Source organism: Bradyrhizobium sp. F1.4.3, from assembly GCF_040548375.1.
In the GTDB taxonomy this organism is placed as follows: domain Bacteria; phylum Pseudomonadota; class Alphaproteobacteria; order Rhizobiales; family Xanthobacteraceae; genus Bradyrhizobium.
This window is the reverse complement of sequence record NZ_JBEPRN010000004.1, coordinates 56121-113791: the sequence shown is the minus strand read 5'-3', so window position 1 is coordinate 113791 and position 57671 is coordinate 56121. Positions and strand designations below refer to the sequence as shown.

The following is a 57671-nucleotide window of genomic DNA, read 5'->3' as shown; positions in this document are numbered from 1 at the left end:
CGGCGCGCGCGTCGACCGCATCGCGGCGAAAGCCGGCGCCAACAAGCGCATGCTCTATTATCACGTCGGCAACAAGGACGAGCTCTATCTCGCGGTGCTCGAGGGCGCCTATGACAAGATCCGCAGCGAAGAGCGCGGGCTCGATCTCGAACATCTCGATCCGCCCGAGGCGATCAGGCGCTTGATCGAGTTCACCTGGACCTATTTCCTGCGCAATCCGGAATTCCTGTCGCTGCTCCAGACCGAGAACCTGGCGCGCGCAAAGCACCTGAAGCGCTCGGCCAAGGTCAAGTCGATGCATTCGCCCTTCGTCGAGATGATCCGCACCGTGGTGCGGCGCGGCGTCGAGAGCGGCGACTTCCAGGTCGCCGTCGATCCGGTGCAGCTCTACATCTCGATCGCGGCGCTCAGCTTCTTCTATCTCTCGAACTCGGCGACGCTCAGCGTGATCTTCGGCCGGGATTTGCTCGCCAAGGACGCCAAGGACGAGCGGCTGGCGCACATGGCGGGCCTCGTGCTGGCGGCGCTGACGGGGCAGTCGGTTGCGCTATTCGATATCGCCAAGCCGCCGAAAAAGCGCGCCACGGTGGCGCAGACAGTTTAACTTTCCACTTATGCCGCAATCGTCATGGCCGGGCTTGTCCCGGCCATCCACGCGTATCCGCGCGTGAGGCAAACACGTGGATGCCCGGGACAAGCCCAGGCATGACGAGAGTGGAACAGGCCCAAAACGTCACAGGGAAAACCACTAGACAGTATTTATCCAACGGGTTAATTTCTCCCCGAAGAACAAGACGACCGGGAGTGAGACGTGGCTGAGTTGAAGCCGCAAAATGCGGTGTCCAAGATGCTGAATGCGGCCTGGATCCGGCCGTTTTTGTTCCTGGTCTTCATCGTCGTGGCCTGGGATCTTGCGATCCGGCTGTTCAGGATCCCCGCCTATCAGATCCCGTCGCCGGCCGACGTCGTCGCGGTCCTGTGGACCGACTGGCCGGAATTGCTGCGCCAGTCCTGGCCGACGACCTACGCGACCGTCTGCGGCTTTATGCTCTCCGCGCTGTTCGGCATTCCCGTGGCGATGCTGATCGCGGGCTCGAAGACGGTGGAGAGCTACGTCTATCCGCTGCTGGTGTTTTCCCAATCCGTGCCGAAGATCGCGATTGCGCCGCTGTTCGTGGTCTGGTTCGGCTTCGGCATCATTCCAAAAGTGATCTCGGCGTTCCTGCTCGGCTTCTTCCCGGTGGTGGTCTCGGCCGTGCAGGGCTTCAAGTCGGTCGATCCCGATATGGTCGATCTCGCCCGCGCCATGCAGGGCAGCCGCTTCCAGGTGTTTTGTGCCGTGAACCTGCCGCATGCGCTGCCCGCGATTTTCTCCGGCCTCAAAGTCTCGGTGACGCTTGCCGTGGTCGGTGCCGTCGTCGGCGAGTTCGTCGGCTCCAATTCCGGCATCGGCTATGTGATGCAGCGCTCGATCGGCACCTTCGACCTGCCGACGATGTTCGCAGCCCTCGTGATCCTGGCGCTGCTCGGCGTCGTGCTGTTCTGGATCGTCGACCGGATCGAGAAGCTGGTCATTCCCTGGCATGTCAGCCAGCGCGAGGACGTGATTTTCGCTTCTTAACTTAAGCAACGAACGGCCACCCAACGGCCGGCCAATAACGACAAGGGAGAGTGATGATGAAGCGGTGGATAGGAGCTGTCTCAGCGGCGCTGATGGTGTTCGTGGCCATGCCGGCGCAGGCAGCCGACAAGGTCGTGCTGATGCTGAACTGGTACGTCTATGGCGAGCACGCGCCGTTCTATTACGGCAAGGCCAAGGGCATCTATGCGGCCGAGGGCATCGATCTCGAGATCCAGGAAGGCCGCGGCTCGGCGGCGACCACGCAGGCCGTTGCCGCCAAGACCGCCGATTTCGGCTATGTCGACGTTCCCACCATGATGCGCGCCGCGATCAAGGGCGCGCCCGTGATCGCGACCGGCGTGCTGCTCCAGACCAGCCCGATGTCCGCCATGGGTTTTGCCGACAAGAACATCAGGAAGCCCGAAGACATCAAGGGCAAGACGGTGGCGATCACGCCGGCCGATTCCATGACCCAGATCTGGCCGCTGTTCCTGAAGAAGACCGGCCTGAAGGAGAGCGACTTCACGACCGTCGCCGGCGACGGCCAGACCAAGCTCAACGCCGTCATCAACGGCCAGGCCGATCTTCTGCTCGGCTACGTCATGGACCAGTCGATGAAGATCAAGGACGCCACCGGCAAGGACGTGTTCCCGATCAAGTTCGCCGACTACGGCATCAACATGGTCTCCTCCGGCATCATCGCCAACTCGGACTATGTAAAGGCCAATGCCGATCTCGTCCGCCGCTTCATGTCGGCGACGACGAAGGCGGTCGAAGCCGCCGAGAAGGAGCCGAAGGCGGCGGCGCAGTCGATCCTGGATGCCAATCCGAAGGGCGGCAAGATCGATACGCTGACGCAGGGCTTTGAGCTCACCATTCCGCTCTACCGGACGCCGGAAACCAAGAGCAAGCGGCCGTTCCAGGTCACCGACCAGAACATGACGGACTCGGTGAACCTGATGGTCGAATATGGCGGGCTCGACGCCAAGGCCAAGGAGAACCCGAAGGCGTTCTATACCAACGATTATCTGCCGAAGAGCGGCTCGTGAAACCAGCGACAATATCAAGCGACACCGTGCAGCCGGCTGCGCATCTGAGACTGGTGAGCGACCGGGCTGCTGGCGACGCGTCGGGCATCAAGCTGTCCGGCGTGTCGAAGACTTACCGGACGCGCGACGGCGACGTGCCGTCGCTGCGGCCGCTCGATTTCCACATCAACGAGGGCGAATTCTTCGTCGTGGTCGGACCAAGCGGCTGCGGCAAGTCGACGCTGCTCAAGCTGATCTCGGGATTGCTGCCGCCGACGGCGGGCGAGATCCTGGTCGAAGGGGAGAAGGTGACAAAGCCGCACGGCAATGTCGGCATCGTCTTCCAGAACGCGCTGCTGCTGCCGTGGCGCAACATCCTGTCCAACGTGATGCTGCCGATCGACATGAAGCGGTTGCCGCGGCAAAAATATCTCGACCGCGCCAAGGCGCTGTTGAAGCTGACCGGGCTCGAAGGCTTCGAGAAGAAGCTGCCTTGGCAGCTTTCCGGCGGCATGCAGCAGCGCGCCTCGATCTGCCGCGCGCTGGTGCATGATCCCAAGATCATGCTGATGGACGAGCCGTTCGGCGCGCTGGACGCGCTGACGCGCGAGCGCATGAATGTCGAGCTGATGCGGATCCAGCGCGAAACCAGGAAGACCGTGCTGCTGATCACGCATTCGATTCCAGAGGCCGTGTTCCTCGCCGACCGCGTGCTGGTTATGACCGAGCGGCCCGGCGCGGTCGCCGCGATCTACGACGTGCCGTTGCCGCGCCCGCGCTCGCTCGACGTGATGGCCGATCCTGTCTTCACCGAGCTCGTGCAGCGCATTCGCAAGCATTTCTTCTCACAGGGATCGCTGGACTAACGCCATGGCGCCGCGCCTGAAGCTGCGAGATATCGCGTTCTTCGAACGACCCGTGCAGTTCGCGCGGCCGTTCCGCTTTGGCGCGATCACGATCAACGCGACACCGCAGTTGTTCGTGCGGGTCGAGATCGAAGTCGAGGGCAAAAGCAAAGTCGAGGGAACTGCGGTCGGCGCCAGCGCCGAGCTGCTGGTGCCAAAATGGTTCGACAAGCGGCCGGAGCTGTCTCCGGCGCAGACGGTCGACGAGTTGCGCCGTGCGCTGGAGATCGCGCGCGGGCTTTATCTGGCGCGGACCGGGTTCCTGACGGCGTTCGATCTGCATGCGTCGTGCATCGGTGCCCAGGTCGCGACCTGTGCGAAAAAGAACATTCCGGCGCTGGCTGCGGCTTATGGCCCGGCGGAGATCGACAAGGCGGTCCTCGATGCTCTGCTGCGTGCCGCGGAGACCAATTTCTTCGATGGGATGGCCGGGAATATCGCCGGCATCGATGCGCGGCTATCGCCCGACCTGAAGGAGACGGACATCGCGCAATTTCTCGCAGGCCGAGAGCCGCTGGCGCGCGTTGCTATCAGGCATACCATCGGACTCGACGATACCGTTGAAGGCGAGGGCGGCGTTGCCGACGCGCTCGAGAATGCCGGCGCGCGTTATTTCAAGCTGAAGCTCTCGGGCGATCCCGCGGCGGACGCGGCGCGGCTGGAGCGCATCGGCAGGGAGCTCGACACGCTCGGGCACGAGTACAAGGTGACTCTCGACGCGAACGAGCAATATGCCGATCTCGCCGCGTTGCAAGCACTGATCGACCGGCTTGATCGCGATCCCGCATTGCGGCCGATTTCGTCGCGCCTGCTCTATGTCGAGCAACCCATGCCGCGCGACATCACCCGGCAGTCGCCGCTCGGTTCGCTCGCAGCCCGCGGCTTCATCATCGACGAGGCCGATGATTCCTACGATGCATTCCCGGCGGCGCGGGCGCTTGGGTATCGCGGTATCTCCTCGAAATCGTGTAAGGGACTCTACAAGTCCATCGTCAACGCGACGCGCTCAGCAAAATGGAGCGTAGGCGGAGAGAAGTTCTTTGTGACCGGCGAGGACCTGACTTGCCAGGCTGGCCTCGCTGTGCAGCAGGACGTCGCGCTGGGTGCGCTCATCGGCATCACCCATGCGGAGCGCAACGGCCATCATTACGTCGATGGCTTCGGCGAGACGCCCGCCGCTGAAGCCCAGGCCTTCGCCCATGCGCATCCCGATCTCTACGCCGACGCCGGGCAGGGCATCCGGCTCAAAATCCACAGCGGCGATCTCGTGACGGGATCGCTGAACGCAACGGGCTTTGCGACGTCGGTCCATCCGGACTGGTCGGCGCTGGCCCCGCTCGAACAGCCAAAATCACTCTGGGAGAAATCGGCATGACCACGCAACGCCTCGGCCTCATCATGAACGGCGTCACCGGCCGCATGGGGCTCAACCAGCATCTGATTCGCTCGATCGTCGCGATCCGCGACCAGGGCGGCGTCAGGCTGAAGAACGGCGATCGCGTGATGCCGGATCCGATCCTGGTCGGCCGCAGCGCGGAAAAAGTCGAGGGCCTTGCCAAGCGCTTCAACATCACGCGCTGGACCACCGACCTCGACGCAGCGCTCGCCGACAAGAACGACGCCATGTTCTTCGACGCCGCGACGACGCAGGCGCGGCCGGGCTTGCTGACCCAGGCCATCAATGCCGGCAAGCACGTTTATTGCGAGAAGCCGATCGCGACGAATTTTGAGGAGGCGCTCGAAGTCGTCAAGCTCGCCAACGCCAAGGGCGTCAAGCATGGCACCGTGCAGGACAAGCTGTTCCTGCCGGGCCTGAAGAAGATCGCCTTCCTGCGCGACTCCGGCTTCTTTGGTCGCATCCTCTCGGTGCGCGGCGAGTTCGGCTATTGGGTGTTCGAAGGTGGCTGGCAGGAGGCGCAGCGGCCGTCCTGGAACTACCGCGACGAGGACGGCGGCGGCATCATCCTCGATATGGTCTGCCACTGGCGCTACGTGCTCGACAGCCTCTTCGGCAATGTCCAGAGCGTGGTTTGCATCGGCAACACCGACATCCCCGAGCGCTATGACGAGCAGGGCCAGAAGTACAAGGCGACCGCGGACGATTCCGCCTACGCGACCTTCCAGCTCGAGGGCGGCGTCATCGCCCATATCAACATGTCCTGGGTGACGCGCGTCTATCGCGACGACCTCGTCACCTTCCAGGTCGACGGCACCCACGGTTCGGCGGTCGCAGGGCTCACCGACTGCATGATCCAGGCGCGGCAGGCGACGCCCCGGCCGGTGTGGAATCCCGACGAGAGGCGGCAGCACGATTTCTATGGCGACTGGCAGAAGCTGCCGGACAACGTCACCTACGACAACGGCTTCAAGGAACAGTGGGAGATGTTCATCCGCCACGTCTACGACGATGCGCCCTACAAGTTCACGCTGCTCGAGGGCGTCAAGGGCGTGCAACTCGCCGAATGCGCGCTGAAGAGCTGGAAGGAGCGGCGCTGGATCGACGTCGCCCCGATCAAGGTCTGAGGAGGGATGACATGAACAAGCCCGTCCTGCCCAAGCCCGTTCCTTCAATGTCGTCGTTGTCATTGAAGCTGCCGAAGGCCGATCGGTCGATCGAGACCTACCGGCTCGCGGCGTCGCGAACGTTTCCGGCAAGGCTAGAAGGCACGCTGAACCGCATCGCGTTCTCGGCCGTGCACACGGTTGTCGATCCCTTCGCCGACAACGATCCCTGGCTCTCGGCTGCCGTCGACTGGGACAAGACCATCGCCTTCCGCGAGCACGTCTGGGACCTCGGCCTTGGCGTTGCGGAAGCCATGGACACCGCCCAGCGCGGCATGGGGCTGGACTGGCCGACGTCTCTCGAGTTGATCACCCGTTCGGTCGGAGCCGCCAAACGGCGCAACGCGCTGGTGTTCTCCGGCGCCGGCACCGACCATCTCGCCGTGGAGGACGCAAAGAGCCTCGACGACGTCATCCGCGCCTATGAGGAGCAGATCTCGGCCGTCGAGAAGGTCGGCGGCCGCATCATCCTGATGGCGTCGCGGGCGCTGGCGAAACTCGGCCGCAACGCCGACGACTACGCCAAGGTCTACGACCGCGTGCTGTCGGGGGTCGCGCAGCCCGTGATCATCCATTGGCTCGGCGACATGTTCGATCCGGCCTTGACGGGATATTGGGGCACGAAAGATCTCGACAAGGCGATGGACATTGCGGTGGCCATCATCAACGGCAACGCCGCCAAGGTCGACGGCGTCAAGGTGTCGCTGCTCGACAAGCAGCGCGAGATCGACATGCGCCGGCGTCTGGACAAGCGCATCAAGATGTACACCGGCGACGATTTTAATTATGCGGAGCTGATCGCCGGCGACGAGCAGGGCTTTTCGCATGCGCTGCTCGGCATCTTTGATGCGATCGCGCCGGCGGCGTCCTACGCGCTGTCGCGGTTAGCTGCCGGCGACGACGCCGGCTTCCATGACGTGCTCGGTCCGACTGTCCCGCTGTCGCGCCACATCTTCAAGGCGCCGACGCGGTTCTACAAGACAGGCGTGGTGTTCATGGCTTACCTCAACGGCCACCAGGATCATTTCACCATGGTCGGCGGCCAGGAGAGCGCACGCTCGATGCTGCATCTGGCCGAGCTGTTCCGGCTCGCCGATCAGGCCGGCCTGCTCGCCAATCCGGAGCTGGCGACGCGGCGGATGAAGACCGTGCTGGCCTCGCACGGGATCGACTCCTGATGCGTGATTTCTCGTCCGATCATCGCTGGCTGTCGCTGAACACAGCGACGGTCCGCAAGCAGGGTGACCTCGTAGAGATCATCGATGCCTGCGCAAAGCACGGCATCCGCGCCATCGATCCCTGGCGCGACCAGGTCGCGGCGGTCGGGCTCGACCGCGCCGTGCGCGCGGTGCATGATGCCGGGCTCGATCTCTCGGGCTATTGCCGCGGCGGCATGTTCACCTCCGACGCTTCGCGTAGAGGCGAAGTGCGCGACGACAACCGACGCTGCGTGGACGAAGCCAAGGCGCTGGGCGCGCCCTGCATCGTGCTCGTCGTCGGTGGCCTGCCGCAATATTCACGGCCGGGCAGCGAGGTATCAAAGGACATCGCCGGCGCGCGGACACAGGTCGAGGAGGCTCTCGCCGACATGCTCGACTACGCCAAACAGGCAAAGCTGCCGCTGGCGATCGAGCCCCTGCATCCGGCCTATGCCGCCGACAGGGCGTGCGTGAACACGACGAAACAGGCGCTCGACATCTGCGACCGGCTCGACCCCGGCCGCAGCGGCATGCTCGGCGTCGCGCTCGACGTCTATCACATCTGGTGGGACCCGGAGCTGATGGGCCAGATCGCGCGCGCCGGCAAGGACCGCTTGCTCGCCTTCCATGTCTGCGACTGGCTGGTGCCGACCAGGGACATCCTCAACGACCGCGGCATGATGGGCGACGGCGTCATCGACATCAAACGGTCGCGCGCCGCAGTCGAGGCGCAGGGTTTTGGCGGCTACTCCGAGATCGAGATCTTCTCCAACGACTGGTGGGGCAAGCCGATGGACGAAGTGCTGCGCACCTGCATTGAGCGGCACCGGACGGTGGTGTAGGTCCCGCGAGCGCCGCTCTCACGGGCTTGCGACCTGTTGCAGCGTGTTGAAGCGCGCCTCCTGCTTGCTGCTCAGCGTGGCATAGAACTCGTCCAGGGCGGGTTCGACCAGCCTGGCGGCCGTCTGCATGGCCCCTCTGAATTGACTTCCGCTTTCGACGGCAGAACGGACTTTGGTCGGACTTTGCTGCTGGCTCGACCCGGTCGCGAATGTGACCCATGCCGGACATTCTCTTGTGTCTTGCTCCTGTCACCCACCTGACCGAAATTGCAATAGCGCGAGCTCTGCGGCTCCGCTACAATTACTGATTGATGCTGCCAGCAAGTTTCTAGAGGACAATCTGTTTTCGTAGATCAATTCCCACGTTGCGGAGTGCTCGCCATGAAATGTCGCGATGCGTTGAAGTTCGGAGCAGCCACTTTGCTCGTTGTGTCAGCGGTTTTACCTGCCAGCGCGCAAGACAAGATGAAAATGACGACTGACATCCCCCGGTCGATCACGTCGCCGGACACAGTGGAAACCCGCATAGGGACACTCAAATTTACTGACGGCTTCCCCGATGATGCGACCGTCGCCAGGGTCTACGACAACCTCGATTTTCAACGCGGCGTGCAGGCGTATCTAGCCGCACTGCCCGCTGTCTCGATTGCGGGCGTTCTCAAGGGCTTCTCTGAGTTCGGCCCCGTCAATCAGACCGTCCTCATCACAGAGCAACTGTTGGACGCCAAGTCACTATTCCTCACGGCGAACACGACCACCGTCTACAATTTGCTTTATCTAGATACCAAGGGTGGCCCGCTGGTTCTGGAAATTCCGCCGGAGGTGCTCGGCCCAATAGATGATGCCTGGTTCCGCTGGGTCACCGACATTGGCATCACCGGGCCGGACAAAGGAAAAGGTGGAAAGTACCTCTTGCTGCCACCAGGCTACGCCGGCCCGATCCCCGACGGATATCATGTCGCGCGTTCGCGTACCTTTGGAAACCTGATGTTCTTCAGAACATTCTTGAAGGATGGTGATCCGAAACCGGGCGTCGATAGTGTCAAGAAGAACCTGAAAGTGTATTCGCTCAGTCAGGCCGCCAACCCGCCCCCGATGAAATTCGTCAACATCTCGGGTAAGGCGTTTAACACCATCGGACCGGGCGACTACTCCTTATTCGAGTACACCAATCGCGTCATACAGGATGAGCCAATCGATGCTATCGACCCGGACACATTAGGCTTGTTCGCCGCCATAGGTATCGAGAAAGGCAAACCGTTTGCACCCGACGCGCGCATGCAGAAGATCCTGATGGACGCCGCAGCTGTTGGCGACGCCACAGCCCGTACATTGGCCTACAGGACCCGGATGAAGGAAGGCTATTTCTACCCAAACAGTGCGTGGGTAACGCCATTCGTCGGGGGAAGCTATAAATTCGAGGAGAATGGTGCCGTCATCCTCGACGCAAAAACCATGTTCTTCTTTTATGCAACGGGTGTAACACCGGCGATGACCATGAAAATGGTGGGAGAAGGCTCGCAGTACGCCGGTGCATTCGTTGACGCAAAGGGCAGCCCGCTCGATGGCAGCAAGACGTATCGCATTCGCATGCCGCCCAACATTCCGGCCAAAGATTTCTGGTCGTTCACGGTGTACGACAACCAAACACGCTCGATGCTTCAGACCGATCAACAATCTCCAGCCGTCGGAAGCTTGACCAAGGGGTTGGTGACAGACGCCGATGGCTCCGTAGATGTTTATTTCGGGCCGACCGCCCCGGCAGGCAAGGAAAGCAATTGGGCGCAGACCATCCCGGGAAAGGGCTGGAATATACTTCTGCGTCTCTATGGTCCGCTTGAACCATGGTTCAACAAGACTTGGCGGCCGGGAGAGGTAGAGCCGATCTGAACCACCCACTTTAATTTCCGGAATTGGCCATCTCGGACCTTCGCCCCTTCACCGCATTGGGTCGCTCTCGTCGTACACGGCGCCGAAGCGGCCAACTCCTGCGGTTCCGCGAGCTGGTTGGAGAACCACCAACGAGAGGTGGACAGCCGTCAGCTCTCAGGCAGAATGTCATCACCCCGATGCCGCAGCCTCGCCACAGTCTGCGCCAGATTGGATGCAGTAATCAGTGGCATCAACGATCAGCAGGCACGGCGGATGTACCCATGCCTGATGATCTTGAATGGCCCCGACGAGCGATCGTCGGGGCCATTGTTGTGATCGGCGTGGCAAGGCTAGCGACTTTTGCCGAACGCGCCCGCGTGGTTCAGCCCCGGACCCGTTTCATTGCGGCGATAAGGAAAGACCGCCCGAAGGCGGTCTTGCAGTCCAATGCGCCGGGCCAAAATAGTTTCGGGATCAAACATTGTCCGTCCCGGTCTGATCGCAAGCTAACCACCATCCAGGGTAGGCCGCTCACAATTAAGATTTCAGTCCTGAAATGGAATGCACCTGCGACGTGGGAACCCGTCGTCCGACGCGGGTCTTGTTGCATGCCTGCGTACAGCGCAGGCCGAACGGGCTGTCATTCTGCGCGGCGCCTATTGCTGCCGTCGGCGCCCACGTCGTTCGGCCGCTGCGCAATTGCAACGAGAGAATGCGAGCGACGCCCTCACGGGCTTGCGACCTGTTGCAGCGTGTTGAAGCGCGCCTTCTGCTCGCTGCTCAGCGTGGCATAGAACTCGTCCAGGGCGGGTTCGACCAGCTTGGCGGCCGTCAGCATGGCTTCGAGCCGGTGCTGCATCGCCTCCAGCCGTCCGACCGGCGTCAGCGGTACATCGTTCGGACAGGCCGCCTGTAGGCCGTCAACGCCCTTGGCCGTCGCTTCGCTGAGGCGGTCGAGCGCCTCCTTCTGCTTGCCTGCGGGGTGGAGCACGGCCTCGACCCTTTGGATCGGTAACTGGGTCAAGCCGGACTTCGGATCGCCGCAGCTGTCGGCACGGGCTTCCTGGGCACTGGCTTCCTGCTGCTGCGGCGAGCGGTCGCCGATATTGGGGCCGAGCGCGTTGAAGCGGGCCTGTTGCTCGTCATTGAGCGAGTTGTAAAAATTCTCCAGTGCCGGCCGCACGATCTTGACCGCCTCCAGCGTCGCGCTGACGCGGTTCATCATCGCCCGCAAGCGGCCGGGCGGTGTCAACGCATAAGTCTCCGCGCAGGAGTCCTTGAAGACATCTGCGGCCCTTGCCGCCGCGGTCTTCAGCTCGTCGAGCAGCGCGCGTTGCTCCGGCGTCGGCCGCACCGCCCGCGCGATATCGGCGAGCGGCCACGCGGTGACGCCCTTGTCCGGTGTACCGCACAATTGCTGGAGCGTTTGCGGGCTCACGCTGGCGCGCTGGCGCGTGGGATAGCCGCCGCCGGCTTGCGGATAGTCATACGGGTTGGTGCTGGCATAGGCGGAGTAGGGGCTGTCACCACTCCAGAACACGGTGTCGACGAAGTCGTCATAGGCGTACGCCCAATAGCCGGGCTCGTAAGCATAGGACCAGAATGTGTAGTCAAAAATGTCGGAGTAGGCGTAAGGCCAGAACACGGGCCCAAGCCACGCCACGAACACCGCGGGATGGCGGTGCCGCCAGGCCTGCCGGGGCGCCCAGCCACTCTGGCGGGCAACAAGGGCCGCTTGGGTTTGCGGAGTAGCCTGCTCGCGGAAGCGCGCGGCAAACCGCCCGCGCTCGGCGGCCTGCGCGGCGGCAGCCGCTGCGGCTGTTGCAGCGGGAGCCTGTCCCAGCCTTTGCTGGCGTGTCAGATCGCCTTGCTGCACGCGTTGCTCACGCTGTAGCAGGCGGTTCTGCGATTGCAGCATGCGTTCCTGCGCCCGCTGCGCGCGCACACCTTCCGGCTTCTGCGACTGGAGTTGCTGCACGCGCTGCTGGAGGCGATCGATGCGGGTCTGGCGCTCTGTGGTCTGGCGCGACAGCACGTCGCGCTGCCGCTGCTGCACCATCTGCTGGCGCTGCTGGATCTGCTGCTGATGCTGTTGCGCGCGCTGATCGATCTGCTCCCGTCGCGACAGCCGATCGCTCACGGCCGGCGGTGCGCTTGGGCGCGAGGGGGCGGCGATATGCGGCGTCGCCCGCGGTGCCATGGCCGGACGTTGCGGCGCTGCCGGCGCCCGATGGAATTCAGGCCGCGGCGCCGCCACGTGCGGGGCAGCCCGCGGCGGCGGTGCAGCGAAGTGAGGGGCGGGATGCGGCGGCGGTGCGGCGATGTGCGGCGCCATGGCCGGCGGATGAAACGCCGGCGCGGCGGGACGCGCCATGGCTGGCGGCGCGGCAGGGCGGGCCATTGCAGGTGGCGCTGCCGGCCGTGCAGCCGGCCCGGGTGGGCCACCCCTTCCATGGTTCTGGGCCGACGCGCCGACGCTCGCCGCCAGCATCGAGACACTAATCAAAAAAGCCGTCAAGCAAACGCCACGCGGAAGCATGATCGTAGCTCCCAGCCAGTAATCGCCCACAATTTTCAACGCACAGGTGGCGGAATGGTTCGTTGTTGGCCTCGGCCGGCACTGCGATCTTCCGACGCAGGCAGCCTCAAGAGAAATCCTGCGTCAGCGTCGTGGTGAACCGCTCGAGCGCCCAGTCGACCTCGTCGCTGGTGATCACCAGCGGCGGGGCGATGCGGATCGTGTGCTCATGGGTGTCCTTGGCGAGGATGCCCTTGCCCTGGAGCGCCTCGCAGTAGCGGCGTGCACGGCCGGCCTCGGGATGCAGCTCGACCGCCAGCCGCGGAATGATGGGCGACGGCGTCATCGACATCAAATCCGTGCGCGCCGCCGTCGAGGCGCAGCGCTACGCCGGCTATTCCGAGATCGAAATCTTCTCGAATGACTGGTGGGCAGGCCGATGGACGAGGTGCTGCGCACCAGCATCGAGCGGCACATGACGGTCGTGTAGGTCCCACGAGCGTTGCAGCACGGGCTTGCAAGTTGTTGCAGCGTGTCGAAGCGCGCCTTCGGGGCGCTGCTCGGCATGGCATAGAACTCGTCAAGGGCGGGTTCGGCCAACTCGGCGGTTGTCATGGCCCTGATGCTCTGAATTTATCCCCGCTTTCGGCGGCAGAACGGACATGGTCGGACTTGCTGCCGGCTCGACCCGGTCCCGAATGACCCGAGGCGGACGTTGGCATTTCTATAGGGGACGCCGGCTTTTTTGGGAGGGGGACGGACGTCAAGTCTGGTTTGAGGACCACCTCGTGGTTCGGCGCTCCAGGTTGCAAAACACTGGCCGGACAACGAGACGCCAGCCATCTGCTCAATGATGGTCGCGCGGGTCAACCAAATGTTGTAGTGTTCAACGATCGCGCGTCACTGCTCGGGAGGTGTCCGGGTACTTGGTCCTTTAAAATGACAATGTGCGCATGAATCAGGCCGAGCAAGCGACAGAGGCGCCGTCCATCGCACCGTCGATGATTACGAGGCGGCTTGCTGCCATAGCCTTTGCCGATGTCGCCGGCTTTTCCCGGCTGCTGGGTCTGAGGGACGTCGATACCGTCATGCGCTGGAAAGCGTTGCGGACCGATATCATGGAACCTCACATGGCTCGCCACGGCGGACGGATCGCCGAGATCGCAGGCGACGCCGTGCTGGTCGAATTTCCGAGCGTCGTGAACGCGGTGCGTTGGGCTGCCGACGTTCAGCGGATTCAGGAGCGCACCGTCGGCGACAAGGATCCATTCGCGCTGCATCTTCGCATCGCCATTAACGTCGACGATATCATCGACGAAGATGGAATATTGCAGGGGGACGGCGTCAACGTTGCGTCTCGTATCCACCAGGCCGCGGAACCCGGCCAAATAGTCGTCACGGCGGCAGTCCGCGACTATGTCATGAATCGATTGCCACTGAAATTTCATCACCTCGGCACGCCTGTGATGAAAAATATCATGCGAACCGTTCATGTCTATTCCGTCGAGTGGACCGAGGGAGACGGAGACCGCCAGATCGCGCAGCCATACCTGCAATGGGCGTCGAGGCCGACGCTCGCCGTGCTGCCGTTCCGGACGATTAGCGGTACCGACGACGACAGCTATTACGGTGAGGGGATGACAGACTCCATCATTACGGACCTTTCCAGAAACCGGTCGCTTTACGTCATTGCGCGCAATTCTACCCTTCGTTATCGCGCCGGCGGAAAAGACCTGCGACAGATCGCCAGTGAGCTCGATGTTCGTTACCTGCTCGACGGCAGCGTGCAACGCCAGGGTACGCGACTGAGAATCAATACGGAGTTGACCGACATTTTGGGGAATGTCTCGATCTGGGCCCAAAAGTACGAGGGATCTACCGACGACCTGTTTGAATTTCAGGATCGTATTACCTCAAGCATACTGTCCTCCATTGAGCCGCGCGTCCGTGCGGTTGAGACGGCTCGCGTCGCTGACCGCCCGACCGAGAGTTTGGATGCATTCCACTGCGTCCTCCGCGCGATGTCGCTTCTGTATCTGCTCACCGAAGAAAGCCACCGGGAGGCGGGTCAACTCCTGGAACGGGCGATCGTGCTCGATCCGTCCTATGCTCAGGCCCATGCCTACCTTGCGTGGTGGCTAAACTTCCAGTTTGGCGAAGGTTGGTCGCTGGATCCCGACGGCGATCGGGCGCGCGCCCTCATCGTGTCGCGGCGCGCCATCGAACTCGACCCCGACGATCCGTTTGCGCTGGCCGTGGCCGGGCACATCCTCTCTTTCATGGGAAAATCACCGGGAGAAGCGATGGAGCTTTTTGGGCGGGCGCTGGCCCTCAACGAGAACTTGGCGTTCGCATGGGGTTTGAGCGCCTTGACGCTCGCCTATTTGGGGCGGCCCGACGAAGCGCTGGAGCGATTGCAGAACGTATGGCGTCTTAATCCCTTTGATCCCTTGAACTTCTATTTTTGGATCGTGGCGGGAATTGCCGAATTCGTCGCTGGGCGATACGATGAAGCGATCGTTTACTTGAACAGGTCACGGCGGGCAAATCTACTTTTTCGTCCCTGTGTACGAACTCTGGCCGCCGCGCTTGCACTTTCGGGTGACGAAGCTGGAGCTGAATCGGCGGCTCGACAGCTTCTCGAAATTGAACCATCGTTTAGAGTCTCAACTTTCGTTTCCTGGTATCCGCTGCGGAAGGATGATCTGGATCGTTTCGCGAAGGGATTGCGCGCCGCGGGGTTGCCCGAATAGCAAAACATAAATTTCAAGTATCAGGGAGGCTTGCCATGGGAGCTGGAGCAGGTGCTGGAGCGGGCGCAGGTGCCGGAGCGGGCGCAGGTGCCGGAGCGGGCGCAGGTGCCGGAGCGGGCGCAGGTGCCGGAGCGGGCGCAGGTGCTGGAGCGGGCGCAGGAGCGGGAGCCGATGCGGGGCCGGGCACGGGGCGCAGTTTTTACGCAACCCCCTCGGACCTGGGCTTTCGATCCTGGGCACTCGACTTTACTCCTGATGATGCTGGGAATCCGCCGTATCCGTGGCTGGAAACCGTAGATCCCTATCAGGTCGATGCAACCGGGCAGGACGCGTTCCTCGAATGGACGACCGATGATTGGGACCCGGCATTGCGGTTCTGGACGCTTCCATACGACCGTCATCTCACTCAATGGCTGAAGGCCGTCGATCCCTCTCGACCGTCAATCATGGCGGCGCGGGAATTCGGCGGCCAGCCCCATCAATGGCAATTCGGTCGGGCTGGCCTGCTGGCGATGAACTGGCTGGAGAACCTCGATCTGGCGTGGCAGCCCGACCCCCTTTTAAATCCTGAAAATCCTAACGCGGGCGCCGGCGCCTCGCCTGCCGCATGGACCGCGGCGAAAGCCGACGCCTTCAAATCGATCCTCGGCGAAATCGAACAACTGCAGATGTTGATGCAGGACGATCGCGATCGCTATATGGCCGAAATCATCGAGCAGGCAGATGGCAGTGCCGGCTACATTACCGCCTTCATCGATACGAGTGAATCACGGCGCCCGTGGACAATGGAGCTCATCAACTGCGGCTACGCCATCGGTAACGTCGCATATTTTTATTACAAGCAGCAGTTCAGTCGCGTTCGCCCATCGACGTTATGCCCAGGCCTGGCGCCTCCGTTCGGTCCTCCCGCCCATCCGTCGTTTACCAGCGGGCATTCCTTCATCGGTCATTTCATCGCGCTTCTGCTCCTGGAAATACCGGCACTTCGCCAGCGCTATGGCATGTTCGCCGCTCCATACAATGGAAAGCCGGGAAAGGCAGTCGACCCCAATCCGGCCGTGACGATTTCGCTCGCCAACCCCGCCGTCGCCACCTTGAGTGCGTTGACCGCGCACGGGCTGAGCGCCGGAGATCCGGTCCAGTTTCAGCAGGTGCCTCCTGCGCTGAGGGTGACGATTTCGCAAGCCAACCCCGCAGTTGTTACCTTAAGCGTGTTGAATGCGCACGGGCTGAGCGCCGGAGATCCGGTCCAGTTTCAGCAGATCCCTGGTCCCGGTGCGCCTGTGCTGCCGGCGCCGATCGGATCACCACCTGCCACCTATTACGTGCTACCCGCCAACTTGAAGGCCAACAGCTTTGAAGTTGCCGCCACCCCCGGCGGCGCCCCGATTGACACGACCCCTGCGGGTGGGGGTGCGCCGGCACTTGTGCCGGCCGTACTTCTGCGAAACCCGCCGCCGGCGCCGATCATCGTGGGCACAACCTATTTCGTACTGGCCGCCGGCTTGACCGCCAACAGCTTTGGAGTTGGCGATGCCAACGGCGCCCCGATTGACACGACCCCCGCGGGTGGGGGTGCGCCGCCGCCTGTGCCGGCCTTACTTCTGGCAAACCCGTTGATGGGGCGGGGCGAACTAACATCGCCGCTGCTTTGGCTTGCCGAACGTATCGCCAAGAACCGCGAACGTCTCGGCGTTCACTACGCTTCCGACTCAACTGGAAGTCGTCACATTGCAGCCGGTATCTGGCGAGCGTTGCTGCACGACAGCACGCCGAGCCGCATCTATTGTCCAACGCTCCGCTCGGTGCTCGCCCACGCAACCGCCGAGTGGCCGACCAAGTGGCCCTGACCGGGCCCTGTCCCTTTGCCCGGCCGACCTGAACAACGAAGCGTACGCCATAGCATCGGGCTGCCGCTAGGGGGCGCCAACGACGATGAGACCGAGATTGTTGTCATTGGGTACGAGGTCAATGAGTGCCGTGGGCAGTCGGCTGCACGGGAACGACGTCGTTGGATCAGTGTTGGCAGCATCGTCCCCGCAGGTTGCGATAGCCAGCACCAGATAGCGGGTGCCGGATGACGGTGGGTTGAACGTGAAATCAAATTCAACAGGCGGCACACCTGGGTCAATGGTTTGGCCGGGGCCTGGTGACGGGGTGCACTGTGTCCACGGCGTTGACCCTGATGAAGTATCATTCCATTTCGGCGGAGGACTGCCACTGGGCCATGCGTGCCACCAAACGGTGACTTCAACATTCGTTGCCTGTTGACCGCCGCGGTTTCCGACCTTCACGGAAATATTGCCGCCCGACACGACGATCGCGCTTTGGTCGGCCTGCCACAACGGCGGAGCATCTGAACCGGACTGGTCGGGATCCCAATCGAGCGAGACCGGATTGTAGCTGCCCGGCCCATACGCGATAGCGCCGTAGGGCGAGACTTCCGAAAGTGGCCGCCGGTCCAGGATGTAGACGTCGACCAGCGGTGGAAGGCCTGGCGCGTTGGTGACCGTTCCGGCAGCGGCATACAGGCCCTGGACTTCGAACGCCCAGCGAATGACCTTGTGCACACAGCCGCCAATTCTGTGGAACGAGAACGTTTTGGTGCTGTATGGTGGCGGGGGAAAGGTCACATCCCACGAGATGTCCCAAGGAATGGTGCCGATGTCGGCGTCGATCAGCGCCGAGACGAGCTGATCCGGCTCGTTGGCCAACACGGTGGTCGATGTTGGCAGAATCTGAATCCCTCTCATGATGAGGTAGACGGAATAGTGCGAAGCCGACTCGCGGGCGAATTGGTCAGGCTGGTTTTGCGTTCCCACCGCCTTCGTGTCGCCGCCGATAGCGCGGTACAGCCGGAACAGCGATGACGAAAGAATCTGCTCGGTCCAGTAACCCTTGCGTCGGGGCTGCGTTGAATCGGGCACCTGGGACATCGCATAGTGCAACGAGCCGCCCCAGCTCCATCCATGCGACACGCATCGGTCGTGGCGACGCGGCGTAAACACCCACGGGAATGTCGCGCCGCGCCAATTGGCATCTCCGGCCAGTTGCGATTGCGGGTCCGAGACGATCGCCGCGAGCGCGTCGCCGGCGCTGTGGGCGAAACGGAATTCCAGCTCACCGACCGAGCACATTAGAAGCACGTGCCCGATCTCGTGCCAGATCCAGCGCGCGTCGGCCGCAATGCCAAGCGGCTCAGCCCGCGAGCGTGTTTGTCCGTCCCATGGCTTGCGCGCCCGGGTCGAAAGGTCGGCAAGCGCCAAATGCAGTTGCAGGATCGGACGATCGCTGAGCTTGGTCGGTCCGACGTAGTCGACCAGCCAGCCCTCCGGAAGAACACGCGCATTGACGGTCTGGCCGTCCTTGCCCGGTCCTGGCCGCACCCCGGAGCGATAAAAGACCTTGAGCGGCAGGCTGGCGATCCGAAAGTACGAAACCGCATCAATTCTATACGCCTCGAGCCGCTGGAAGAATTGCCTGACATTGTTGTAGGCGCTGATTGCGGCGAAGTCGTTCGATCGAACGAGAGGCGCGGACGTGTCGGGCAGATCGACCGTCTTCGGATCTCCTGGGTTGGGGTAAGGGGGCGGGGGATAGGGATGGGGAGGGGGAGGACCGTCGGCAAGGACAAATCCGGGGCAAACCACCACCCTTACATCTTCGATGAATCCGGCTGGTTCTGGATAGGGCGGTTCCGGGTAAATCAACGGATCCGCCTCATGCGCGGTGATTTCCTCATCGTCGCGATAGTGATCGAGTGCTTCTTCGGTGCGTGTCGGGCGCCGTTTGTGAAGGCCGGTTGGCGACTCCTGCGATGCAGGATCAAGCGGAAACACCCACGCGTGTCCAGGCGTCAGCGCATCGGCGACGAGCTCAACCTTGCTGACAAGAGCCCCAGCCTCTGTCGGCGTCCCCGAGAACACGAACGAATACGGCGTAACCCTGGTTCGGCCGCCCTCCGTCTCGGGCTTGCTCGTGGCTTGCCACTGCACACGCGGTTTTTCGTCCGCGGTGGCGAGCCGGACGCCTCGAATGGAGATGGATTGATTTTTCAAACCAAGCTGTTCGGACATCTGCGTCTCGATCGTGTCCGTTTCGAAGATCGGCGCAAACTTGTCTGCCGTCACCAAATCGAATACTCGGACGGTGCTGTAAGGGCCGAATGGAAGTGACGCGGTCATCCCAGTGATGCGTATTTCGTATTCTCCGTTTGTCGGCCGCACATGCGCAACCACGCGGATGCCGAACCCGGAGCCCAGGAAATGGCCGGGCGGTTTGAGCTTGTCGGGAATCCACTCGGAAGCCACCAGAATCACGGTCTGATCGACAAGAGCGCCCGTGCGCGACTTACGCTCAACTCGGAACGATACGAACGGGTTGCCGGCATCGTCGCCGTCCGGATGCACAGGAGGCCAGCCAAGGGGCAGCCACCGGATGAAGCCCGAACCGCGCTTGATGAAGTCCCTCGGGTCGGTTGTGAACACTGGCGGCAGATCGATTGGCGGATCGATATCGCGGTTTTTCGCCACGGCTTCGAGGTATTCATTTCCCACGCGCTGCATATTGGAATCGTCAATTGCGGGGACGGTAACCAGAAACGGAGCCGTTGGATGACGCAGCAAAATAGAGGTCGGTGTGTTGGCCGCGTCGCCCCAGCGCTCGCTCCAGAGCGCATATTTGCTGGGACGCCACTCCGCTGAATCGCGCGGTCCGCGAGCAACTTCATCTGCCATCTGCCACCCCTCCTGCTTGAGGCGTCCGCCAACCTGTGACGGAGCTCAATGGTGTGCGCACTTGCGCCTGGCGTCGTTGTCGATGAATTCTACTCCATGCCGGCATCTCGCGATAGCCGTTCCAGCTGGTATGGCCTCATCATGGAGGCGGCGTGTTTGCAACCTGCGAGCTGAACGGCCGGCCGAGTGGGGCGCGATTGCGCGCTCGACCGCCGGCAAGCCTGCACCAAACAAGCTCGATTTATGAGTACGCGCCTAGTGATCAACCTTCAGCGCACAGGTGACGGATTGGTTCGCCGTTGGCCGCGGCCCGCACTGCGATCTTCCGACGCAGGCCCCCTCAAGAGAAATCCTGCGTCAGGGTTGTGGCGAACTGCTCGAGCGCCCAGTCGACCTGGTCGCTGGTGATCACCAGCGGCGGGGCGATGCGGATCGTGTGCTCATGGGTGTCCTTGGCGAGGATGCCCTTGCCCTGGAGCGCCTCGCAGTAGCGGCGTGCGCGGCCGGCCTCGGGATGCAGCTCGACCGCCAGCATCAGGCCGCGCCCGCGCACCTCGCGGATGGTGTTGGCACGGATGTCCTTCAAGCCTTGCAGAAAGCGCGCGCCCTGCGTGCCAGCGTTCTCGATCATGCCTTCCTCGACCAGCACGCGCATCGCCGCGCGCGCCACCGCGCAGGCAAGCGGGTTGCCGCCGAAGGTCGAGCCATGCTGCCCGGGTCTCAATGTCCCGAGCACGTCGTTGTTCGAGAGCACGGCCGACACCGGATAGAAGCCGCCGGACAGGGCCTTGCCGAGCAGCGTCACGTCAGCCTCGATGCCCTCGTGCTGTTCGGCGAGCAGCTTGCCGGTGCGGCCGAGCCCGGTCTGGATCTCGTCGAGCACCAGCATGACATTGTTGGCCGTGCAGAGCTCCCGCACCTTGGTGAAATAGCCGGCTGGAGGAATGATGACGCCGGCTTCGCCCTGGATCGGCTCGACCAGAAAGGCGACCGTGTTCGGCGTGATCGCCTCTTCCAGCGCCGCGGCGTCGCCGAACGGGATGATCTTGAAGCCCGGCGCGAACGGACCAAAGTGCTTGAGGGTCTCAGGGTCGGTTGAAAAGCCGACGACGCCCAGCGTGCGTCCGTGGAAATTGTCGGCGCAGACGATGATCTCGGCCTGGCCGTCCGGCACGCCTTTCACCTCATAGCCCCATTTGCGCACCGACTTGATGGCGCTTTCGACCGCCTCGGCGCCGCTGTTCATCGGCAGCACCTTGTGGGAGCCGGTCAGCGCCGCGATCTCTTCGTAGAACGGGGCGAGCTGGTCGTTGTGGAAGGCGCGCGAGGTGAGCGTCAGCCTGTGTGCCTGTTCCACCATCGCCGCCAGGATCTTGGGATGGCAATGGCCCTGGCTGACCGCGGAATAGGCGGAGAGGCAATCGAGATAACGGTTGCCTTCGGTATCCCAGACCCAGACACCTTCGCCGCGCGACAGGACGACCCCGATCGGCTCGTAATTGTGGGTGCCAAGTCGCGCTTCCGTTGCGAGGAAATCAATGACCGACGAGCTCATGTTTCGTCACTCCCATGGGGCAGCTTCGGACATGCGCGATGCTGCCGATTTGCCCCGGCGTGTCAAATGGTTCTGCGCATCCACCGGGCATTTTCGACCAACCCGTCCCCTACTGTGCATGGGGTTGTTTTCGACATTTTTGTTTGGGCCGGGCTTTTCAGGAGTCCTGATCGCGGTGCGCGATCTCGAGCGTGACCAGTCGTGCCAGCAGCGTCGCCGGATAGAGTTGGCCGAACACCGCCTCGATGTTGCACAGGCTGCGTACGATCGGATGCACGGGAGCGACGTCGCCATAGCCGGTCGTGGTCAGCGTCGCGAAGCTGAAATAGATCACCTGGCTCGCCAGCGCCGGACTGTCCTCCACCTTCATGCCGGCGAACGCATTCGGCACCAGCGATCCCATGAAGGTGTAGAGCGCCGAGAAGATCACCGCGATCGTCATATACAGCAGCACCGCACCGATCACGCGATGATAGGTGACGCGGCCCGGCGCAAAGGTCGCGCGCGCCACCGCCCATGCCATTGTGGTGCCGACGATGAACCAGGAGCCTGCGAACAGATTGAGATCGAGGATGGACGGCGACCTTATCCGCAGGATCGCACCGACCGTGATCATGCCGAGCGCGATCAGCATGGCCATGACCGCGATCGGGCTCCCCGAGATCACGAAGATGCCGACGACGAGCAGCAGCGCCAGCACGAGCTCGGAGGCCTGAAAGGCGAAAATTCCCAGCGCCTGGAGCGGCGAGACCACGAACATCATGATCATGAGCAAGGCGGTCAATCCGGTCAGGAGAGGATCGGCCCAGCGCTCGCGGATCTCATCGATGTTCATGATGTCCTCATCAGCCGATGGAGCAGGGCACGCTCAGGAAGCCGCGGAAGCGTACTCGTCCGCCGCGCACGGGCCCGCCGCTCACGGCATAGTTCGGGAAGCGCGCCAGGAAGCGTGAGATCGCGATGGCACCTTCCAGCCGCGCCAGCGCCATGCCGGCACATTGATGGGCGCCGGTGGCGAAGGCGAGATGCCGGTTCGGCGTGCGCGCGATGTCGAAACGTTCAGGATCGGGAAACTGCGCGGGATCGCGGTTCGCAGCCCCGATGCACAGCGTGATCGACGTGCCGGCGTCGAGCATGACGCCGCCGAGCTCGACCTTTTCCGTGGTCATGCGGTTGCCGAGCTGGTTCGAGCTCTCATAGCGCAGCATTTCTTCCACCGCGGTCTTGATCAGGTCGGGGTTGTCGATCAGCCGCTGCTTCTGGTCCGGATGACGGTCGAGTGCGACGAGGCCGTTACCGATCAGATTGGTGGTGGTCTCGTGGCCGGCATTGAGCAGGAAGATGCAGTTGTGCAGCAGCTCCTTCTCGGTGAGCCGTTCGCCATTGTCCTCGCCGTTACCTTCTCCTTGGATCAGGCGCGTCAGCACGTCGCGCTCGGGATTGCCCGGCCTTTGGCGCCGGCGCGCGACCAGCGTCGTGAGATAGGCGAGGAAGTCCTTCACGGCCTGATTGCCGCGCGCGGCAGCTTCGGTCGACACCACGGGCTCGAGCGCGCCCAGGATCGCCAGCGACCAGTCGCGCAGTGGCGCGCGTTCATCATGGGGAACGTCGATCAGATTGCCGATGACTTCGATGGGAATGGAGGCGGCGAAATCCTCGATCAGCTCGCAATCGCCCTTGGCGGCGATGGCGTCGAGCAGGCTGTCGACGAGCTTGATGAGGTCGCCCTCCATGCCGGCGATTGCGCGCGGTGACAGCGCGCCCATGATCAGCCGCCGCACGCGGGTATGCGCCGGCGGATCGTTGAAGACGAGACTAGTAGTGTGGTGCTCGTAGAGCGGGGTGTCGCCATATTTCGGCGCGAACTCGCGCTTCTTGTCCGAGCTGAACGACTTCGTGTTCTTGTAGGTGGTGACGAGGTCGTCATAGCGGGTCAGGAACACGGTGCCGTTCGGCAGGCGCTTGACCGGCGCGTTCTCCCGCAGTGCACGGTAAGTCGGGTAGGGATTGTCGTAGAATTCCGGCGTGAGCTTCTCCAGATCGAAATTGGCCGCCAGTTCTTTCGCATCTGCGTTCATGCCGCCATACTCGCCGGTTGAGACCGATATGTCGTTTTCGCTCTATCGAGCGGTGCCGATCACCGTCTACAGTCGTGCCGTGATTTGCTAGCCGACCGGACAGGAAAATGCACGCCCGCGCTGACGCTGCCGACGCGGCCCCGAATTGGCCCGACGAAATTTTCGCGACATTGCAACGCTTCGATGTCCGGCAGGTGCCTTACGTGCCCGACGCCGGCCATGCCGGGCTGATCCAGCGCGTGCTGGGCTCGTCCACGATGCGTGGTATTCCCTTGACCACGGAAGAGGAGGGCGTGGCGCTTCTCGCTGGCGCCTGGACCGGCGGACAGCGCGGCGTCTTGCTGATGCAATCGAGCGGTGTCGGCAATTGCATCAACATGCTGTCGCTGATCCCGATCCTGCGCTTTCCGTTCCTGACGCTCGTGACCATGCGCGGCGAGTGGGGGGAGTTCAATCCGTGGCAGGTGCCGATGGGCTCGACCACGCAGGGCGTGTTCGAGCTCTCCGGCATCAAGGTGCTGCGGGCTTCGAACGCAGCCGAGGTGCCGGCTGTGCTCGAAGCGGCCGCTGCTCAGGCCTATAAGGCGCTGACGCCCACCGCCGTCCTGTTATCGCAGCGCCTGATCGGCGCCAAGGTTTTCACCAAATGAGCAAGGCCAATCTCCTCGACCGCCGCCGGGTGGTCTCGACGCTGCTTGCTGATCGGAAGGACGTGGTTGCGATCGGCGGCCTCGGCGCATCCACCAATGACATCACCGCTGCCGGCGACCACGCGCGCAACTTCTATCTGTGGGGCGGCATGGGGGGCGCCGCAATGATTGGCCTCGGGCTCGCCCTGGCGCAGCCAAAGTTGCCGGTGCTGGTCATCACCGGCGATGGCGAAATGCTGATGGGGATGGGCAGTCTTGCCACCATCGGCCTGCAGAAGCCGTCCAACCTCTCGATCGTCGTGCTCGACAACGAGGCCTATGGCGAGACCGGCGGCCAGACCAGTCACACCTCCGCGGCGGCCGACCTCGTTGGCGTGGCCAAAGCCTGCGGCATCCCCGACAGCCAGGCGATCTCGACCATGGCCGAGGTGGAAGCGTTCGCCAAAGCCGTCCACGACGTCTCGGCGGGACCGCGATTTGCCAATGTGAAGATCGACAGCGCCAGCGTTGAACGGATCTTGCCAAGTCGGGACGGCACTTACATCGTCAACCGCATTCGCGGCGATCTCGGCTTCCAGCCGATCTGACCCCAGTTCCGGCTCAAATCCCGCCCGAGGGTTGTGTCCGCCCCGGGGGCAAGACGTATGGCAAAATTCCACTGAATCCGCACCCATTTAGGTTGCGTTGCACCATTTTGCTTGACTTTTGCGTGGGTGAGTGCTTACTCACTACCATGAGCTCATTGCGAATGACGAGCGACCTGAGGCGTCAATTGATCCTCGGAGCCGCGAAACGCTGCTTCGCCCGCCACGGCTATACCGGCACCACGACCAAGAGCGTGGCGGCCGCAGCTGCCATTTCCGAGGCGCTGCTGTTCAAGCATTTCCCCTCCAAGGCGGCGCTGTACGCTGAAATTCTCAGCGATGAATGCGAAGCTGATCCGGCGCTGATGGACCTTCTGGAGCGGGAGCCCTCGACGGCCACCCTGGTCGAGCTGATCCGCGGCATGGTCCAGCACTTCCTCCGCATCGCCGACGGCCCCGACCAGGAGGAGGCGCAGCGCCTGCGACTGATGGCCACGAGCCATTTGGATGATGGCGAATTCGCCCGGCTGCTATATGCCAAGATCGAGAAGCTGATCGGGGCGGTCTTCGTCGCCTCGCTCGAACGTGCGGTCGCCGCCGGCGACGCGCGGCCGGGCGGCAGCGAGCCGCTCAACCTGTTCTGGTTCGCGCATCATACGGTGATGACGGCTGCGCTGACCAGGTTGCCGGCGGTGCCCTGTCTCGTGTACGGCAAGGCGAACGACCTGGAGCGGCAGCTCTGTGAGTTTCTCCTGAGAGGCATCGGACTTAACGACGCCGCAATTGCTTCGCATCTGGGCCGCGATTTGGCGCCGGGTGCCGGCAAGACGGCGATTGCAGAGAGTGCATGACATGAACATCGTCACCGAACACAAGATTTCGGGCGAACCGATCGACAACAAGGCTCCCAAGCGTCCCGTTCGGCCGGTGCTCTGGTTTATCATCGTCGGCACGCTGCTGGGCGTGCTCGTCGGCGGGCTGGTCTGGTTCAATTATTTCCGCGGCCAGATGATCAAGCAGTTCTTCGCCAACAACAAGCCGCCGCCGGTTTCCGTGAGCGCGGCCGAGGCAAAGTCGGAGGTGGTGCCGAACCTGCTGACCGCGGTCGGCGGACTTGCCGCCGTGCATCAGGTCGACGTCACCGCCGACGTCAATGGCCGCGTCACCGAGATCAAGTTCGAGCCCGGCGCGCATGTCGAGGCCGGCATGCCGCTGGTGCAGCTGTTCGACGCGCCGGAGCAGGGTGACCTCGCGAGCTTCAAGGCGCAGGCCACCGTCGGGCAGCTTTCGCTCGACCGCGCCAAGCAGTTGGCGTCACGTCAGTTCGGTCCGCAGTCGACCGTCGATTCCGCGCAGGCCGCCTACGACCAGGCGCTGGCGGGCATCGCCAAGACCGAGGCGCTGATCTCGCAGAAGCTGGTCCGCGCACCGTTCTCCGGCGATCTCGGCGTCCGCAAGGTCGAGGTCGGCCAGTATCTCACCGCCGGCACGGCCATCGTCTCGCTGACCGATCTGTCTGAGCTGTGGGCGAATTTCACGGTGACGGAAAAGGACTCGGGCAACCTCAAGGTTGGTCAGCCGGTCCGGTTGAAGGTCGATGCCTATCCAGGTCGGACCTTCGACGCCAAGATCACCACGATCGAGCCTCAGATCGCGTCTGACACCCGCAACATCCGCGTGCAGGCGACCGTCTCCAATCCGGAGAAGATCCTGAAGCCGGGCATGTTCGTGACCACCACGGTGGTGTTGCCGGACAAGCCGGCCGTCACCACCGTGCCGGAGACGGCAGTCGACTACACCTTGTACGGCGACTCGGTATTCGTGATCACCGAGAAGAACGGAGAGGACGGCAAGACCAGCCTGAGCGCGGTGCGAACCTTTGTGCAGACCGGTAGCCGGGTCGGCGGTCGCGTCGAGATCATCAAGGGCGTGAAGGCGGGCGACAAGGTCGTCGCCGTCGGCCAGCTCAAGCTGCAATCGGGCGCCGCAGTGTCGATTTCGCCCGATCCGGCCCCGCAGATCCCGGCGAATCCGCCGCGCTACTGACAATACATTCGCGTGATCCGGCTTGGCCGGATCACGCCTCTTGAGACATAGAAATCGAGATCGCCGCGATGGCCTTTACCGATATTTTCATCAAACGCCCGGTTCTGTCGGTCGTCGTCAGCCTGCTGATCCTGCTGATCGGTCTGCGCGCGGCGATGGTGCTGCCGATCCGGCAATATCCGAAGCTTTCGAACACGGTCATCAACATCACGACCGTCTATCCCGGCGCGTCCGCGGAACTGATCCAGGGCTTCATCACCACGCCGATCGAGCAGGCGGTCGCTTCCGCCGAGGGTGTCGACTACATCAGCTCGTCCTCCGTGCTCGGCACGTCGACGATCCAGGTCTACATCAAGCTGAATTTCGATCCGAACCAGGCGCTCACCGAGGTGCTGGCCAAGACGAACTCGGTCAAATATTTGATCCCGAAGGAATCCAACGATCCGGTCGTCACCAAGACCACCGGCCAGACCACGGCCGTGATGTATCTCGGCTTCTCCTCGGAGGAGCTGTCGGGCTCGGCGATCTCCGACTATCTGACGCGCGTGGTGCAGCCGGTGCTCTCGACCGTCGATGGCGTGGCTTCGGCCGACATCCTGGGCGGCCAGACCTTTGCGATGCGGCTGTGGCTTGATCCCGTGAAGATGGCCGGCCGCAACATCTCGCCGGCCGACGTCGCGTCGGCGATTGCCGCGAACAACTTCCAGTCCGCGGCGGGCCAGACCAAGGGCTATTTGATCGTCTCGAATATCTCGACGAATACCGACCTCGGTAACGTCGAGCAGTTCAAGAAGATGATCATCAAGGCCAAGGACGGCGGCTTCGTGCGGATGGAGGACATCGCGACGGTCGAGCTTGCAGCCCAAAGCACGGATGCGAGCGTGGCCTTCAACGGCGAGCACGCGATCTTCATCGGCGTGAACGCGACGCCGCAAGGCAACCCGCTGACGCTGGTGAAGGGCGTGCGCGCGTTGTTCCCCGAACTCGAGCGCAATTTGCCGCCTTCGATGAAGATGAAGGTCGCCTACGATTCGACCAAATTCATTCAGTCGTCGATCGACGAGGTCGAGAAGACGCTGGGCGAGGCCGTGATCATCGTGATCGTGGTGATCTTCCTGTTCCTGGCCTCGCTCCGCTCGGTGATCATTCCCGTTGTCACCATCCCGCTGTCGATGATCGGCGTCTGCACCTTGATGCTGGCGCTGGGCTTCAGCTTCAACCTGCTGACGCTGCTCGCGATGGTGCTCGCAATTGGCCTTGTCGTCGACGACGCGATCGTCGTGGTGGAGAATATCCATCGCCATCTGGAGGAGGGGAAGACGCCGGTGCAGGCGGCGCTGCAAGGCGCGCGCGAAATCGTCGGTCCCGTGGTCTCGATGACCATCACGCTCGCGGCCGTGTACGCGCCGATCGGCTTCCTCGGCGGCCTCACCGGTTCGCTGTTCCGCGAATTCGCCTTCACGCTCGCCGGCTCGGTGATCGTATCAGGCATCATCGCGCTGACGCTGTCGCCGATGATGTGTTCGGTGCTCCTCAAGAACACCGAAGAAGGCCGCTTCGCCAAGCTGGTCAATCGTGTGTTCGGCGCCGTGACCCGCTGGTATGGCCGCAGGCTCGACCGCTCGCTCGACTACAAGGCCATCACCGGCCTGTTCGCGGTGACGATCCTCGGCCTCGTCGGCTTCCTCTATATGCACACGTCGAAGGAATTGGCACCTGAGGAAGACCAGGGCATTGTGTTCGCGGTCACCAAGGCGCCGAAATACGCCAACATCGACTACGTCGATTTCTACGGCGAGAAGCTCGACAAGGAATTCCAGAAATTCCCCGAGACCGATCTGCGCTTCGTGCTGAACGGGATCAACGGCCCGCAAGGCGGCATCGCCGGCATGCTGCTGAAGTCGTGGGATGAGCGCAAGCGGTCGTCGATCCAGTTGAAGCCACTGGTCCAGGCCGAACTCTCCAAGATCGAAGGCGTGCAGGCTTTTGCGTTCAATCTGCCGCCGCTGCCGGGCGGGCCGGGTGGCCTGCCGGTGCAGATGGTGATCAATTCGACCGCAGGCTTCCAGGCCGTCTATGAGCAGATGGAGAAGCTGAAGGACGCCGCGCGCAAGAGCGGCATGTTCATCGTTTCCGACAGCGATCTTGCCTACAATCAGCCGACGGTGACGGTGAAGATCGACCGCAGCAAGGCCCAGGATCTCGGCGTCAACATGCAGAACCTCGGCAGCGCGCTGGCGGTGCTCTTGGGCGGCAACTACATCAACCGCTTCAATCTCGAGGGCCGCTCCTACCAGGTGATCCCGCAGGTGCCGCGCGGTCAGCGGCTCTCGCCGGAATCGCTCGGCGGCTACTATGTCACGACCAACACCGGCCAGCAGCTTCCGCTGTCGACGGTGGTGTCGATCCAGACCAGGACCGATCCGAATTCGTTGACGCACTACAATCAGCTGAACTCGGCGACGTTCTCGGCCGTGCCGATGCCCGGCGTGACCGTCGGCGCGGCAGTCGACTTCCTCGAAGGCGAGGCCAAGAAGCTGCCGCAAGGCTTCAGCCACGACTATCTCGCGGACTCCCGGCAGTATGTGCAGGAAGGCAACCAGCTTGCAGTCACCTTCGGCTTCGCGCTGATCATCATCTTCCTGGTGCTGGCGGCGCAGTTCGAGAGCTTGCGTGACCCGCTGGTGATCATGATCTCGGTTCCGATGGCGATCGTGGGCGCGCTGATCCCGCTGTTCTTCGGCGTGGCCACCATGAACATCTACACCCAGGTCGGCCTGCTGACGCTGGTCGGGCTGATCACCAAGCACGGCATCCTGATGGTGGAGTTCGCCAACGAGCTCCAGGTCAATGAACGGCTCGACCGTCGCTCGGCCATCGAAATGTCCGCGCGCATCCGCTTGCGTCCGATCCTGATGACGACGGCCGCGATGGTCACCGGCCTGATTCCGCTCCTGACCGCGTCCGGCGCGGGCGCCGCGAGCCGCTTCTCGATCGGCCTCGTGGTCGTGGCCGGCATGTCGATCGGCACGTTGTTCACGCTCTTTGTGCTACCAGCCGTCTATGTGGTGCTGGCGACCGACCATCGTGCGGCGGCCGATTCCGAGCGGAACAAGGAGGTTGCCGACCTCGACGTCGGCTCCAAGGCGCTGCGTCCGACCTGACCAAGTCTCAATTTACGTGCGAAGCGGCAACAGCCATCGCTGTTGCCGCTTTCTTTTTGTCGCGTAATATCTCGTGATATGCTGGCTGTAGCGCCGGGAGTGTGCGCTCGAGGCAGGTCGTCTGATGAAGAGACGGGAATTTCTGGCAGTCCTTGGCGGGGTTGCACTGGCGCGGCCGAACACGGCGTTGGCCGATACACAGGGCCGTATCTATCGCCTCGGAACGCTAACGCCGATCGCGCCGGTTACGGTGGGGAGTCGGGGCGGCAAGATCCTGACCAAGGTGCTTGAAGAGCGTGGTTTCAAGCTTGGCCAGAACCTGACCTTTGAAGCGCGGGGCGCGCTGGGCGATGTCGCGATGCTTCCCGCGCTGATCGCTGAGCTGAAGGCCAAGAACGTCGATGCCGTCGTGATCATTGGCTACCCGACGGCAATGGCCGCAAAGGCGGCCGGCATTCCAACCGTCGCGGCCAGCGGCATCGGTGATCCCGTCGAAACCAAGCTGATCGAGAGCCTGGCGCATCCCGGCGGCAAGATCACCGGGATTTCGGACGTCGCAGCGACACTCAGCGCCAAGCGGCTGTCGCTACTCAAGGAGATGTCGCCGAAACTGACCAAGGTCGCGATGCTCTGGAACAAGGACGACCTCGGCATGACGACGCGCTATCAGGCGTCCGCGAAGGCTGCCCAGGCGCTCGGACTGACCGTGCAGGCGCTAGGTGTCCGCGAACCCGATGATTTCGAGGAAGCCTTTTCGGCGATGAGTGGCGATTTGCCCGACGGCATCCTGATGGTGGCGGACGCGCTCACCATTCTCAACCGCGAGCGCGTATTCGAGTTCGCCGCCGCCCGAAAGCTGCCGGCGATCTACGAATTTGACGAGTTCGCACGGGCCGGCGGTTTGATGTCCTATGGAGCGGACTCGTCGGAATCCTTCGAGCGGGCGGCCGCACTGGTTGCCCGCATTTTCAACGGGGCAAACCCCGGTGATCTGCCGTTCGAGCTGCCGACCCGCTATCCCCTGGTGCTCAATCTCAAGACGGCGAAGGCGACCGGACTTGAAATTCCGCCCACCTTGCTGGCGCTCGCCGACGAAGTCATCGAGTAGCCCTGTGCGCTGCGGTGAGAGACAACGTCTGGCCTTCTTGCTAGATTTGGCGGAATGAGCATCTCCCTTCATCCCGACACCCCGCAAGCCAGGCCGCTGCCGAGCGCAGCCGCGGACGGCGTCGTGTCCGGCGAGGAGGGACGGGGGATCAGGACCCGGCTGTTCACCAAATATGTCGCGCTGTTCGTGGCCGTTGTCGCCATTGCGCTGCTGGCTAACGGCCTGTTCGAGGTCTTCTTCTATTATCGCGAGCACAAGGCCTCGCTGATTCGGGTCCAGCACGAGCAGGCCGAGGCGGCGGCCGCCAAGATCAGCCAGTTCGTCAAGGAGATCGAGAGCCAGCTCGGATGGACCACGCAGCTGCCGTGGTCGCCCGGGTCGATCGAGCAGCGCCGGTTCGATGCGCTGCGGCTGCTGCGCCAGGTGCCAGCGATCACCGAGCTCGCCCAGGTGGATTCGACCGGCAAGGAACGCCTGCGCGTCTCGCGGCTGGCCATGGATGCAATCGACAGCGGCATCGACCTGTCGGGTGATCCGAAATTCACCGAAGCCGTCGCCCACAAGGTCTATTACGGTCCAGTCTACTTCCGCCGCGAGTCGGAGCCCTACATGACGCTGGCGCTGGCCGGCGCGCGCAAGGATGCCGGCGTCAGCATAGCGGAAGTCAATCTCAAGCTGATCTGGGACGTCGTCTCCCAGATCAAGGTCGGCGAGGGCGGACACGCCTATGTGGTCGGCCCGGAAGGACGCCTGATCGCGCATCCCGACATCAGCCTGGTGTTGCGCAACACTGACATGTCGGGGCTCGCGCAGGTGCGCGCGGCGCAGGCCGCCGGCGGCACGATGCCCGATGCACTTTCTGAGGCGCGCAACATCCAGGGGCAGAAGGTTCTGACTGCGTCGGCCCCGATCGAGCCGCTGCACTGGACCATGTTCGTCGAGCTGCCGGTCGAGGAGGCCTATGCCTCGCTCTACGCCTCGCTGCAGCGGCTCGCGATCGTGCTGCTCGCGGCGTCCATCTTCGCGGTGCTCGCCGGGATTTTCCTCGCGCGCCGCATGGTCGGGCCGATCCAGGCGCTGCGCAGCGGCGCGGAGCGGATCGGCGGCGGCGATTTTTCCCAGCGCATCGAGATCAAGACCGGTGACGAGCTTGAAGGGCTCGCCGACCAGTTCAACGACATGGGCGCGCGTTTGCAGGAATCATATGCCGACCTCGAAAGCAAGGTCGAGCAGCGGACGGCCGAATTGAGTGAGTCGTTGCTGCATCAGACTGCGACTTCCGAGGTCCTTCAGGTTATCAGCCGTTCGCCGGGCGATCTGAACCCGGTATTCCAGACCATCATCGAGCGGGCGACCCTCATCTGCGACGCCAAATTCGGCAATTTGTTCCTGTTCGAGAATGGTGGTTTCCGTTGTGTGTCGGTATCGGACCTGCCTCCTGCCTTTGCAGAAACATTTGCACGCGTGCCGGTCATCGTCCCGCCTCCGTCCGATCCGTTGGGCCGGGTCGCATCGACGCGGCGGTTGGTTCACGTCGAGGACGTCACGCGGGAGCCGGATTACCTTGCGGGCTTTCCGCCGATCGTGGAGTTGGCTGATCTTGGCGGCGCCCGGACCATCCTGCTTGTGCCGATGCTCAGGGAAAGCGACTTCATCGGTGTGATCGCAATTTTCCGGCAGGATGTTCGCTTGTTTACCGACAAGCAAATCGGTCTGGTGACCAGTTTCGCCAGTCAGGCAGTCATCGCAATCGAGAATGCGCGGCTGCTCGATGAATTGCGCAAGCGCACGAAGGAGCTTTCGCAATCCCTCGATGAATTGCGCGCGGCGCAGGATCGCCTGGTCCAGACCGAGAAGCTTGCCTCGCTCGGCCAGCTCACGGCCGGCATCGCCCACGAGATCAAGAACCCGCTCAACTTCGTCAACAATTTCTCGTCGGTCTCGACCGAGCTGATCGACGAGCTCAATGAGGTTCTGCAATCGGCGCAGCTCGGCGGCAAGACCAAGGAGGATGTCGACGAACTGACCGGCATGCTGAAGGGCAATCTCGAGAAGGTCGTGCAGCACGGCAAGCGCGCCGATTCCATTGTCAGGAACATGCTGTTGCATTCGCGTGAGGGCTCCGGCGAGCATCGCGCCGCCGACATCAACGCGGTTGTGGAGGAAAGCCTTAGTCTGGCCTATCACGGCGCGCGCGCCGAAAGGCCTGGCTTCAATGTCACGCTCAAGCGCGACCTCGATCCGGCCGCCGGCATGATTGATGTCTATCCGCAAGAGATTGCGCGCGTCTTCCTCAACCTGATCTCGAATGGCTTTTATGCAGCGACCAAACGCAAGGAGAGCGCCGGCGCCGGCTTTGAGCCGATCTTGAGCGCGGCGACCAAAAATCTCGGCAGCAGGGTCGAGATCCGGATCCGCGACAACGGCACGGGTATTCCGCCCGAGGTGAAGGAGAAAATGTTCAATCCCTTCTTCACCACCAAGCCGGCCGGCGAGGGGACCGGGCTTGGCCTGTCCATGAGCCATGACATCGTCGTGAAACAGCACGGCGGCACGATCGACGTGAACACCGAGCCCGGTGTATTCACCGAATTCATCATCACGCTGCCGCGCACGATGGCAGCAGGGGACACCTCCGGAGGCAGGACGTGAACGTTTATATCCTGGTCGTCGATGACGAGCCCGACGTCGAGGCGCTGTTCCGGCAGCAGTTCCGGCGCGATTTGCGCGCCGGCCGCTTCCAGATGGAGTTTGCGCCGTCCGCGCCCGATGCGCTCAGGCGCGCGGCCGAGGTTCACGATCCCTCGCTGATCCTGATTCTGTCAGACATCAACATGCCCGGCATGAGCGGGCTCGACATGCTGCCCAAGGTGCGCGCCGATTATCCGCACGTTCCCGTCATCATGATCACGGCCTATGGCGACGCCGAGACGCGCAGGACGGCGATCGAGCGCGGCGCCACGGGGCTCCTCACCAAGCCGATCGACTTTGCGCAATTGCGCCAGGAGATCGATACCAGGCTCGAGCAGGCGGCATGACCCCGACCATCCTCTTCGTCGACGACGAGCCCGATCTGGAAGCACTGATCCTGCAAAAATTCCGCCGGCAGATCCGCGACGGACTGGTGAACATCATATTCGCGCGCGACGGCCTCGACGCGCTGGAATCGCTCGAGCGGCATCCGCATGTCGACCTCGTGGTCGCCGACATCAACATGCCTCGGATGGACGGGCTGTCGCTGTTGCAGAAGCTCCAGGAGGCCGAGGACAAGAAGTCGACCATCATCGTTTCGGCCTATGGCGACATGAGCAACATCCGTACCGCCATGAATCGCGGGGCGTTCGATTTCCTGACCAAGCCGATCGACTTCGTCGATCTGGAAACCACGATCCAGAAGACAATCCGTCACATCGAGATGCTGCGCGAGGTGCGGCGCCGCCAGATGGAGGCCGAGCGCGCCCACGCCTCATTGTCGCGCTATTTCTCGCCGGAGATCGCCAAGCGCCTGGCGGCAGATGTCGAGGGCAACGGCATGGAGGTGCAGTGGCGCAACGTCGCCACCATCTTTACGGACATCAGCGGCTTCACCTCGCTGGTCGAGAGTGCTGCGCCCGAGACACTCGGCGAACTCCTCAACGAATATGTCGGCGGCATGACGGAGATCGTCTTCGAGCACGAAGGCACCGTTGCCAAGATCATCGGCGACGCGATCCAGGTTCTGTTCAACGCGCCCGGCGACCAGCCGGACTATGCGACGCGTGCGGTGGCCTGCGTCCACGATCTCGACGCCTGGGCGGAGGATTTCTGCGCGCGCTGGAAGGCGAGAGGCGTGAGTTTCGGCACCACCCGCATCGGCGCTCATGCCGGGCCGGCGCTGGTCGGAAATTTCGGCGGCAATCGCTTTTTCGACTACACCGCCTACGGCGACAGCATCAACATCGCGGCGCGGCTGGAGGCCGCCAACAAGCACCTCGGCACACGCATCTGTGTCAGTGCCAGCATCGCGGCAGGAGCTGAGAATTTTCAGGGCCGTCCGGTGGGGGAACTGCTGCTGCGTGGCCGCAGTGAAGCATTGCGCGCGTTCGAGCCGTTGCCGCCGGCGAGATACGAAGAGCCCGCGACGGCGCAATATTCCGAGGCCTTTGCCAAGATGGAGGCCGGCGATGCCACCGCCATGCCGGCCTTTGCCGCGCTGATCGGCATGCATGCCGACGATCCCCTTGCCGGCTTTCATCTGAAGCGCCTGCTCAACGGCGCCAAGGGCATTCGCATGCAACTGGAATAGGAGTTCGACATGACGCGTGAATTCTCCGCCGGCAATTATCGTTTCATTCCGTCTGTGTTCCAGTATTCGGCAGGTGCGGCCGCCGATGACGGCTATGAGATCGAGCGCGTCAGGTTCGACCGGCTCGTGCCGCTGGCCGAAGGATTTGCGCTCGTTGCGACGTACATCCAGGAAGCAGGGCGTCCGCTCACGGCCTTTTGCGCCTGCGAGCTGCGCTCGCCTGCGGCCTTCAGCGAAGAAGGCTTTCGCGCATTCAACCTGCATTATGTGAAGACGCTGTCGGAATGGGGCATCTTCGACGGCATCACCAATCCGGTGGCGCGCAGCAACGTCTGTCCCGAGATCGATCCGCCGTCCGAGCCGTCGTTCTATGCATTCTCCTTCACGCGCCCGACGGGATCAAGGGCGCCGAGCTTCGTGATCGCGGGCGGTGCCGAAGCGCGCGAGGGCAGCGGCACCTATGTCGAGCGGACCGTGCGCTACCGCGACCTCAGTCCGGAGGGCCTGCGCGAGAAGGTGCGGTTCACGACGACGTCCCAGATGGAGAACCGGATGGCCGCTTTCGGCTTCGGCTGGAAGGACACCACCGGCGTGCAGGCCTATTCCGTGCACGACTTCCACCACGCGCTTGTCGATGAACTGGTCCGCCGCGGCGCGCTGCGCTCCGGCCTGACCTGGCACTTTGCGCGACCGCCGGTGGTCGATCTCGAATACGAGATGGATTGCCGTCGCGTGATGCGCGAGACTGTCATTTGAGGTCCTCATCCTGAGGAGCGGCCGCGAGGCCGCGTCTCGAAGGATGGCCGCGAGAGCGGGGCCTCATGGTCCGAGACGCGCGCGAAGAGCGCGCTCCTCACCATGAGGAACATCTAGCGCTGGCGCGGGTCGAGCGCATCGCGCAGGCCGTCGCCGAGCAGGTTCAGCGACAGCACCACGAGGAAGATCGCGAGCCCCGGCCAGATCGCCATCCAGGGCGCCTGGGTCAGGAAGCGTTGCGCTGCGTTGAGCATGCTGCCCCAGGACGGCGCCGGTGGCTGCTGGCCGAGACCGAGGAACGACAGCGCGGCCTCGGCGATGATGGCGGCGGCGATCGATAGCGTCGCCTGCACCAGCAGGGCAGGCAGGATGTTCGGCAGGATGTGCGAGAACGCAATCCGCCAGCCGGGATTGCCGAGCGCGCGCGCCGCCTCGACATAGTCCTCGGCCTTGACGCTCAGCACTTGCCCGCGGGTTAGCCGGATGAAGATCGGGGTGGCCGAGATGCCGATCGCGATCATGGCGTTGCCGAGGCTCGGACCAAGGAACGCGGCGAGCGCAATCGCCAGGATCAGGAACGGGCAAGCCAGCATCGCATCGGTGATCCGGCTGATCAGCGCGTCGGTGAACCCGCCGCGATAGCCGGCGACGAGGCCAAGCGGCACGCCGACGCCGAGCGCGATCGCAACCGAGATGAGACCCGCCAGCAGCGACGCGCGTGCGCCATAAATGACGCGGCTGAGGATATCGCGGCCAAGATCGTCGGTACCGAACCAATGCGCCGCAGTGGGCGGTTTGCGCACCAGGCTCCAGCTCGTCGCGATCGGATCATAGGGCACGACCACGGGTGCGAGGACCGCAAGGAGGATGAACGCCGTGATTACGACAAGCCCGAATACTGCTGCCTTGCGCTTGAACAAGCGTCGTCGCGCACGGCGTGCCGGGCTGTCGAGCTCGTAGCTTTGCGTGACGGGGCTGGCGGGTAGCGCGGCGTCGGTCATCGCCTACCCCCGCAGCCGCGGATTGACGAGGATGTAGGCGACATCGGCGACCAGGTTCAGCGTGATGTAGACCGTGGCCGTCACCAGCACCACGCCCTGCACGACCGCGTAGTCGCGGTTGAACACGGCGTCCACGATCAGCTTGCCGAAGCCGGGAATGGAGAAGATCTGCTCGGTCAGCACCGCGCCGGACAGGAGTGTGCCGAGTTCCAGTGCGCCGAGGGTGATGATGGGCGTCAACGCATTGCGCATGGCATGCTTGAGGATCACCGAGCGTTCAGAGAGGCCCTTGGCGCGCGCGGTACGGACATAATCGCTTTCCAGCACTTGCAGCATGGCGCTGCGGGTGTGCCGCATCAGGACCGCGGAAATCGCGTTGCCGAGCACGAAGGCGGGCATGATGGTCGCGCCAAGGCTCATGCGCCAGTTTTCGGTGAGCGGCACATAGCCGGAGGCCGGCAGCCAGCCGAGCTCGATCGAGAACAGGAAGATCAAGAGAATGCCAAGCCAGAAATTCGGCGTGGAGAGGCCCCATAGTGCGAACAAATTGGCGCCATAGTCCCAGGCCGTGCCCTTCTTCACCGCGGAGACGATGCCGGCAGGAATGCCGATCAGGAGCGCGATCAGGATCGCCATCGAACCGAGCTGGAGCGTGACCGGCAGCTTCTGTGCAATCAGCTCGCGCACCGGCATCTTGTTGCGCAGTGACTCGCCGAAATTGCCGGTCAGGACGCCCTTGAGCCAATAGGCGTATTGCACGGGAATCGGTCGATCGAGCTTATACTGCTGGCGGATTTGCTCGATCACGGCGGGGTCGCGCTCCTCGCCGGCCATCACCAGTGCGGGATCACCCGGCAGCAGTTGCTGGAGCGAGAAGATCAGCACCGACACGAAGAACAATGTCGGTATGATCTGCGCGATGCGGTGGGCAAGGAAGTTCAGCATGGCGCGGCTCGCGTCCCGGGCGCGGCCGCGATCATTTGAACTTCAGCCCGACCACGCGCACCAGCCCGTCGGGCATCTGCTTGTAGCCCTCGAGCTTGGTCGTGTGCGCGATCAGGAGCGTGCGATGATAGATGTAGATGATCGGCAGATCGTCGAGCAGGATCTTGGTCAGCTTTTCGTAGATCGCCTTGCGCTCGTCGACGTTGGCCGTCGTGCGTCCGTCTTCCATCAGCTTGTCGGCGTCCGGGTTGGCGTACACGCCGTCGTTCTGCGGCGCCTTGCTGCGCATGAAGATGTAGGAGTTGCCGTCGGGATCGATGCGGCCGCTCCAGTTGATCTGGAAGATCTGGAATTCACCGGCCTGGGCCTGCTTGAAGGTCGTCGCGAATTCGACCGCGCGGATCTTGATGTCGAAGCCCGCCTCCGCGGCCATCGACTGGATGACCTGGGCCACAGCTTCATTCTCCGCGCCCTTGGGGATCATGTAGTCCACAGTCACCGGCAAGGTGACGCCGGCTTCTTTCAACAGCGCCTTCGCCTTGGCGATGTCGCGGCCGCGGACTGGGAACGCCTTCTGGTAATAGGGATGCGTCGGGCTGACCCATTGATTGCCCGGCGTGAACTCGCCGTTGAAGACGACCTGATTGAGGGCTTCGCGATCGATGGAGAGGTCAAGCGCTTGGCGTACTTTCGCCGACTGGCTCAGCGGTCCCTTGTTCTTGTCGTTGCCGATGTTGACGGTGAGGCCGAGATAGCCGAGCTCAGGCGCCGTCGACAGCACGAGCCGGGAATCGGCGCGCACGTCCTTGATGTCGGTGGCGAGCACGCGTTCGATCAAATCGAGGCCGCCTGATTTGAGGTTCGCGAGCCGCACCGTCGCGTCGACGATCGGCAGGAACACGACGCGGTCGATATGGATGTTGTCCTTGTTCCAGTAGTCGGCGAATTTCTCGAAGACCATGCGGTCCTGTTGGACGCGCTCGACGAACTTGTAGGGCCCCGCGCAAACCGGATGCAGGCCGAACTTGTCGCCGGCCTCCTTGGCCGCCTTCGGCGACACCATCATGCCGGAGCGGTCGGTGAGCTGGGCAATCAGGGGCGAATAGGGTGTTTTCAGCACCAGCTTGATGGTCAGGGGATCGACGACCTCGACATGGTCCACGCTCGCAAGCTCCGACTTCCGGAACGACGTCGGCAGCGTCATGTGTCGCTCGATCGAGAATTTGGCGGCGTCCGCGTCCAGCGGCTCGCCGTCATGGAATTTGACGTTGGGCCGCAGCTTGATCGTCATCGCCTTGCCGTCGGCCGAGGTCTCGTAGGACAGCGCGAGTTGCGGCACGATATTGAGCTTCTCGTCGATGTCGAACAGCTTGTCGCAGAAGGCGGAGAATACGATGCGGCCGACATAGGTACGGCCGATGCTGGGATCGAGGATGTCGGGGTCCTCGGCGATGCCGATGCGAAGCGTGGTCTGGGCCTGGGCTGTGCCCACGAGCGACGTCAGCAATGCCGACGCCAATAATGCCAAACGCACAAGACTCATCGCTTTCAACCTCTGTTCTGCGGCTAGACCGGGTCCGTCCCCAATGAACTAACCCCGCTACCGCGTGCTGCTTCCGGGCCGCCGCTGAAGGCGGCGACCAATTTTTCAAGGGCCGGCGAGAAACCGCCGTCCATGGGGACGATCGCCTCTGACGAGGGCAGTTCCGATGTTCGATGGCACGCCGTTGCATGTCCGGTGCCATCCGGCACGAGCTGTGGCATTTCGCTGCGGCAGCGGTCGACGACGTAGGGGCAGCGGGTGTGAAAGCGGCATCCGGCTGGCGGATTGAGCGCACTGGGGATCTCGCCCTGGAGCACAATCCGGCTGCTTTTTGCCCGCGGTTTAGGCACGGGGATCGCAGACAAGAGCGCCCGGCTATAAGGATGTCGGGGGGCTGCGAACAGCGCGTCCGCCTCCGCGGTCTCGACGATCTGGCCGAGATTCATCACCGCGACATGGTCGGCGATGTGCTTGACCACGGCGAGATCGTGCGAGACGAAGATATAGGCGAGGCCGAGCCGGTCCTGGAGTTCGCGCAGGAGGTTGAGGATCTGCGAGCGGATCGAGACGTCGAGCGCCGACACCGGCTCGTCGCAGATGATCAGCTTCGGTTCGACCGCGAGCGCGCGGGCAATGGCGATGCGCTGGCGCTGGCCGCCGGAGAATTCGTGCGGATAGCGCCGGGCCAGCCGCGGCTCCAAGCCAACCAGCCGCAATATCTCTTCGACACGTTCGCGCCGCCGGGCAGGCGGCACGAGATTGTGCAGCGCCAGCGGCTCGGTCAGGATCTGGCCGACGGTCATGCGCGGATTGAGCGAGGCATAGGGATCCTGAAAGATGATCTGCGCCTCGCGGCGGAAGGCGCGCAGCGCGTTGGCGTCAAGTGAAAGCAGATCGCGGCCGCCAAAGCGCAACGTGCCCGCATCCGGCTCGATCAGCCGCAGCACCAGGCGACTGACGGTGGATTTTCCGCAGCCGGATTCGCCGACCAGCGCCAGCGTCTTGCCCGCCTCCAGCGAAAACGATACGCCATCGACCGCTTTGACATGCGCCAGTGCTCGGCCGAACAGCGAGCGCTCGGCGACGAAATGCTTGACCAGGCCCTCGACCTCGAGCAGCACCATCACGACACCAGCAGTTCGAGCGGTGCGCGGATGCAGCGCGAGAGGTGCCCGGCGCCGACTTCGACCAGCGGCGGCGGCGCCTTGGTGCAGGCATCCAGCACGAACGGGCAGCGGGCGGCGAAGCGGCAGCCCGCCGGCGGCTGCGCCATGTTCGGGACCATGCCCTCGATCGTCGCGAGCTGTTCGGCGCGATGGTCGAGCCGCGGGATCGAGCCGAGCAGGCCGACCGTATAGGGATGCTGCGGTGTTGAGAACAATTCGTCCACCGGCGCCCGCTCGACGATCTCGCCGGCATACATCACCGCAACCTCGTCACAGACCTCGGCGACTACGCCGAGGTCGTGGGTGATCAGGATGATCGCGGCACCGCTCGCTGCCTTCAGCTCTCGCATCAGCTCCAGGATCTGCGCCTGCAGGGTGACGTCGAGCGCGGTCGTTGGCTCGTCCGCGATCAGGAGCCGCGGATCGCAGGCGAGCGCCATCGCGATCATCACGCGCTGGCGCATGCCGCCCGAGAGCTTGTGCGGATATTCGTCGATCCGCCGCTCCGGCGAGGGGATGTGGACGCGACGCAGCAGCTCGATCGCCCGCTCGCGTGCGCTCCGCCGCGAGCCGCCGCGGTGGCGCAAAATGGTCTCGGTGATCTGGTCGCCGATGGTGAGGCTCGGATTGAGCGACGTCATCGGCTCCTGAAAGATCATCGCGAGCCGGTTGCCGCGCAGGTCGCGCAAGGTCTGGTCCGATGTCTTCAGCAGGTCAAAACCGTCGAAGCGGATTGCTCCGCTGATTTCCGTGCTTTGCTTCGGCAATAGCCCCATGATCGCCAGCGACGTCACGCTCTTGCCGCAGCCGGATTCGCCGACGAGGCCGAGCGTGGCGCCATTGGCGACGCTGAGATCGACACTGTCGACCGCATGGGTGACGCGGCCGTCATCGCCATGGAAACGGATGCGCAGGTCTTTGATCTCGATGAGAGGGCTTGCGCTCATGATCGTTTTGCGCTTGCCGCGGCGATGCTGGCGTCAATGACGCTGCGATCGGTGTTGCCGGCGGGGTTCTGCCGAGTCGGCATGGAGTTGCGGAAATGCACCCAGAGCTCGTGGCTGATTTGCTCGAGACGTTCGAGTTCGCCGAGCGGATCGGGATGATCGTCGGCGCGTACGTCCAGTGCCGGCCATTCGTCCTCGCTGTGGATCAGGAGCGCTGCGGACTGCTTGCCTCGCTTGTCACCACCGGCGGCCTCGCCAGCGCGCATGGCAGCGAGCAGGCGGCGCGGGAAGGGCAGACTGTCGTTGGCAATGTAGGTCTTCGCGGTCTCGTCGAGGACGTCGGCGCCTGCAAGCATGTTGCCGGCGATGGAAAAACCGCTGCCTGCGATGTGGCCGCACCAGTCGACGCAGTCACGGCCCGTATGCGCCGCGATCGCGCCGCTGGCATCCATGATGTGGATCTGGCGGCTTTTGCGGCCGTCGTCAGCTGCGAGCAGGGCGGCGAGCACGTCGTGCGCGTTCAGGCCTTCACGCAGCAGCTTGACGCCGTCGATGCCGTAATAGGGGTTGACGAAGGCTTGCGTTGCGATCGCGCCGAGACCGGCCGCGATGTAAGGCACGCGTGCCCCGACGGCGAAGAAGCGGGTCGCAACGGCGATGCCGAACTGGCCGGTGGCAGGATCTCGCGCGATGATCGACCAGGTCATATGCTGCCTTCAGCGCCCTGCGGCGTAGCCCTGCATGCCGCGCGGGTTAGCGGCGGCGCGGCGGCGCACCCCGACACGCGAGGCGGCGGTGAGGCGGCCTTCCGACCAGCCGGGACCGACCTCCACGATGTGTCCGCGCTCGCGAAGGTTCTCGATCGTCGCCTTTGGCACGCGGTTCTCGACCACGAGCACGCCGGGGCGCGCGGTGCGCGGCCAGAATGAGATCGGGAAATGTTCGGAGTGCCAGGCCGGCGCGTCGATTGCTTCCTGGAGATTGAGATTGCAGTGAACGTGCCGCAGGAAGAACTGCGTGATCCACTGGTCCTGCTGGTCGCCGCCGGGCGAACCCCAGGCCAGATACGGCTCGCCGTCACGCAGCGCCATGGTCGGCGACAGCGTGGTGCGCGGCCGTTTTCCCGGCGCCAGCGCCGCGGGATGGTCTTCTTCCAGCCAGAACATCTGTGCGCGGCTGCCGAGGCAGAAGCCGATCTCCGGAATCACGGGTGAAGATTGCAGCCAGCCGCCTGACGGCGTCGAGGACACCATGTTGCCGGCCTTGTCGATGATGTCGAAATGCACAGTGTCGCCGCGTACCTCGCCGAAGCGTCCGACCGTCGGCTCGCCGGCGCCGAGTGCGCCGACCGCCTCGCGCTGTCCTTCGGCGCGGCGCAGCTTGACCACACCGCCAAAGCCCTCGATTGAGCCGGGCCGGAAGTCGAGCGAGGCGTTGTTGGCGACGAGCTTGCGGCGTTCGTCGTTATAGGCATCCGACAGCAGTGTCGCGATCGGAATCTCGCTGAACTTGGGATCGCCGTAGAACTTTTCGCGGTCGGCGAAGGCGAGCTTGGCGCATTCGATCTGGAGATGGATGAACTCCGGCCCGGTCGGATCGAGACCATCGAGCGCAAAGCCCTTCAACAGCGCGAGCTGTTGCAGCGTTACCGGGCCCTGACTCCAGACGCCGGCCTTGCAGACGGTATAGCGGCCATAGTCGTAGGTGAGCGGCGCCTCGATCGTCGGCTGCCAGCGGGCGATGTCGTCGGCCGAAAGCACGCCGCGATGCGGCGAGCCGCTGACGTCCATTACCTCTTGCGTCCGGCAGAATTTGTCGATGGCTTCCGCGACGAAACCTTGCGACCACGCTTTTCGCGCGCGTTCGATCTCGGCGTCGCGGCCACCGCCGCCGCTCTCGGCCTCGCTGAGGATGCGGGTGTAGGTCGCGGCCAGCGTCTTGTTCGTGAAGAGTGTGCCGGGTCGCGGCACTTCGCCGTTCGGCAGATAGACCGCGGCCGAGGTCGGCCAGTGCTTGCGGAACAATTGCTCGACGGTCTGGATCGTGGCGCAGGCGCGCTCGACCAGCGGATGGCCGTCGCGGGCATACGAGATCGCGGGCTCCAGCACGTCGCGCAGTCGCAGTGTGCCGTAGTCGCGCAGCAGCATCATCCAGGATTCGAAGGTGCCGGGGACGCAGGCCGCGAGCAGGCCGGTGCCGGGCACCATGTCGAGGCCTTCACTCTTGTAATGGGCGATGGTGGCGCGCGCCGGGGCCGGGCCCTGGCCGCAGATCACTTCGGTGCGGCTGCGCTTGACGTCATGCACAATGATCGGCACGTCGCCGCCGGGGCCGTTCAGATGCGGCTCGACCACTTGAAGCGTGAAGGCTGTGGCGACGCCGGCATCGAAGGCATTGCCGCCCTTTTCCAGCGTGGCCATGCCGACGGCGGTCGCGATCCAGTGCGTGGTGGCGACGACCCCGAACGTGCCCTCGATTTCGGGCCGCGTCGTGAAGGGATCGGGATTGACGTTGCTGGCCATGGGATTTCGCTACCTTAGTTGTGGCGCGCGCAATTGATCACAGGCGATGCCGCGCTGCCAATGCGCAGGCCGCATGGCACGCGCGCGTCACGCCGGTACCGGCGCGGTGTTGACCGCGTGGCAGGCGACGCCGGCGATCAGTTCCGGGGCTTCCCTGCGGCAGAGATCGAACGCCAGCGGACAGCGCGGATTGAAGGCGCAGCCGGAGGGCGGGTTGATCGGGTTCGGGATCTCGCCCTTGACCGGGATACGCTGGCGGCCGCTCATGGCCAGATCAGGCACCGCGCCGAGTAGCATCTTGGTGTAGGGCATGCGCGGACGGGCGAACAATTCCTTGCCTTCCGCGATCTCGACGATGCGGCCGAGATACATCACGCCGACGCGGCTCGCCATGTGGCGGACCACGGCGAGGTTGTGGCTGATGAACATGTAGGTCAGGCCGAACTTGTCCTGGAGGTCGCGCATCAGGTTGAGGATCTGCGCCTGCACGGAGACGTCGAGCGCCGAGGTCGGCTCGTCGCAGACGATGAATTCGGCATCGGAGGCGAGCGCGCGAGCGATCGCGATGCGCTGGCGCTGGCCACCGGAAAACTCATGCGGGAATTTCAACCGATCGTCGGGGTGCAGGCCGACGAGGCTGAGGAGCTCGCCGATGCGGGCCTGGATGTCGCGCTCGCCCTGGATCAGGTCGAAGGCCCGGATCGGCTCGGAGATGATGGCATCGACCCGGAAGCGCGGGTTCAGGCTCGCATAGGGATCCTGAAAGATCATCTGGATGCGGCGGCGCAGTTTGCGGCGCGCTTGGGCCTGCCGCGGATCGGTCATCGAGATGCCGTCGATCAAGACGTTGCCGGAGCTCGGCGGCAGCAGGCCGACAACCATCCGCGCGACCGTGGTCTTGCCCGAGCCGGACTCGCCGACCAGCGCGAAGGTTTCGCCCTTCCTGATGTCGAAGGTGACACCGTCGACCGCCTTGAGGTGTTCGAGATGCCCACCCTCGAGCACGCGGTTGAGCCAGGGTTTTGAGACGTCGAAGACGCGACGCAGATTCTTGGCCTCGACGAAGGGGGCGCTCATGCCGCGCTCTCCGCCGGCACGCTGTCATAGAGATGGCACGCAACCGATTGTGCCCCGCGAGGCAATGGCTCCGGCCGGTCGACCCGGCAGCGATCGAAGGCGGATGCGCAGCGTGGATTGAACGAGCAGCCGCGCGGGATCGCCGACAGCCGCGGCATCGAGCCCGGGATCTGCACCAGCCGCATGTCGTCGCCCGCGAGCGTCGGGATCGCGCCCATCAAGCCCTTGGCATAAGGGTGCAGCGGGTTTCTGACCACGTCCTGCACCGGGCCGATCTCGGCGACACGGCCGGCGTACATCACCGCGACGCGGTCGGAGGTTTCGGCGATCACACCCATGTCGTGGGTCACGAGCATCACGGCGGTGCCGTGGTCGCGCCCGAGCCGTTTGATCAGCGAGATGATCTGCGCCTGTACGGAGACGTCGAGCGCGGTTGTCGGCTCGTCCGCGATGATCAGCTCCGGCTCGGCGCAGATCGCCAGCGCAATCACGACGCGCTGGCGCATGCCGCCGGAGAATTCGTGGGGATAGCCGTCGATGCGCTTTTCGGGGGCGGGAATACCGACTTCGGCAAGCAGGTCAATGGCGCGGCGGCGCGCTGCTTGTTCCGAGAGATTGAGGTGCGTCCTGATCGTCTCCACGATCTGGTCGCCGATCTTGTACAGCGGATTGAGAGAGGTGAGGGGATCCTGGAAGATCATGCCGATCCGCTTGCCGCGGATACGGCGCATTTCTTCGAGCGGCAGATTGTCGATGCGCAGGCCAGACAGGCGGATCTCGCCGCCGGAGATGCGGCCGGGTGGATCGATCAGGCCGATCACAGATAGCCCGGTGACGGACTTGCCGGCACCGGATTCGCCGACCACGCCGAGCACCTCGCCCTTGGCGATGTCGAAGGAGACGCCGTCGATCGCGCGCAGCGTGCCGCGGCGGGAGGCGAACTCGACCTGAAGATTGCGCACGGAGAGAACGGGTTCGGTCATGAGCGGAGCATACTCATCGGAGCTTCGGATTGAGCGCGTCGCGCAGCCAGTCGCCGAGCAGGTTGATCGACAGGATCAGTGCGGCGAGTGCGAGCCCGGGGAAGGCGACGATCCACCATTCGCCGGCGAACAGATAGTTGTTGCCGATGCGGATCAGTGTACCAAGCGACGGCATGGTCTCGGGCATGCCGGAGCCAAGGAAGGACAGCGTCGCCTCGGTGATGATGGCGAGTGCGAGATTGATGGTGGCGATCACGAGGATCGGGCCCATCGTGTTCGGCAGCACGTGGCGCAGCATGATAACCGGCGCAGGCAAGCCGATCAGCTGTGCGGCAGCGACATAGTCCTTGTTCTTCTCGACCATCACCGAGCCGCGCACGGTGCGGGCATATTGCACCCAGAAGCTGAGGCCGATCGCGAAGACGAGGACCGCCAACATGCTCATCTCGTCGAGCTTGTTGCCGAAGACTGATTTGGCGATGCCGTTGATCAGGAGCGCGATCAGGATCGCCGGAAAGGAGAGCTGCACATCGGCGATGCGCATGATCAGGCCATCCACGGCGCCGCCGAAATAGCCGGCCGTCAGCCCCAGCAGGATGCCGAGAGCGCCGGAGAGGACAACGCCGAGCACGCCGACGATGAGCGAGACGCGCATGCCGTAGAGGATCGCGGACAGTACGTCGCGGCCCTGCTCGTCGGTGCCGAGCAGGAACGGGCTCTGGCCGTCGGCGGTCCACAGCGGCGAGATGCGCGAGTTCATCAGCTGGAGCTGAGCCGGATCGAAGGGATTTTGGACCGACAGCACCGATGCGAAGATCGCGAGCAGGAAGAACAGCAACGTCACCGTCGCCGCGATCATGGTGATCCTGGAGCGACGGAAGGAATAAAACAGGTCGCTGTCGAGCGCGCGCTTGAACCAGCCCGGCGCGGCTGCGCGCGCGCCGCGCTCTTCGACCTTGTGGGGAACGACGGCCTCACTCATCTCAGTGCGCCCGGCTGACCGTCGAGCGCAGCCGCGGATCGACGATGGTATAGAGGATATCAACCACGAGATTGATGGTGACGAAGATCAGGGACACCATCATCAAATAGGCGGCCATGATCGGGATATCGACATTCTGCACGGCCTGCACGAACAGGAGTCCCATGCCCGGCCACTGGAACACGGTTTCCGTGATGATCGCGAAAGCAATTACCGAGCCAAATTGCAAGCCCGCCACAGTGATCACAGGAACCAGCGTGTTGCGCAGCGCATGGCCGAAATGGATGGCGCGGGTGGTCAGCCCGCGGGCGCGGGCGAAACGGATATAGTCGGTGCGCATCACTTCCAACATCTCCGCACGGACGAGGCGCATGATCAGCGTCATCTGGAACAGGCCGAGCGTGATCGAGGGCATGATGAGCGCTTTCAACCCTGACAACGTCAGAAGCCCCGTCGTCCACCAGCCGATATGCACGACGTCGCCGCGGCCGAAGGAGGGCAGCCAGCCAAGCGTCACCGAGAACAGGTAGATCAAGAGAATGCCGATCAGGAAGGTCGGCAGCGAGATGCCGATCAGCGAGACGGCCTGGAATACATGCGCCAGCCAGGTGTCGCGACGCAGCGCCGAATAGACCCCCATCAGGATGCCGCTGACCATCGCGAAGATGGTGGCGCAGATTGCGAGCTCCAGCGTTGCCGGCATCCGCTCCATCAGCAGGTTGGTGACGGGCAGTCGGAACTGGTAGGACACGCCGAACTTGAACTGCGCGGCATTGCCGACATAGCGGCCGAACTGCACGATCACGGGATCGTCGAGGCCTAGAGACTTGCGGATCGCGGCGCGTTCGGCGCCCGAAGTATCCATCCCGACCATCTGGTTTACGGGGTCGCCGGCGAAGCGGAACATCGAGAACGCGATGATCCCGACGGCGATCATGACGCCGACGGCCTGGATTGCCCGGCGCAGTGTGAAAGCGAGCATCTCTTCCTTTCACATCTCTTCAGGTGTGCGCATCATTGCGTAGCCCGAAACGGCAAATCCTGAAACGGCAAGTCCCGGAAGCCGAGGCTTCCGGGACTTCACAACTCGTCGACACCTACTCGTCCTGTTTGGTCGCCCAGTAGAGCAGGACCTGGTTGTCCGCCCGCTGGGTCAGTTTCACCTTCTTCGACACGCCCCAGGCGAGCGCCTGCTGATGCAGCGGGACATAGGCCCAGTCCTTGATCGAGACTTCCCAGGCCTGCTTGATCAAGAGATCGCGCTTGGCCGTATCAGGTTCCTGGAGAACCTTGTCCGCGAGCTCGTCGAACTGCCTGTTGCAATAGCCGGCGAGATTGGCTTCGCCGCGGTTGGGATCCTTGGGGTCGTCGCGGCAGCCCATGATGTCGTGCAGCACGTTGTGGGAGTCCAGCGTATCGGGGGTCCAGCCCAGCATGAACAGCGAGGTCTTGTAGCCGCCAGGCTTCAGCACCTTGGCGAAGTACAGCGCTTTCGGTTGCGCCAGCAGGTTCACCTTGATGCCGATGCGGGCGAGCATGCCGACGATCGCCTGGCAGATCGCGGCGTCGTTGACGTAGCGATCGTTCGGGCAGTCCATCGTCACTTCGAAACCGTCAGGGTAGCCGGCTTCCGTCAAGAGCTTCTTCGCGCTGTCGGGATCGAACTTCGGCCGGGTGAAGTCCTTCGACAGCGGATAGAGCTCCGGCGCGATCATCAGCGCCGAGGGCGTGGAGAGGCCGCGCATGACGCGGTTCTTGATCAGGTCGACGTCGATCGCCTTGTAGACGGCTTCGCGGACGCGGATGTCCTTGAACGGGTTTTTGCCCTTGATGTTTGAGTACAAGAGCTCGTCGCGCGACTGATCCATGCCGACGAAGATGGTGCGGAGCTCAGGTCCCGTCAGCACGACGGCGTTGGGGCTGGCATTGACGCGCTGGATGTCCTGGACCGGAACCGGCTCGATCACGTCGACTTCGCCCGACAGCAGTGCCGCGACACGCGTGGCGTCGGAAGCGATCGGCGTGAAGATGATCTCCTTCAGGTTATGCTCCGGCTTCCGCCACCAACCGGGATACGCCTTGAAGACAGTCTTCACGCCCGGCTGATGGCTCTCGATCATGAAGGGGCCGGTGCCGTTTTCATGGAGAGAGGCGTAGCTCGGGGTCGTGGCGGCTGCAGGCGTCGGCGCCACCGCATTGTTCGCCTCTGCCCATTTCTTGTCCATGATATACCAGGTCGCCCACAGCGCCGTCAGAATGGGATTGGGCGAGGTCAGGATGAAATCGACGGTGTAATCGTCGATCTTGACGACCTTGGCGTCGGCAGGAATTCTGCTCAGCAGGTTGGAGCCTGATGCCCGCACGCGGTCGGCCGAGAACACGACATCGTCCGCGGTGAAGGGGTCGCCATTGTGGAATTTCACGCCCTTGCGCAGATGAAAACGCCAGCGCGTCGGCTCCGGCGTCTCCCAGCTTTCGGCAAGCGCCGGGATGATCTTCAGGTTCTTGTCGCGTGTGACCAGGCCCTCATAGACATGGCCGAGATGCGCATGGGTCGTCGACTCGTTGAGCGTATAGGGGTCGAGTGACTTGAGTTCGCCCTGGTTGGCATAGCGCAGCGTCTGGCTCGACGCCGGCGAGACTGTCAACGCAAGCATACCGGCGAGCGCCGCCGCAAACAGACTTCGTCCAACTGACATTCTTGACCCTCTTCACTCTGCCGCGCCGTGATTTTTAATTGTTCGGCGAGGCTGATCGATCCATGTTGCCCAGAGTTCTCGACCCGTGCAAGCGCCATTCCAGCAAGGAACGCGCCAAGTTGCACCGCTGTGCAGCAATGCTGACCGACAATTTAGGGGCAAGAGGCGTGCGGGCGACATTCGACTTTCGACCGGCGAAGTCCCGGAATGAGGGCGGACGGCGCCTTGCTGTCCGGCCGTCCCGGCCTGCGATTTGCCGATCCCGGTGCCTTCGTGGCGGAGCGACTTGATTGACCATATCTGCCGATTGCGGAAGCTGGCTCCCGGCCGCCTGTCTCAGGTCGCTTGCGTCGCATGCCATGTCGCGGCGATACTGTGCCAGGCTGCTCGAATCTCATCTGGAGGGGACATGAAAGTTAACATCGAAATCGACTGCACCCCCCTTGAGGCCCGCCAGTTCTTCGGATTGCCGGATGTCTCGCCGATGCAGGTTGCCGTGATGGAAAAGCTGCAGCAGCAGGTCTTGAGCAATATCGACAAGGTCTCGCCGGAATCGCTGATCCAGAGCTGGTTCACCTTCGACCCCAAGATCGCAGAGCGATTTCAGGACATGTTCGTGACCATGGCCGGTCTTGGCGGGACGCGCAGCGGCGATAAGAAGAAGTAGATGGCGATTCCGCCGGACGGGGCGCAGGCGTCAGGCCGGCTTCGTCCGCCGGCCCTCGGTCTTCTGCTCGCGGAGACGCGCAGCCTGTTCGAATTCAACGCCAGCCTTCTGCTGTCGCCGGTCCTGATGCGTGCGCCCAGAGGCGACGGCCATCCGGTGCTGGCGCTGCCGGGCTTTCTCGCCAGCGATCTGTCGATGGCTCCGATGCGACGCTATCTCAGCGAGCTCGGCTATGATGCGCAGGCCTGGCGGATGGGCCGCAATCTCGGCGGACTGGCGCGAACGCGGGCAGCCCTGCGCGCCCGCCTCGCCGAAATCCATGCCGCAAGCGGACGCAAGGTCAGCCTGGTCGGATGGAGCCTCGGCGGCGTCTACGCCCGCGATCTCGCGCTTCAGGCGCCGGAGATGGTCCGCTACGTCGTCACGCTCGGCAGCCCCTTTGCCAGCGATGTGCGGGCGACCAACGCGACGGCGCTTTACGAGATGATGTCAGGCGAGCGTGTCGAGGATTTTGCCGAGCTGCGCGAAGCGATCGCCGGCGATCTTCCTGTGCCCGCGAGCTCGATCTATTCACGTACCGATGGCGTCGTGAACTGGCGGACCTGCCTGTTGCGACCGTCGGACCGCGCCGAGAACATCGAGGTGCATCTGGCGAGCCATATCGGGCTCGGGGTGAACCCCGCCGCGCTGTGGGCGGTCGCCGACCGCCTGGCGCAACCGGAGGGGGAGTTCCGGCCATTCGACCGGGCAGGCCCGTTTGCCATTGCATATGCCCCGCCCGAGCGGGCAATATCGGCCTGACGAGAAGCGCCAACCAAGGCGCCCGTCAAATCTTGCGGGAGGGAACCATGGCTGACGGTAAGAAGCTGTCGTCGCTGGACGCGTCGTTTCTTTATCTGGAAACGCCGGAAATGCCGATGCATGTCGGCAGCATGGCGATCTTTCGCCTGCCCGACGACTACAAGGGCGACTTCTTCGAAGACTTCAAGGCGATGATCGTCTCGCGCCTGCACATCGCGCCGATCCTGAAGGCGCGGCTGGAGAAAGCGCCGCTCGACATCGACCATCCCTCCTGGGTCGAGGACGACCAGTTCGATATCGACCGCCACATCTTCCACGCCAGCCTGCCGGCGCCGCACGATCGCGCCACGCTCGAACGCATCGTCGGCTGGATGCATGCGAAGCTCCTGAACCGCGCCCGTCCGCTCTGGGAGTTCTATGTGTTCGAGGGCATGAAGGACAACGAGGTCGGGCTTTATTCCAAGATGCACCATGCCGCCATCGACGGCGGCGCCGGTGCTGCCCTGACCAATATGATCTACGACATCTCGCCGGTCCCGCGGCAGGTCGACCCGCCGACGGGCGGTGCGAAGCCCGGACAGGAGCCGCGCGATATCGCCGCGAACCTGCTCGATTCCTATCAGCAGCTCTTCATCCAGCCGCTCGATGCCTCGGCGGCCGCGAAGAACCTGCAACTGCCGCGCACTGGCAAGAGCGACATCGGCTCGATCCTGTTCGACAATGCGATGTACCAGATCGAGAGCGCGGTGCGCTTTGCCGGCAATATCCCGACCATGGTCAAGAGCGTCTCCGACGTGCTCGGCAAGATTTCCGATCCGAAGTCGCGCGAGAGCCTCGCCAGCATGATGTCGCCGCCGACCATGCTCAACAAGTCGATCTCGTCCGAGCGCAGCTTTGCCGGTGTGTCGATTTCGTTGTCGCGGTCGAAGGCGCTGGCCAAGCAGGCCGGCGGCAAGCTCAACGACGTCGTGCTGGCGCTCGCCTCGGGCGTGGTCAGGCGCTACCTTCAGCAATACGGTACGCTGCCCGCGAAATCGCTGACCGCTGCCGTGCCGATCTCGCTGCGCGAGGAGGGCAACACCGAGGCCAACAACCAGGTGTTCGGCATGATCTGTTCGATCGCGACCAACATCGCAGATCCCAAGGCGCGGCTCGAGGCCATCATCGCGCAGTCAGCCAAATCCAAGGAGATGTCGCATCCGCTGCGTGCCCTGATGCCGCAGGTTTCCAACATCTCGATGCTGGGTGCGCCGATCATCGTCCAGATCATGGCGCTGCTCTACAGCCGATCCGACCTGTCGGACGTGCTGCCGCCGGCTGCGAACATCACCGTCTCCAACGTGCCGGGGCCGCGGCAGACGCTGTACGCCGCCGGTGCGGAGCTCCTGCACATCTTCCCGGTGTCGATCTCGACGCATGGACAGGCGCTCAACATCACCGTGCAGAGCTATCGCGACCAGCTCGATTTCGGCTTCATCGTCGGCGCCAACATCATTCCGCATGTGCAGGTGATGTGCGACATGCTGCCGGAGGAATTTGCCGCGTTGGAGGCGGCCTATGCGCCGCCGGCGACCGACGTCAAGGGCGCCGCTGAGTAGGAGGGCTTCGATGATTGAAATGCCGCCGCTCAAGTTCGTGCAGACGAACGGAATTCGCATGGGCTATTACGAAGCGGGCCCGCAAAGCGACAAACCGCCGATGGTGCTGTGTCACGGCTGGCCCGAGCTTGCCTTCTCCTGGCGCCATCAGCTCAAGGCGCTGAGCGAGGCCGGCATCCGCGTGATCGCGCCGGACCAGCGCGGCTATGGTGCGACCGACCGGCCCGAGCCGGTCGAGGCTTATGACATAGAGCACCTGACAGGCGATCTCGTCGGGCTGCTGGATCATCTCGAGATCGACAAGGCGATCTTCGTCGGCCACGACTGGGGTGGCTTCGTCGTCTGGCAGATGCCGTTGCGGCACATCGACCGGGTTGCCGGTGTGGTCGGCATCAACACGCCCCATACCAACCGGGCCTGGGCCGATCCGATCGAGCTCCTGCGCGCGCGCTTTGGCGACAAGATGTATATCGTGCAGTTCCAGGATCCGGCGCGCGAGCCCGACAGGATTTTTGGCAGTCGCGTCGAGCAGACCTTTGACGCGTTCATGCGCAAGCCGGCGCCGCGGCCAGCCGATGCCCCGGCGGAGGAAGTCGTCGCCGGTGTCGGCGCCTCGCCGCGGCTGAACCTGGCTTTCCCGCAGATGATTGCGGGCTACGATGCGAAGCACGATCCCCGCACGCCGATCCTGTCAGCGGAAGAAAAGAAGGTGTTCGTCGATACCTTCACCAGGACCGGCTTTACCGGCGGCATCAACTGGTATCGCAACATGTCGCGCAACTGGGTGCGCTCCGAGGGGCTCGATCACACCGTGCGCGTGCCGTCATTGATGATCATGGCCGAAAATGACGCGGTGCTGCCGCCGTCGTCCGCCGATGGCATGGAGAAATTCATTCCCGATTTGGAAAAGTACTTGGTCCGCGACAGCGGCCATTGGACGCAGCAGGAGAAGCCGGAAGAGGTCAGCGCCAAGCTGATCGAATGGCGTAGAAGGCGGTTTGGCTAGTTCGTCATTGCGAGGGTTCCTTGCAATGACGGGGTGACTGATTGAGGCAGCGGGAAGCGTAGTTTGATGTCATCCAAGAACCGACTGGACCCAATTCCGCATCCGCCGACCAAGCCGGTGGTCGGCAACATGCTGTCGCTGGATTCGGCCGCCCCGGTGCAGCACCTGACGCGGCTCGCCAAGGAGCTCGGCCCGATCTTCTGGCTCGACATGATGGGCTCGCCGATCGTCGTCGTTTCCGGCCACGATCTCGTCGACGAGCTCTCCGATGAAAAACGCTTCGACAAGGCGGTGCGCGGCGCGCTGCGGCGCGTGCGCGCGGTCGGCGGCGACGGCCTGTTCACCGCCGACACCAGGGAGCCGAATTGGAACAAGGCGCACAACATCCTGCTCCAGCCGTTCGGCAACCGCGCCATGCAGTCCTATCACCCGAGCATGGTCGATATCGCCGAGCAGCTCGTCAAGAAATGGGATCGGCTCAACGCGGACGATGAGATCGATGTCGTCCATGACATGACCGCGTTGACGTTGGACACGATCGGCCTGTGTGGCTTTGATTACCGCTTCAATTCGTTCTACCGGCGCGACTACCATCCCTTCGTCGAGTCGCTGGTGCGCTCGCTCGAGACCATCATGATGACCCGCGGCCTGCCGTTCGAGCAGTTCTGGATGCAGAAGCGGCGCAAGACCTTGGCCGAAGACGTCGACTTCATGAACAAGATGGTCGACGAGATCATAGCCGAGCGTCGCAAGAGCGCGGAGGCCGTCGACGACAAGAAGGACATGCTCGCCGCGATGATGACCGGGGTCGACCGCTCGACCGGCGAGCAACTCGACGACGTCAACATCCGCTACCAGATCAACACCTTTTTGATCGCAGGCCACGAGACCACCAGCGGCCTGTTGTCCTACACGCTCTATTCGCTGCTGAAGCATCCGGACATTCTGAAGAAAGCTTATGATGAGGTCGACCGCGTCTTCGGCTCTGATGTCGACGCCAAGCCAACGTATCAGCAGGTGACGCAGCTCACCTACATCACCCAGATCCTGAAGGAGGCGCTGCGGCTGTGGCCGCCGGCGCCGGCCTATGGCATCTCGCCGCTGAAGGACGAGACCCTCGGTGGCGGCAAGTACAAGCTCAGGAAGGGCACCTTCACCACGATCCTGGTGACGGCGCTGCATCGCGATCCCAGCGTCTGGGGGCCGAACCCGGATGCCTTTGACCCTGAGAATTTCAGCCGCGAGGCCGAGGCCAAGCGGCCGGTCAATGCCTGGAAGCCGTTCGGCAACGGCCAGCGTGCCTGTATCGGCCGCGGCTTCGCCATGCACGAGGCGGCGCTCGCGCTCGGCATGATCCTCCAGCGCTTCAGGCTGATCGACCATCAGCGCTACCAGATGCATCTGAAAGAAACGCTGACGATGAAGCCGGAAGGCTTCAAGATCAAGGTTCGTCCGCGCGCCGATCGCGAGCGCGGTGCCTATGCCGGGCCTGCGGTGGCGGCAACGCGTGCGGGCACCACAGCGCCGCGCGCGACCACGCGGCCCGGACACAACACGCCCCTGCTGGTGCTCTACGGTTCCAATCTCGGCACGGCGGAAGAGCTCGCGACCCGCGTCGCCGATCTCGCCGAGGGCAACGGCTTTGCCACCAAGCTGGCGCCGCTCGACGATTATGCCGGCAAGCTACCGGAAGAGGGAGGCGTGTTGATCTTCTGCGCCTCCTACAATGGCGCGCCGCCGGACAACGCCACCGAATTCGTCAAATGGCTCCATGGCGACGTGTCGAAGGATGCTCTGTCGAAGGTGCGCCATGCCGTGTTCGGCTGCGGTAACAGCGACTGGGCCGCGACCTATCAGTCCGTGCCCCGGTTCATCGACGAACAGCTCGCAGCCCGTGGCGCGCGCAGTCTCTATACGCGCGGCGAGGGCGATGCGAGGAGCGATCTCGACGGCCAGTTCGAAATTTGGTTCGCAGCCGCAGCACCTGCGGCCATGAAGGAATGGGGTCTGACTTCGGACTTCAGCCGCAGTGCCGACGATCAGCCGCTCTACAAGGTAGAGCCAGTGGCGCCGGGTGCGGTCAATGCGATCGCGGCGCTCGGTGGTGCCGCCGCAATGAAGGTACTCGTCAACGACGAGGTCCAGAACAAGAGCGGACCAAATCCATCCGAGCGTTCCACGCGCCACATCGAGGTGCAGTTGCCGCACGGCGTGAGCTACCGCGTCGGCGACCATCTCAGTGTGGTGCCGCGCAACGATTTGGCGCTCGTCGACGCCGTCGCACGTCGCTTCGGCTTCCTGTCGGCCGACCAGATCAGGCTGCAGGTCGCCGAGGGGCGCCGCGCGCAATTGCCGGTCGGCGATAGCATCTCGGTCGGCCAGCTCCTGACGGATTTCGTCGAGCTACAGCAGGTCGCGACGCGCAAGCAGATCCAGATCATGTCGGAGCATACACGTTGCCCAGTGACCAAGCCGAAGCTCGTGGCTTTCGTCGGCGACGACGCGGAGGCGGGGGAACGTTACCGTGCGGAGATTCTGACCCAGCGCAAGTCGGTATTCGATCTGCTCTCCGAATATCCGGCCTGCGAGCTGCCGTTCCACTCCTATCTGGAAATGCTCTCGCTGCTCGCGCCGCGCTATTACTCGATCTCGTCCTCGCCGTTGATCGATCCGGCACGCTGTAGCGTCACCGTCGGTGTGGTCGGCGGGCCGGCAGCATCCGGCCGCGGTCTCTACAAGGGTATCTGCTCCAACTATCTCAGCGATCGCCGTGCGGGCGATACGGTCTACGCGACCGTGCGCGAGACCAAGGCTGGTTTTCGGCTGCCGGACGATTCGTCCGTGCCGATCGTTATGATCGGTCCGGGCACGGGACTGGCGCCGTTCCGCGGCTTCCTCCAGGAGCGTGCCGCGCGCAAGGCGAAGGGGGCCGCCCTTGGTCCCTCGATGTTGTTCTTCGGCTGCCGCCATCCTGACCAGGATTTTCTCTATGCCGACGAGCTGAAAGCGCTGGCGGCAAGCGGCATCACCGAGCTCTTCACCGCGTTCTCGCGCGCTGATGAACCGAAGACCTATGTGCAGCATCTCTTGGCCGCGCAGAAGGACAAGGTCTGGCCCCTGATCGAGCAGGGCGCGATCATCTATGTCTGCGGCGACGGCGGCAAGATGGAGCCCGACGTCAAGGCCGCGCTGGTCGCGATCCATCGCGAGAAGAGCGGCAGCGATACCGCCGCAGGCGCGCGCTGGATCGAGGAGCTCGGTGCGAAGAACCGCTATGTGCTGGATGTCTGGGCTGGAGGATAGCCTGCTGGCCCGATCGTGCTAAAGCTCTCCCATGATTCCCTGGGAAAAAATCGATACCGCCAAAATCCCCGACTCCGACGAAGAGCTCCGCCTGATGCGGCGCGGCAAGGAGTTCTCCATCAAGCTCGGCACCAACGAGCTGATGAACAACCGCCTGTCGGGTTCGGAA

At 63.4% G+C, this 57671-nt stretch carries 44 protein-coding genes and 3 pseudogenes (2 of these 47 cut by a window edge); 28 read left to right on the top strand and 19 right to left on the bottom strand.

Going from position 1 to position 57671, the window contains the following annotated elements:
* The 8 genes from ABIB73_RS14790 to ABIB73_RS14755 all read left to right on the top strand — a co-directional run.
* Window positions 1-604, top strand: partial view of a TetR/AcrR family transcriptional regulator gene (locus ABIB73_RS14790; RefSeq protein ID WP_354225077.1) — the 3' portion only. 104 nt of this gene lie to the left of the window's left edge; the window shows 604 of its 708 coding nt (coding positions 105-708); its start codon lies beyond the left edge, outside the window; it ends in the stop codon at window positions 602-604.
* 207 nt (window positions 605-811) lie between these two features.
* On the top strand, window positions 812-1621 hold the full coding sequence (locus ABIB73_RS14785) for an ABC transporter permease (protein WP_354225076.1): 810 nt from the start codon (window positions 812-814) through the stop codon (window positions 1619-1621).
* 56 nt (window positions 1622-1677) lie between these two features.
* Window positions 1678-2670 carry an ABC transporter substrate-binding protein gene (locus ABIB73_RS14780; RefSeq protein WP_354225075.1) on the top strand — a complete coding sequence of 331 codons (993 nt, stop codon included), beginning with the start codon at window positions 1678-1680 and terminating at the stop codon, window positions 2668-2670.
* Window positions 2667-3515 (top strand): ABC transporter ATP-binding protein, encoded by an 849-nt coding sequence (locus tag ABIB73_RS14775; RefSeq protein WP_354225074.1) that lies wholly within the window; start codon window positions 2667-2669, stop codon window positions 3513-3515. Before ABIB73_RS14780 ends, ABIB73_RS14775 begins: the two co-directional genes overlap by 4 nt.
* 4 nt (window positions 3516-3519) lie before the next feature.
* On the top strand, window positions 3520-4929 hold the full coding sequence (locus ABIB73_RS14770; protein WP_354225073.1) for a hypothetical protein: 1410 nt from the start codon (window positions 3520-3522) through the stop codon (window positions 4927-4929).
* On the top strand, window positions 4926-6077 hold the full coding sequence (locus ABIB73_RS14765) for a Gfo/Idh/MocA family protein (RefSeq protein ID WP_354225072.1): 1152 nt from the start codon (window positions 4926-4928) through the stop codon (window positions 6075-6077). The genes ABIB73_RS14770 and ABIB73_RS14765 overlap by 4 nt, the downstream gene beginning before the upstream one ends.
* Before the next feature lie 11 nt (window positions 6078-6088).
* Window positions 6089-7294: a dihydrodipicolinate synthase family protein gene (locus ABIB73_RS14760; RefSeq protein ID WP_354225071.1), complete on the top strand. Its 1206-nt coding sequence runs from the start codon at window positions 6089-6091 to the stop codon at window positions 7292-7294.
* Window positions 7294-8157: a sugar phosphate isomerase/epimerase family protein gene (locus ABIB73_RS14755; RefSeq protein WP_354225070.1), complete on the top strand. Its 864-nt coding sequence runs from the start codon at window positions 7294-7296 to the stop codon at window positions 8155-8157. Before ABIB73_RS14760 ends, ABIB73_RS14755 begins: the two co-directional genes overlap by 1 nt.
* 18 nt (window positions 8158-8175) lie before the next feature.
* Here ABIB73_RS14755 and ABIB73_RS14750 read toward each other — a convergent pair.
* Window positions 8176-8364, bottom strand: a pseudogene (locus ABIB73_RS14750) (Spy/CpxP family protein refolding chaperone); the annotation flags it as partial.
* Between the two features lie 174 nt (window positions 8365-8538).
* Here ABIB73_RS14750 and ABIB73_RS14745 point away from each other — a divergent pair.
* Window positions 8539-10047, top strand: a complete 1509-nt coding sequence (locus tag ABIB73_RS14745) for a DUF1254 domain-containing protein (RefSeq protein ID WP_354225069.1) — start codon at window positions 8539-8541, stop codon at window positions 10045-10047.
* 709 nt (window positions 10048-10756) lie between these two features.
* Here ABIB73_RS14745 and ABIB73_RS14740 read toward each other — a convergent pair.
* The gene (locus tag ABIB73_RS14740; RefSeq protein WP_354225068.1) at window positions 10757-12430 is read right to left on the bottom strand and encodes a Spy/CpxP family protein refolding chaperone; all 1674 of its coding nucleotides are present in this window, start codon (window positions 12428-12430) and stop codon (window positions 10757-10759) included.
* Window positions 12431-12674: 244 nt separating this feature from the next.
* Window positions 12675-12866, bottom strand: a pseudogene (locus ABIB73_RS14735) (aminotransferase class III-fold pyridoxal phosphate-dependent enzyme); the annotation flags it as partial.
* Window position 12867: 1 nt separating this feature from the next.
* On the opposite strand from ABIB73_RS14735, the pseudogene ABIB73_RS14730 reads away from it, so the two are divergent.
* The 3 genes and pseudogenes from ABIB73_RS14730 to ABIB73_RS14720 form a co-directional block, all read left to right on the top strand.
* Window positions 12868-13037: pseudogene (locus ABIB73_RS14730) on the top strand (sugar phosphate isomerase/epimerase); the annotation flags it as partial.
* Window positions 13038-13500: 463 nt separating this feature from the next.
* Window positions 13501-15300, top strand: a complete 1800-nt coding sequence (locus tag ABIB73_RS14725) for an adenylate/guanylate cyclase domain-containing protein (RefSeq protein ID WP_354225067.1) — start codon at window positions 13501-13503, stop codon at window positions 15298-15300.
* 35 nt (window positions 15301-15335) lie between these two features.
* Window positions 15336-17150, top strand: a complete 1815-nt coding sequence (locus ABIB73_RS14720) for a hypothetical protein (RefSeq protein ID WP_354225066.1) — start codon at window positions 15336-15338, stop codon at window positions 17148-17150.
* Window positions 17151-17216: 66 nt separating this feature from the next.
* Here the strand turns inward: ABIB73_RS14720 and ABIB73_RS14715 are convergent, their stop codons facing one another.
* The 4 genes from ABIB73_RS14715 to ABIB73_RS14700 form a co-directional block, all read right to left on the bottom strand.
* Entirely contained in the window at window positions 17217-20036 is a 2820-nt protein-coding gene (locus tag ABIB73_RS14715; protein ID WP_354225065.1) for a hypothetical protein, read from the bottom strand.
* A 340-nt stretch (window positions 20037-20376) separates the two neighbouring features.
* Complete coding sequence (gene rocD, locus ABIB73_RS14710; protein ID WP_354225064.1) at window positions 20377-21591, bottom strand: ornithine--oxo-acid transaminase; 1215 nt, start codon at window positions 21589-21591, stop codon at window positions 20377-20379.
* 157 nt (window positions 21592-21748) lie between these two features.
* Window positions 21749-22426: an ion channel gene (locus ABIB73_RS14705; protein ID WP_354225063.1), complete on the bottom strand. Its 678-nt coding sequence runs from the start codon at window positions 22424-22426 to the stop codon at window positions 21749-21751.
* A 10-nt stretch (window positions 22427-22436) separates the two neighbouring features.
* Complete coding sequence (locus ABIB73_RS14700; RefSeq protein WP_354225062.1) at window positions 22437-23669, bottom strand: cytochrome P450; 1233 nt, start codon at window positions 23667-23669, stop codon at window positions 22437-22439.
* A gap of 107 nt (window positions 23670-23776) precedes the next feature.
* Here ABIB73_RS14700 and ABIB73_RS14695 point away from each other — a divergent pair, with 107 nt between their 5' ends.
* The 10 genes from ABIB73_RS14695 to cnbZ all read left to right on the top strand — a co-directional run bounded on the left by ABIB73_RS14695 (window position 23777) and on the right by cnbZ (window position 36262).
* Entirely contained in the window at window positions 23777-24319 is a 543-nt protein-coding gene (locus ABIB73_RS14695) for a phosphonopyruvate decarboxylase (RefSeq protein ID WP_354225061.1), read from the top strand.
* Window positions 24316-24906 (top strand): thiamine pyrophosphate-dependent enzyme, encoded by a 591-nt coding sequence (locus ABIB73_RS14690; RefSeq protein ID WP_354225060.1) that lies wholly within the window; start codon window positions 24316-24318, stop codon window positions 24904-24906. Before ABIB73_RS14695 ends, ABIB73_RS14690 begins: the two co-directional genes overlap by 4 nt.
* Before the next feature lie 146 nt (window positions 24907-25052).
* Complete coding sequence (locus ABIB73_RS14685; RefSeq protein WP_354225361.1) at window positions 25053-25754, top strand: TetR/AcrR family transcriptional regulator; 702 nt, start codon at window positions 25053-25055, stop codon at window positions 25752-25754.
* 1 nt (window position 25755) lies between these two features.
* On the top strand, window positions 25756-26949 hold the full coding sequence (locus ABIB73_RS14680; protein WP_354225059.1) for an efflux RND transporter periplasmic adaptor subunit: 1194 nt from the start codon (window positions 25756-25758) through the stop codon (window positions 26947-26949).
* Window positions 26950-27017: 68 nt separating this feature from the next.
* Window positions 27018-30113 carry a MexW/MexI family multidrug efflux RND transporter permease subunit gene (locus tag ABIB73_RS14675; protein ID WP_354225058.1) on the top strand — a complete coding sequence of 1032 codons (3096 nt, stop codon included), beginning with the start codon at window positions 27018-27020 and terminating at the stop codon, window positions 30111-30113.
* A 124-nt stretch (window positions 30114-30237) separates the two neighbouring features.
* On the top strand, window positions 30238-31221 hold the full coding sequence (locus ABIB73_RS14670) for an ABC transporter substrate-binding protein (protein WP_354225057.1): 984 nt from the start codon (window positions 30238-30240) through the stop codon (window positions 31219-31221).
* A gap of 54 nt (window positions 31222-31275) precedes the next feature.
* The gene (locus ABIB73_RS14665; protein WP_354225056.1) at window positions 31276-33873 is read left to right on the top strand and encodes a sensor histidine kinase; all 2598 of its coding nucleotides are present in this window, start codon (window positions 31276-31278) and stop codon (window positions 33871-33873) included.
* A complete protein-coding gene (locus ABIB73_RS14660; RefSeq protein WP_354225055.1) occupies window positions 33870-34259 on the top strand; it encodes a response regulator in 390 nt (129 codons plus the stop codon). The genes ABIB73_RS14665 and ABIB73_RS14660 overlap by 4 nt, the downstream gene beginning before the upstream one ends.
* Window positions 34256-35506, top strand: a complete 1251-nt coding sequence (locus tag ABIB73_RS14655) for an adenylate/guanylate cyclase domain-containing protein (protein ID WP_354225054.1) — start codon at window positions 34256-34258, stop codon at window positions 35504-35506. The genes ABIB73_RS14660 and ABIB73_RS14655 overlap by 4 nt, the downstream gene beginning before the upstream one ends.
* A gap of 9 nt (window positions 35507-35515) precedes the next feature.
* Window positions 35516-36262, top strand: coding sequence for a 2-amino-5-chloromuconate deaminase CnbZ (cnbZ, locus tag ABIB73_RS14650; protein ID WP_354225053.1), 747 nt, complete (start codon window positions 35516-35518; stop codon window positions 36260-36262).
* A gap of 113 nt (window positions 36263-36375) precedes the next feature.
* On the opposite strand, the gene ABIB73_RS14645 is transcribed toward cnbZ, so the two are convergent.
* The 12 genes from ABIB73_RS14645 to ABIB73_RS14590 form a co-directional block, all read right to left on the bottom strand.
* Window positions 36376-37263 carry an ABC transporter permease gene (locus ABIB73_RS14645; RefSeq protein ID WP_354225052.1) on the bottom strand — a complete coding sequence of 296 codons (888 nt, stop codon included), beginning with the start codon at window positions 37261-37263 and terminating at the stop codon, window positions 36376-36378.
* A 3-nt stretch (window positions 37264-37266) separates the two neighbouring features.
* Complete coding sequence (locus ABIB73_RS14640; RefSeq protein WP_354225051.1) at window positions 37267-38208, bottom strand: ABC transporter permease; 942 nt, start codon at window positions 38206-38208, stop codon at window positions 37267-37269.
* Window positions 38209-38239: 31 nt separating this feature from the next.
* Window positions 38240-39751, bottom strand: coding sequence for an ABC transporter substrate-binding protein (locus tag ABIB73_RS14635; RefSeq protein ID WP_354225050.1), 1512 nt, complete (start codon window positions 39749-39751; stop codon window positions 38240-38242).
* 23 nt (window positions 39752-39774) lie between these two features.
* Window positions 39775-40875: an ABC transporter ATP-binding protein gene (locus tag ABIB73_RS14630; protein WP_354225049.1), complete on the bottom strand. Its 1101-nt coding sequence runs from the start codon at window positions 40873-40875 to the stop codon at window positions 39775-39777.
* Window positions 40875-41864, bottom strand: a complete 990-nt coding sequence (locus tag ABIB73_RS14625; protein WP_354225048.1) for an ABC transporter ATP-binding protein — start codon at window positions 41862-41864, stop codon at window positions 40875-40877. The genes ABIB73_RS14630 and ABIB73_RS14625 overlap by 1 nt, the downstream gene beginning before the upstream one ends.
* Window positions 41861-42571 (bottom strand): DUF1028 domain-containing protein, encoded by a 711-nt coding sequence (locus ABIB73_RS14620; RefSeq protein ID WP_354225047.1) that lies wholly within the window; start codon window positions 42569-42571, stop codon window positions 41861-41863. Before ABIB73_RS14620 ends, ABIB73_RS14625 begins: the two co-directional genes overlap by 4 nt.
* Before the next feature lie 9 nt (window positions 42572-42580).
* Window positions 42581-44386 (bottom strand): gamma-glutamyltransferase family protein, encoded by a 1806-nt coding sequence (locus ABIB73_RS14615; RefSeq protein WP_354225046.1) that lies wholly within the window; start codon window positions 44384-44386, stop codon window positions 42581-42583.
* An 87-nt stretch (window positions 44387-44473) separates the two neighbouring features.
* Window positions 44474-45463 (bottom strand): ABC transporter ATP-binding protein, encoded by a 990-nt coding sequence (locus ABIB73_RS14610; protein ID WP_354225045.1) that lies wholly within the window; start codon window positions 45461-45463, stop codon window positions 44474-44476.
* Window positions 45460-46446, bottom strand: coding sequence for an ABC transporter ATP-binding protein (locus tag ABIB73_RS14605; RefSeq protein ID WP_354225044.1), 987 nt, complete (start codon window positions 46444-46446; stop codon window positions 45460-45462). The genes ABIB73_RS14610 and ABIB73_RS14605 overlap by 4 nt, the downstream gene beginning before the upstream one ends.
* Before the next feature lie 13 nt (window positions 46447-46459).
* Complete coding sequence (locus tag ABIB73_RS14600) at window positions 46460-47428, bottom strand: ABC transporter permease (RefSeq protein WP_354225043.1); 969 nt, start codon at window positions 47426-47428, stop codon at window positions 46460-46462.
* A 1-nt stretch (window position 47429) separates the two neighbouring features.
* Window positions 47430-48410 (bottom strand): ABC transporter permease, encoded by a 981-nt coding sequence (locus tag ABIB73_RS14595; RefSeq protein WP_354225042.1) that lies wholly within the window; start codon window positions 48408-48410, stop codon window positions 47430-47432.
* A 115-nt stretch (window positions 48411-48525) separates the two neighbouring features.
* A complete protein-coding gene (locus ABIB73_RS14590; RefSeq protein WP_354225041.1) occupies window positions 48526-50127 on the bottom strand; it encodes an ABC transporter substrate-binding protein in 1602 nt (533 codons plus the stop codon).
* 409 nt (window positions 50128-50536) lie between these two features.
* On the opposite strand from ABIB73_RS14590, the gene ABIB73_RS14585 reads away from it, so the two are divergent.
* From ABIB73_RS14585 to ABIB73_RS14560, 6 genes are all read left to right on the top strand, one after another.
* Complete coding sequence (locus tag ABIB73_RS14585; RefSeq protein WP_211382730.1) at window positions 50537-50794, top strand: DUF6489 family protein; 258 nt, start codon at window positions 50537-50539, stop codon at window positions 50792-50794.
* A complete protein-coding gene (locus tag ABIB73_RS14580) occupies window positions 50795-51595 on the top strand; it encodes an esterase/lipase family protein (protein ID WP_354225040.1) in 801 nt (266 codons plus the stop codon).
* A gap of 47 nt (window positions 51596-51642) precedes the next feature.
* Window positions 51643-53193, top strand: a complete 1551-nt coding sequence (locus tag ABIB73_RS14575; protein WP_354225039.1) for a wax ester/triacylglycerol synthase family O-acyltransferase — start codon at window positions 51643-51645, stop codon at window positions 53191-53193.
* A gap of 10 nt (window positions 53194-53203) precedes the next feature.
* The gene (locus ABIB73_RS14570) at window positions 53204-54199 is read left to right on the top strand and encodes an alpha/beta fold hydrolase (protein ID WP_354225038.1); all 996 of its coding nucleotides are present in this window, start codon (window positions 53204-53206) and stop codon (window positions 54197-54199) included.
* 66 nt (window positions 54200-54265) lie between these two features.
* The gene (locus ABIB73_RS14565; RefSeq protein ID WP_354225037.1) at window positions 54266-57502 is read left to right on the top strand and encodes a bifunctional cytochrome P450/NADPH--P450 reductase; all 3237 of its coding nucleotides are present in this window, start codon (window positions 54266-54268) and stop codon (window positions 57500-57502) included.
* A 31-nt stretch (window positions 57503-57533) separates the two neighbouring features.
* Window positions 57534-57671, top strand: partial view of a spermidine synthase gene (locus tag ABIB73_RS14560; RefSeq protein ID WP_354225036.1) — the beginning only. Its footprint extends 537 nt past the window's final position; the window shows 138 of its 675 coding nt (coding positions 1-138); the start codon lies at window positions 57534-57536; its stop codon lies off the right edge, out of view.

Bases quoted from the DNA above. Each gene is read 5' to 3' on its own strand.
- ABIB73_RS14700 (WP_354225062.1), bottom strand. From the start codon at position 23,669: ATGAACGCAGATGCGAAAGAACTGGCGGCCAATTTCGATCTGGAGAAG.
- ABIB73_RS14755 (WP_354225070.1), top strand. From the start codon at position 7,294: ATGCGTGATTTCTCGTCCGATCATCGCTGGCTGTCGCTGAACACAGCG.
- cnbZ (WP_354225053.1), top strand. From the start codon at position 35,516: ATGACGCGTGAATTCTCCGCCGGCAATTATCGTTTCATTCCGTCTGTG.
- ABIB73_RS14645 (WP_354225052.1), bottom strand. From the start codon at position 37,263: ATGACCGACGCCGCGCTACCCGCCAGCCCCGTCACGCAAAGCTACGAG.
- ABIB73_RS14615 (WP_354225046.1), bottom strand. From the start codon at position 44,386: ATGGCCAGCAACGTCAATCCCGATCCCTTCACGACGCGGCCCGAAATC.
- ABIB73_RS14740 (WP_354225068.1), bottom strand. From the start codon at position 12,430: ATGGCCCGCCCTGCCGCGCCGCCAGCCATGGCGCGTCCCGCCGCGCCG.
- ABIB73_RS14565 (WP_354225037.1), top strand. From the start codon at position 54,266: ATGTCATCCAAGAACCGACTGGACCCAATTCCGCATCCGCCGACCAAG.
- ABIB73_RS14765 (WP_354225072.1), top strand. From the start codon at position 4,926: ATGACCACGCAACGCCTCGGCCTCATCATGAACGGCGTCACCGGCCGC.
- ABIB73_RS14595 (WP_354225042.1), bottom strand. From the start codon at position 48,410: ATGCTCGCTTTCACACTGCGCCGGGCAATCCAGGCCGTCGGCGTCATG.
- ABIB73_RS14770 (WP_354225073.1), top strand. From the start codon at position 3,520: ATGGCGCCGCGCCTGAAGCTGCGAGATATCGCGTTCTTCGAACGACCC.
- ABIB73_RS14705 (WP_354225063.1), bottom strand. From the start codon at position 22,426: ATGAACATCGATGAGATCCGCGAGCGCTGGGCCGATCCTCTCCTGACC.
- ABIB73_RS14690 (WP_354225060.1), top strand. From the start codon at position 24,316: ATGAGCAAGGCCAATCTCCTCGACCGCCGCCGGGTGGTCTCGACGCTG.
- ABIB73_RS14605 (WP_354225044.1), bottom strand. From the start codon at position 46,446: ATGACCGAACCCGTTCTCTCCGTGCGCAATCTTCAGGTCGAGTTCGCC.
- ABIB73_RS14590 (WP_354225041.1), bottom strand. From the start codon at position 50,127: ATGTCAGTTGGACGAAGTCTGTTTGCGGCGGCGCTCGCCGGTATGCTT.
- rocD (WP_354225064.1), bottom strand. From the start codon at position 21,591: ATGAGCTCGTCGGTCATTGATTTCCTCGCAACGGAAGCGCGACTTGGC.
- ABIB73_RS14725 (WP_354225067.1), top strand. From the start codon at position 13,501: ATGAATCAGGCCGAGCAAGCGACAGAGGCGCCGTCCATCGCACCGTCG.
- ABIB73_RS14635 (WP_354225050.1), bottom strand. From the start codon at position 39,751: ATGAGTCTTGTGCGTTTGGCATTATTGGCGTCGGCATTGCTGACGTCG.
- ABIB73_RS14575 (WP_354225039.1), top strand. From the start codon at position 51,643: ATGGCTGACGGTAAGAAGCTGTCGTCGCTGGACGCGTCGTTTCTTTAT.
- ABIB73_RS14585 (WP_211382730.1), top strand. From the start codon at position 50,537: ATGAAAGTTAACATCGAAATCGACTGCACCCCCCTTGAGGCCCGCCAG.
- ABIB73_RS14675 (WP_354225058.1), top strand. From the start codon at position 27,018: ATGGCCTTTACCGATATTTTCATCAAACGCCCGGTTCTGTCGGTCGTC.
- ABIB73_RS14665 (WP_354225056.1), top strand. From the start codon at position 31,276: ATGAGCATCTCCCTTCATCCCGACACCCCGCAAGCCAGGCCGCTGCCG.
- ABIB73_RS14655 (WP_354225054.1), top strand. From the start codon at position 34,256: ATGACCCCGACCATCCTCTTCGTCGACGACGAGCCCGATCTGGAAGCA.
- ABIB73_RS14625 (WP_354225048.1), bottom strand. From the start codon at position 41,864: ATGAGCGCAAGCCCTCTCATCGAGATCAAAGACCTGCGCATCCGTTTC.
- ABIB73_RS14780 (WP_354225075.1), top strand. From the start codon at position 1,678: ATGAAGCGGTGGATAGGAGCTGTCTCAGCGGCGCTGATGGTGTTCGTG.
- ABIB73_RS14670 (WP_354225057.1), top strand. From the start codon at position 30,238: ATGAAGAGACGGGAATTTCTGGCAGTCCTTGGCGGGGTTGCACTGGCG.
- ABIB73_RS14570 (WP_354225038.1), top strand. From the start codon at position 53,204: ATGATTGAAATGCCGCCGCTCAAGTTCGTGCAGACGAACGGAATTCGC.
- ABIB73_RS14695 (WP_354225061.1), top strand. From the start codon at position 23,777: ATGCACGCCCGCGCTGACGCTGCCGACGCGGCCCCGAATTGGCCCGAC.
- ABIB73_RS14720 (WP_354225066.1), top strand. From the start codon at position 15,336: ATGGGAGCTGGAGCAGGTGCTGGAGCGGGCGCAGGTGCCGGAGCGGGC.
- ABIB73_RS14715 (WP_354225065.1), bottom strand. From the start codon at position 20,036: ATGGCAGATGAAGTTGCTCGCGGACCGCGCGATTCAGCGGAGTGGCGT.
- ABIB73_RS14580 (WP_354225040.1), top strand. From the start codon at position 50,795: ATGGCGATTCCGCCGGACGGGGCGCAGGCGTCAGGCCGGCTTCGTCCG.
- ABIB73_RS14630 (WP_354225049.1), bottom strand. From the start codon at position 40,875: ATGGTGCTGCTCGAGGTCGAGGGCCTGGTCAAGCATTTCGTCGCCGAG.
- ABIB73_RS14600 (WP_354225043.1), bottom strand. From the start codon at position 47,428: ATGAGTGAGGCCGTCGTTCCCCACAAGGTCGAAGAGCGCGGCGCGCGC.
- ABIB73_RS14620 (WP_354225047.1), bottom strand. From the start codon at position 42,571: ATGACCTGGTCGATCATCGCGCGAGATCCTGCCACCGGCCAGTTCGGC.
- ABIB73_RS14745 (WP_354225069.1), top strand. From the start codon at position 8,539: ATGAAATGTCGCGATGCGTTGAAGTTCGGAGCAGCCACTTTGCTCGTT.
- ABIB73_RS14760 (WP_354225071.1), top strand. From the start codon at position 6,089: ATGAACAAGCCCGTCCTGCCCAAGCCCGTTCCTTCAATGTCGTCGTTG.
- ABIB73_RS14685 (WP_354225361.1), top strand. From the start codon at position 25,053: ATGAGCTCATTGCGAATGACGAGCGACCTGAGGCGTCAATTGATCCTC.
- ABIB73_RS14610 (WP_354225045.1), bottom strand. From the start codon at position 45,463: ATGAGCGCCCCCTTCGTCGAGGCCAAGAATCTGCGTCGCGTCTTCGAC.
- ABIB73_RS14680 (WP_354225059.1), top strand. From the start codon at position 25,756: ATGAACATCGTCACCGAACACAAGATTTCGGGCGAACCGATCGACAAC.
- ABIB73_RS14640 (WP_354225051.1), bottom strand. From the start codon at position 38,208: ATGCTGAACTTCCTTGCCCACCGCATCGCGCAGATCATACCGACATTG.